Origin of the sequence: Sphingomonas glacialis, from assembly GCF_006439055.1 — a bacterium.
In the GTDB taxonomy this organism is placed as follows: Bacteria; Pseudomonadota; Alphaproteobacteria; order Sphingomonadales; family Sphingomonadaceae; genus Sphingomonas; species Sphingomonas glacialis_A.
In genome coordinates this window covers 1-57,145 of record NZ_RCZC01000003.1, presented here as the reverse complement: position 1 = coordinate 57,145, position 57,145 = coordinate 1, and the positions used below count along the sequence as shown (strand labels likewise).

General features: G+C 63.4%; 52 protein-coding genes and 2 pseudogenes. 28 read left to right on the top strand and 26 right to left on the bottom strand.

Annotation, left to right across the window (positions count from 1 at the left end):
* Window positions 1–186 precede the first annotated feature (186 nt).
* The gene (locus EAH76_RS12035) at window positions 187–381 is read left to right on the top strand and encodes an SOS response-associated peptidase (protein WP_140850529.1); all 195 of its coding nucleotides are present in this window, start codon (window positions 187–189) and stop codon (window positions 379–381) included.
* Between the two features lie 263 nt (window positions 382–644).
* On the opposite strand, the gene EAH76_RS12030 is transcribed toward EAH76_RS12035, so the two are convergent.
* From EAH76_RS12030 to EAH76_RS11985, 10 genes are all read right to left on the bottom strand, one after another.
* A complete protein-coding gene (locus tag EAH76_RS12030; protein ID WP_241659701.1) occupies window positions 645–1,025 on the bottom strand; it encodes a periplasmic heavy metal sensor in 381 nt (126 codons plus the stop codon).
* Between the two features lie 69 nt (window positions 1,026–1,094).
* Complete coding sequence (locus EAH76_RS12025; RefSeq protein WP_140850527.1) at window positions 1,095–1,496, bottom strand: hypothetical protein; 402 nt, start codon at window positions 1,494–1,496, stop codon at window positions 1,095–1,097.
* Window positions 1,489–2,046, bottom strand: coding sequence for an RNA polymerase sigma factor (locus EAH76_RS12020; RefSeq protein WP_140850526.1), 558 nt, complete (start codon window positions 2,044–2,046; stop codon window positions 1,489–1,491). The genes EAH76_RS12025 and EAH76_RS12020 overlap by 8 nt, the downstream gene beginning before the upstream one ends.
* 38 nt (window positions 2,047–2,084) lie before the next feature.
* Complete coding sequence (locus EAH76_RS12015) at window positions 2,085–2,528, bottom strand: EF-hand domain-containing protein (protein ID WP_140850525.1); 444 nt, start codon at window positions 2,526–2,528, stop codon at window positions 2,085–2,087.
* Window positions 2,529–2,631: 103 nt separating this feature from the next.
* Entirely contained in the window at window positions 2,632–2,883 is a 252-nt protein-coding gene (locus EAH76_RS12010) for a GCG_CRPN prefix-to-repeats domain-containing protein (RefSeq protein WP_140850524.1), read from the bottom strand.
* A gap of 217 nt (window positions 2,884–3,100) precedes the next feature.
* The gene (locus tag EAH76_RS12005; protein ID WP_140850523.1) at window positions 3,101–4,465 is read right to left on the bottom strand and encodes a sensor histidine kinase; all 1,365 of its coding nucleotides are present in this window, start codon (window positions 4,463–4,465) and stop codon (window positions 3,101–3,103) included.
* On the bottom strand, window positions 4,455–5,132 hold the full coding sequence (locus EAH76_RS12000; RefSeq protein ID WP_140850522.1) for a response regulator transcription factor: 678 nt from the start codon (window positions 5,130–5,132) through the stop codon (window positions 4,455–4,457). The genes EAH76_RS12005 and EAH76_RS12000 overlap by 11 nt, the downstream gene beginning before the upstream one ends.
* A gap of 94 nt (window positions 5,133–5,226) precedes the next feature.
* Window positions 5,227–7,005 (bottom strand): SLC13 family permease, encoded by a 1,779-nt coding sequence (locus EAH76_RS11995; RefSeq protein ID WP_140850521.1) that lies wholly within the window; start codon window positions 7,003–7,005, stop codon window positions 5,227–5,229.
* Complete coding sequence (locus tag EAH76_RS11990; RefSeq protein WP_140850520.1) at window positions 7,002–7,439, bottom strand: YidH family protein; 438 nt, start codon at window positions 7,437–7,439, stop codon at window positions 7,002–7,004. The genes EAH76_RS11995 and EAH76_RS11990 overlap by 4 nt, the downstream gene beginning before the upstream one ends.
* 100 nt (window positions 7,440–7,539) lie before the next feature.
* Window positions 7,540–9,285, bottom strand: a complete 1,746-nt coding sequence (locus tag EAH76_RS11985) for a chloride channel protein (RefSeq protein ID WP_140850519.1) — start codon at window positions 9,283–9,285, stop codon at window positions 7,540–7,542.
* A 311-nt stretch (window positions 9,286–9,596) separates the two neighbouring features.
* Here EAH76_RS11985 and EAH76_RS11980 point away from each other — a divergent pair, with 311 nt between their 5' ends.
* Entirely contained in the window at window positions 9,597–10,274 is a 678-nt protein-coding gene (locus EAH76_RS11980) for a response regulator transcription factor (protein WP_140850518.1), read from the top strand.
* Window positions 10,275–10,379: 105 nt separating this feature from the next.
* Here the strand turns inward: EAH76_RS11980 and EAH76_RS11975 are convergent, their stop codons facing one another.
* The 5 genes from EAH76_RS11975 to EAH76_RS11955 all read right to left on the bottom strand — a co-directional run bounded on the left by EAH76_RS11975 (window position 10,380) and on the right by EAH76_RS11955 (window position 21,379).
* Window positions 10,380–12,923: a TonB-dependent receptor gene (locus EAH76_RS11975; protein WP_194150994.1), complete on the bottom strand. Its 2,544-nt coding sequence runs from the start codon at window positions 12,921–12,923 to the stop codon at window positions 10,380–10,382.
* Window positions 12,924–13,103: 180 nt separating this feature from the next.
* Window positions 13,104–14,384, bottom strand: coding sequence for a glycoside hydrolase family 130 protein (locus EAH76_RS11970; RefSeq protein WP_140850517.1), 1,281 nt, complete (start codon window positions 14,382–14,384; stop codon window positions 13,104–13,106).
* Window positions 14,385–15,608: 1,224 nt separating this feature from the next.
* On the bottom strand, window positions 15,609–17,018 hold the full coding sequence (locus EAH76_RS11965; RefSeq protein ID WP_241659672.1) for an efflux transporter outer membrane subunit: 1,410 nt from the start codon (window positions 17,016–17,018) through the stop codon (window positions 15,609–15,611).
* Window positions 17,011–18,168 carry an efflux RND transporter periplasmic adaptor subunit gene (locus EAH76_RS11960; RefSeq protein WP_140850515.1) on the bottom strand — a complete coding sequence of 386 codons (1,158 nt, stop codon included), beginning with the start codon at window positions 18,166–18,168 and terminating at the stop codon, window positions 17,011–17,013. Before EAH76_RS11960 ends, EAH76_RS11965 begins: the two co-directional genes overlap by 8 nt.
* Window positions 18,158–21,379, bottom strand: a complete 3,222-nt coding sequence (locus EAH76_RS11955) for an efflux RND transporter permease subunit (protein ID WP_140850514.1) — start codon at window positions 21,377–21,379, stop codon at window positions 18,158–18,160. The genes EAH76_RS11960 and EAH76_RS11955 overlap by 11 nt, the downstream gene beginning before the upstream one ends.
* Window positions 21,380–22,486: 1,107 nt before the next feature.
* Here EAH76_RS11955 and EAH76_RS11950 point away from each other — a divergent pair.
* The 17 genes and pseudogenes from EAH76_RS11950 to EAH76_RS11865 all read left to right on the top strand — a co-directional run bounded on the left by EAH76_RS11950 (window position 22,487) and on the right by EAH76_RS11865 (window position 37,312).
* A complete protein-coding gene (locus EAH76_RS11950) occupies window positions 22,487–23,527 on the top strand; it encodes an ArdC family protein (protein WP_161989028.1) in 1,041 nt (346 codons plus the stop codon).
* 99 nt (window positions 23,528–23,626) lie between these two features.
* Window positions 23,627–23,972, top strand: a pseudogene (locus EAH76_RS11945) (DUF2958 domain-containing protein).
* Between the two features lie 89 nt (window positions 23,973–24,061).
* Window positions 24,062–25,876: a ParB/RepB/Spo0J family partition protein gene (locus EAH76_RS11940; protein WP_140850513.1), complete on the top strand. Its 1,815-nt coding sequence runs from the start codon at window positions 24,062–24,064 to the stop codon at window positions 25,874–25,876.
* A gap of 259 nt (window positions 25,877–26,135) precedes the next feature.
* Entirely contained in the window at window positions 26,136–26,549 is a 414-nt protein-coding gene (locus EAH76_RS11935; protein WP_140850512.1) for a hypothetical protein, read from the top strand.
* Window positions 26,550–26,989: 440 nt separating this feature from the next.
* Window positions 26,990–27,313 (top strand): DUF736 domain-containing protein, encoded by a 324-nt coding sequence (locus EAH76_RS11930; RefSeq protein ID WP_140850511.1) that lies wholly within the window; start codon window positions 26,990–26,992, stop codon window positions 27,311–27,313.
* A gap of 244 nt (window positions 27,314–27,557) precedes the next feature.
* A complete protein-coding gene (locus EAH76_RS11925) occupies window positions 27,558–27,938 on the top strand; it encodes a response regulator (protein ID WP_140850510.1) in 381 nt (126 codons plus the stop codon).
* A 223-nt stretch (window positions 27,939–28,161) separates the two neighbouring features.
* Window positions 28,162–28,365, top strand: a complete 204-nt coding sequence (locus tag EAH76_RS11920; RefSeq protein WP_140850509.1) for a transcriptional regulator domain-containing protein — start codon at window positions 28,162–28,164, stop codon at window positions 28,363–28,365.
* A gap of 43 nt (window positions 28,366–28,408) precedes the next feature.
* Window positions 28,409–28,954, top strand: coding sequence for a DUF2285 domain-containing protein (locus EAH76_RS11915; protein WP_431357992.1), 546 nt, complete (start codon window positions 28,409–28,411; stop codon window positions 28,952–28,954).
* Between the two features lie 95 nt (window positions 28,955–29,049).
* Entirely contained in the window at window positions 29,050–29,307 is a 258-nt protein-coding gene (locus tag EAH76_RS11910) for a helix-turn-helix transcriptional regulator (protein WP_140850507.1), read from the top strand.
* 5 nt (window positions 29,308–29,312) lie between these two features.
* On the top strand, window positions 29,313–30,200 hold the full coding sequence (locus EAH76_RS11905; RefSeq protein WP_241659670.1) for a replication initiator protein A: 888 nt from the start codon (window positions 29,313–29,315) through the stop codon (window positions 30,198–30,200).
* A 376-nt stretch (window positions 30,201–30,576) separates the two neighbouring features.
* The gene (locus EAH76_RS11895; protein WP_140850504.1) at window positions 30,577–31,095 is read left to right on the top strand and encodes a DUF2840 domain-containing protein; all 519 of its coding nucleotides are present in this window, start codon (window positions 30,577–30,579) and stop codon (window positions 31,093–31,095) included.
* A complete protein-coding gene (locus EAH76_RS11890) occupies window positions 31,092–31,670 on the top strand; it encodes a S26 family signal peptidase (protein WP_140850503.1) in 579 nt (192 codons plus the stop codon). The genes EAH76_RS11895 and EAH76_RS11890 overlap by 4 nt, the downstream gene beginning before the upstream one ends.
* A gap of 11 nt (window positions 31,671–31,681) precedes the next feature.
* Entirely contained in the window at window positions 31,682–32,017 is a 336-nt protein-coding gene (locus EAH76_RS11885) for a DUF736 domain-containing protein (RefSeq protein WP_140850502.1), read from the top strand.
* 3 nt (window positions 32,018–32,020) lie between these two features.
* Window positions 32,021–32,767, top strand: a complete 747-nt coding sequence (locus tag EAH76_RS11880) for a lytic transglycosylase domain-containing protein (protein WP_140850501.1) — start codon at window positions 32,021–32,023, stop codon at window positions 32,765–32,767.
* A gap of 244 nt (window positions 32,768–33,011) precedes the next feature.
* Entirely contained in the window at window positions 33,012–34,775 is a 1,764-nt protein-coding gene (locus EAH76_RS11875) for a relaxase/mobilization nuclease domain-containing protein (protein WP_140850500.1), read from the top strand.
* A gap of 31 nt (window positions 34,776–34,806) precedes the next feature.
* Window positions 34,807–36,905: pseudogene (locus tag EAH76_RS11870) on the top strand (conjugal transfer protein TraG).
* Window positions 36,902–37,312 (top strand): ribbon-helix-helix protein, CopG family, encoded by a 411-nt coding sequence (locus EAH76_RS11865; protein WP_140850499.1) that lies wholly within the window; start codon window positions 36,902–36,904, stop codon window positions 37,310–37,312. Before EAH76_RS11870 ends, EAH76_RS11865 begins: the two are co-directional and overlap by 4 nt.
* 94 nt (window positions 37,313–37,406) lie before the next feature.
* Here the strand turns inward: EAH76_RS11865 and EAH76_RS24100 are convergent, their stop codons facing one another.
* Window positions 37,407–37,616 (bottom strand): hypothetical protein, encoded by a 210-nt coding sequence (locus EAH76_RS24100; protein ID WP_162559937.1) that lies wholly within the window; start codon window positions 37,614–37,616, stop codon window positions 37,407–37,409.
* Here EAH76_RS24100 and EAH76_RS11860 point away from each other — a divergent pair.
* From EAH76_RS11860 to EAH76_RS11825, 8 genes are all read left to right on the top strand, one after another.
* A complete protein-coding gene (locus tag EAH76_RS11860) occupies window positions 37,615–38,364 on the top strand; it encodes a helix-turn-helix transcriptional regulator (RefSeq protein WP_206667865.1) in 750 nt (249 codons plus the stop codon). The genes EAH76_RS24100 and EAH76_RS11860 overlap by 2 nt on opposite strands.
* Before the next feature lie 101 nt (window positions 38,365–38,465).
* On the top strand, window positions 38,466–39,086 hold the full coding sequence (locus EAH76_RS11855; protein ID WP_140850498.1) for an acyl-homoserine-lactone synthase: 621 nt from the start codon (window positions 38,466–38,468) through the stop codon (window positions 39,084–39,086).
* The gene (locus EAH76_RS11850; RefSeq protein ID WP_140850497.1) at window positions 39,083–39,949 is read left to right on the top strand and encodes a phytanoyl-CoA dioxygenase family protein; all 867 of its coding nucleotides are present in this window, start codon (window positions 39,083–39,085) and stop codon (window positions 39,947–39,949) included. The genes EAH76_RS11855 and EAH76_RS11850 overlap by 4 nt, the downstream gene beginning before the upstream one ends.
* On the top strand, window positions 39,946–40,554 hold the full coding sequence (locus EAH76_RS11845) for a GntR family transcriptional regulator (protein WP_161989027.1): 609 nt from the start codon (window positions 39,946–39,948) through the stop codon (window positions 40,552–40,554). The genes EAH76_RS11850 and EAH76_RS11845 overlap by 4 nt, the downstream gene beginning before the upstream one ends.
* A complete protein-coding gene (locus EAH76_RS11840; RefSeq protein WP_153227360.1) occupies window positions 40,551–40,781 on the top strand; it encodes an EexN family lipoprotein in 231 nt (76 codons plus the stop codon). Before EAH76_RS11845 ends, EAH76_RS11840 begins: the two co-directional genes overlap by 4 nt.
* 123 nt (window positions 40,782–40,904) lie before the next feature.
* Window positions 40,905–41,150, top strand: a complete 246-nt coding sequence (locus EAH76_RS11835) for a hypothetical protein (RefSeq protein ID WP_140850495.1) — start codon at window positions 40,905–40,907, stop codon at window positions 41,148–41,150.
* The gene (locus EAH76_RS11830) at window positions 41,150–41,590 is read left to right on the top strand and encodes a type II toxin-antitoxin system VapC family toxin (RefSeq protein WP_140850494.1); all 441 of its coding nucleotides are present in this window, start codon (window positions 41,150–41,152) and stop codon (window positions 41,588–41,590) included. Before EAH76_RS11835 ends, EAH76_RS11830 begins: the two co-directional genes overlap by 1 nt.
* Before the next feature lie 14 nt (window positions 41,591–41,604).
* Window positions 41,605–42,540: a nucleotidyltransferase and HEPN domain-containing protein gene (locus tag EAH76_RS11825; protein ID WP_140850493.1), complete on the top strand. Its 936-nt coding sequence runs from the start codon at window positions 41,605–41,607 to the stop codon at window positions 42,538–42,540.
* 317 nt (window positions 42,541–42,857) lie between these two features.
* Here EAH76_RS11825 and EAH76_RS11820 read toward each other — a convergent pair whose 3' ends face one another.
* From EAH76_RS11820 to EAH76_RS11800, 5 genes are all read right to left on the bottom strand, one after another.
* Window positions 42,858–44,546, bottom strand: coding sequence for a hypothetical protein (locus EAH76_RS11820; protein WP_140850492.1), 1,689 nt, complete (start codon window positions 44,544–44,546; stop codon window positions 42,858–42,860).
* A 57-nt stretch (window positions 44,547–44,603) separates the two neighbouring features.
* The gene (locus tag EAH76_RS11815) at window positions 44,604–45,689 is read right to left on the bottom strand and encodes a dsDNA nuclease domain-containing protein (RefSeq protein WP_140850491.1); all 1,086 of its coding nucleotides are present in this window, start codon (window positions 45,687–45,689) and stop codon (window positions 44,604–44,606) included.
* 634 nt (window positions 45,690–46,323) lie between these two features.
* Window positions 46,324–47,115 carry a hypothetical protein gene (locus EAH76_RS11810; protein ID WP_140850490.1) on the bottom strand — a complete coding sequence of 264 codons (792 nt, stop codon included), beginning with the start codon at window positions 47,113–47,115 and terminating at the stop codon, window positions 46,324–46,326.
* Entirely contained in the window at window positions 47,112–48,749 is a 1,638-nt protein-coding gene (locus EAH76_RS11805; protein WP_140850489.1) for a caspase family protein, read from the bottom strand. Before EAH76_RS11805 ends, EAH76_RS11810 begins: the two co-directional genes overlap by 4 nt.
* A 378-nt stretch (window positions 48,750–49,127) precedes the next feature.
* Window positions 49,128–49,709, bottom strand: a complete 582-nt coding sequence (locus tag EAH76_RS11800) for an FMN-dependent NADH-azoreductase (protein ID WP_140850488.1) — start codon at window positions 49,707–49,709, stop codon at window positions 49,128–49,130.
* Window positions 49,710–49,798: 89 nt separating this feature from the next.
* On the opposite strand from EAH76_RS11800, the gene EAH76_RS11795 reads away from it, so the two are divergent.
* Complete coding sequence (locus tag EAH76_RS11795; protein ID WP_170208022.1) at window positions 49,799–50,203, top strand: winged helix-turn-helix transcriptional regulator; 405 nt, start codon at window positions 49,799–49,801, stop codon at window positions 50,201–50,203.
* A gap of 570 nt (window positions 50,204–50,773) precedes the next feature.
* Here EAH76_RS11795 and EAH76_RS11790 read toward each other — a convergent pair.
* The 5 genes from EAH76_RS11790 to drt5 form a co-directional block, all read right to left on the bottom strand.
* Window positions 50,774–52,033 carry a three-Cys-motif partner protein TcmP gene (locus EAH76_RS11790; protein ID WP_140850487.1) on the bottom strand — a complete coding sequence of 420 codons (1,260 nt, stop codon included), beginning with the start codon at window positions 52,031–52,033 and terminating at the stop codon, window positions 50,774–50,776.
* Window positions 52,034–52,069: 36 nt separating this feature from the next.
* A complete protein-coding gene (locus EAH76_RS11785) occupies window positions 52,070–52,852 on the bottom strand; it encodes a DUF5131 family protein (RefSeq protein ID WP_140850486.1) in 783 nt (260 codons plus the stop codon).
* A 21-nt stretch (window positions 52,853–52,873) separates the two neighbouring features.
* Window positions 52,874–53,965 carry a type II toxin-antitoxin system antitoxin DNA ADP-ribosyl glycohydrolase DarG gene (gene darG, locus EAH76_RS11780; protein ID WP_140850485.1) on the bottom strand — a complete coding sequence of 364 codons (1,092 nt, stop codon included), beginning with the start codon at window positions 53,963–53,965 and terminating at the stop codon, window positions 52,874–52,876.
* Window positions 53,965–54,603 carry a type II toxin-antitoxin system toxin DNA ADP-ribosyl transferase DarT gene (darT, locus tag EAH76_RS11775; protein WP_140850484.1) on the bottom strand — a complete coding sequence of 213 codons (639 nt, stop codon included), beginning with the start codon at window positions 54,601–54,603 and terminating at the stop codon, window positions 53,965–53,967. The genes darG and darT overlap by 1 nt, the downstream gene beginning before the upstream one ends.
* 507 nt (window positions 54,604–55,110) lie before the next feature.
* A complete protein-coding gene (drt5, locus tag EAH76_RS11770) occupies window positions 55,111–56,607 on the bottom strand; it encodes an antiviral reverse transcriptase Drt5 (protein WP_140850483.1) in 1,497 nt (498 codons plus the stop codon).
* Window positions 56,608–57,145 lie beyond the last annotated feature (538 nt).

Genomic DNA, 57,145 nt, shown 5'->3' with positions numbered 1-57,145 from the left:
TGAATGCAGATGTTACGCCGATGCGCCCGACCGCTGCCGGCTCGACACGGCATTCGCACTTCGGCAAACCGAGCGCATGGCAAACGCCGATGCATGTCAACGCTGGGTCGCCGCCGTGATGCAGGTGATCGTCGACGAGCGAGTCAAGCGCCCGTTCGAGGTCATCGATACGCGGACGAACTGACGATGTGCAATCTCTACCGCCTGCGCACGTCGCGTGCTGAATATCAGGATTATTTCGCCGCAGGCGAGGACTGCCGCAACGAGATCGTCGTCGAGAAGGATTATGCGGCGCCGGGCAAGCCCGGATATGTCGTGCGCCAAGAAGCTGGTCAGCGGGTCGTCTCGGCGATGAAGTGGGGTTTCCCGACGATACGATGACGATAGTCTTGAACACGCGCAGTGCCAGCGGGCAGATTTTGCCCGAGATGATCATTGCCCGGCTGAGCGATTACCACGCGCTGTCCGGTGTGATCCAATCCAGAATGCCGGGCGATGTCGCAGTGTGTGAGCCCTGCCTGCTGATCCGCAAAATGGGCCTTTCGTTCCGCGCTCCGGCGGGCGCGTTCGTGTCGAGGGTGTCGTACCTCGGTGGTGATCCGCTGCCTCTTCAACGGCGCTGCTTCCGATTTCCGTCGCGGCGGTCAGTCGATTGCCGGGCGCGCCTTTTGCGAACGGCGCTGCATCGCGTCGGCCAACTTGGCACGATCGTCTGGCGGCAGCGTCGCTGCATAGCCGACGGCACGCCGTTCGACTGCCGCCCGAACCACCATGTCGGCATCACGCGCTCGGTCGAGCGCAGCGACGACAGCCGCCTGATTGATCACTGGCTGGCGCAGCAATGCTGCTGCCTCCGTCCTCGCCGCGCGCCCCGCGATGATTGACGGGCGCATCGCCCGGCGCGCCTGACGCAGCGCGGTCCGAAACGGACGCCGCTGTGCCACGGGCAGTTCGGAACCAGCTATCCGGAGCGAACCAGCGTTGATCATGCGGTCGCCCGATCGCAGAGATATGAAACCTGCCATCAGCGCTCCTGCCAGGAACAGGTTCAGGATGACGGAGACCAGAAGAGCGATACGAAGCTTACCCATCGATCAGCTCCCCGGTCCGGCAACGTCGCCGAACGACGTGCCGCTGTCCGTTGGGGCATCGATCGGTGCGACAAATGCGACCGCAGCGGTTCCTGCCGTCGCACCTGCCAGCGCCGCCGCAATCCCCACGCCTGACCACCATAGCTTTGCCCGGGCCGCAATCTTTCGGATTGGGACCGGCGCGTCAGCGATAACTCGTGCGCGCAAGGAGAGGGCAGCCGGCGAAACCCGCCACGTATCGAGCTCCGCATCCAGCGCGGATGCGTCTGCGAGGACATCGCGCGCTGCGGGCTGTACCGCCATCGCCATGGCGGCATCACGATGCTCTTCGGGCCAGCGTGCGATCACCCCGCCATATACGTTCGCCAGTTCCTGGAAACGTGCGAGGGTCAATGGTTCACGCATCTGTCGCCTCCTGCGCCTGAGCGAGCCGCGCACGCAATGTGCGTCGCCCTCGTGCCAATAACGATTCCAGCGCCTCTACGCTGATATCCAGCGCGCAAGCTGCATCTGCACCCGACAGATCCTGATAGTGGACCAGCAGTATCGCCTCGCGCTGGCGCTCCGGCAGTGCGGTGATCGCATCCGCGACCGTACGCTCGCGTTCCGCCTCGATCAGTCCAGCTTCGGCATCGGGTGTCGGGTCGAGCGGTTCCGGGGCGGCATCGCTCACGCTCTCGCGGCGTCGACGGAGCCGGTCGCGGCACAGGTTGAGTACGACCATATGAAGCCAGGTGTCGAACCGCGCCCGGCCAGGCTGCCAAGCGCCGGCGTTTCGCCAAATCCGAACGAACGCTTCCTGCGCCACGTCCTCGGCTTCGGCCGTATCGCGGAGCATACGCGTAGCAAGACCCAGGATACGCGGAAGCTTCGCGGTCACGAGCACCCGCGTGGCGGCGGGTTCGCCGCGCCCGACACGCTCGATGAGCTTCGAGTCCGGATCCTGATCGCTCAAGCGCGCGCGCCCTTAGGTCCATCCCGGTCGATCCATTATCAGGACTCCGATCCGTCGCCTGCATCCTTGCCTTTGCGGGCATGCGCTGCAGCGCGCTCGTCGGCGCTGAGCAGACCGTCGCCGTTCGTATCCAGGCGCTTGAAGCGTCGGCTCAGCGTCGCGTCGATCTCCGACTTGTCGAGCGTACCATCACCATTGGCATCGAGCTTGGCGAACCGCTTTGCCGGGTCTGCTTTGCCGCCTTTGCTTGCAGCGAGGAACTCCGCGCGGCTGACGTTGCCGTCGCCGTTGGTATCGGCGGCCAGCAGCTTTCGCGCATGTCGCGCTTGGTAAGTCGACAAGCTCACGCCCGCCTCCGTCGCGGCGTTTTCCTGTTTCGCAGGAGTTCCCTGACCGACGCGTTGTGCGCAAGCGGCCGTCGGTGTCAGCGCCACCACCATAAAAGCGGTCCGGCCCAGCAGCATCATCGACATATTCTTCATGCGGATCGCCTTTATGGGTGAGGATGTCCTTCGCGCATTGACCCAGGGGGCCAGTGGGAACCGCAGGGAAGCCGATCACAGCTGTCCCTGCGGAACGTGGACCTCAGCGGTAGCGCCAGCCGCCATGCCAGCGATAGCGATGGCCATAATAGCGACGACCGTCCCAATAGCCTCGGCCGGGGTAAAAGACGCCGATCCGCACGCCTGGTGCGACGATCGGCCCGCCGCGATTGGGCCGGCAATAGCCGGCAGGGCCACGGTGTGCGCCGACGCCGCAGCCCTGCCGCGCCTCTGCAGGGGCAACTGCGCTCAATGCCGCTCCAGCCGCGAGCGCAGCCAACAGGATTTTTCTCATAACGCTCTTCCTCGCATACGTTGCCTGGCAACCCGTTTGGCGACCAGATGACCGTTAAACGCAGCTCTTCGGCATTTCCGTCGCAGTAAGCTTCGCCGTTCCCATTTCTCTGTTCGAAATAGGGGAGGACGGGAAATGGCATGAAGAACCCGATGCTTCCCGACGAACGCGGGGCCCCGGTCGATACGCGCTAACCATAAGCGCGCATGATTGAACTTCACGCCGGTTGCGCGATCAAGGCCCGGATGCGTACGATCAAGCCCGGCGCCGCATCGTCCAGTTCCAAGCCGAACCCATGCAGATGCGTGATGGCTGCAACGATGCTCAGGCCAAGACCGGTACCGGGAATGCCTGCAGCATCGACCCCCCGGTAAAAGCGCCGCAGCGCGGCCTGCCGATCAGATGCTTCAAGGCCTGGCCCGTTGTCCCGGACGACCATCACAACCGCGCTGGCTTCCGTCATGACCGACAGGCTGACACGGCCACCCGCACCGGTAAATTTTATGGCGTTATCGAGGAGATTGCTGACTGCCTCGAACAATAATTGTGGGTCACACCGGATGGTCGCGTCGGACATTTCTCCGAGCTCGAGCGCTACGCCCGCCTCCTCGGCTAACGGCTCATACAGATCGCAGACACTCCCAAGTAACGGACCAATGGGAACCGTCGCGAACCCGGCTTGCCGACCGCGCGCCTCCAACTGGGAGATGCGCAGCAGCGCGGCGAACCGTTCGAGCACTAGGTCCAAGTCGATCGTCGCGGCCTTGGCAAGAGCGACGGATCGAGGATCCGTATCCGGCAGTGCGATCGCACGCTGCAAATGTCCGCGGACGTGCGCGAGCGGCGTCCGAAGATCGTGTGCGATCGCATCGGTGACACCCTTGACCTGTGCCACGACGCGTTCGACCTCTTCGATCATCGAGTTGACGGTCCCCGCGAACAGATCGAGTTCGTCGCCACGCCCACTGACGGGCATGCGCAGATCGAAGTGCCCGGCCGCGATGGCACGACTTGCCGCCTGCAGGTCGCGTACGCGGCGCAGCGGCGCCAGGCTCAGCAAGACGCCCGCCCCGAGCACCAGCATGACGATCGCGATACCGCTGCCGATGAGGATTTGGAGAATACGTAGTCGCAGATCGACGATCGGTGTGATGTCGCGTGCAATGAGAATGGTTTCGCCGGTTGGAGCCTGGATCGCGAGCACCCGGAGTGGCCCATGAATGCCCGGCTTGGCGGAGATGTTGACGGGATGATCGAACTTGAACGTGCGGACGACCTGCAGATTGCCGACAATCCTCTCGCCACTGCGCGATTGCAGCGCGAAAGAGTTGAGCCCGCTCGCGCTGCGGCCGATTTCAGCGACAATCCGATCGGGCAGGCTTTCCGCCGAACTGGCCTGCAAGCGGATGGCCTCAATCCGAAGGATACGGTCGGTCCGAAGCGTCAACTCGCGCGCCGACAAACCATAGATCAGCCCAAGTAGCGCGACCACGCCGACCGCGAAGACCAGACCCAGCAGCGCCGTCAGTCTGAAGGTGCTGGTCTTGCGGATCTGGTCGAAATGCAGCCGCTCAAACGGCATCGAAGCGATACCCCTCACCCTTTACGGTGACGATCGCGGACGGCCGCCCCGGGCGATCCAGCTTCTTGCGGAGGCGGCCGATATGCACGTTGATGAGGTTGGCGCCGGGGTCGAAATAGTAACCCCAGACCTGCTCGAAGATGATGCGCCGGCTCAACGTATCGCCGGCATTGCGTACGAGAAACTCGAGCAAACGATATTCCATGTGCAGCAGACGCACGGGTTGCCCGTCGACGGTCACCTCGCGGCGAATAACATCGATCGTAATGCTTCCCGCGTGCAGCAGCGCGGCAGGGCTCGAGTCTTCGCGCCGACGCAGCAGGACCTCGATCCGCATCGCCATTTCCTCGGGCGCGAACGGCTTCACAAGATAATCGTCTCCCCCGGCGCGCAGCCCTGCAATCCGCTCATCGATGTCACTGAGAGCGCTGATCATCAACACGGGCAGAGAGATGCGTCGCAAACGCAATTCCGAAACCAGCGAGAGACCATCGAGCCCCGGCAACATCCGATCGAGCGTCGCGGCATCAAACGGTTCCCGCGTCGCGCGCTCGAGCGCCGATCTTCCGTCAGCTTCGTGCGTCGCAACATGTCCGTGCGCTGTGAGCGCACCGATGATCTGGTCGGCAGTGTCCGAATCGTCTTCGATGACAAGTATTTTGGCCATGGCGCGGTCCTCTTACTGCCGTTGAGCGCGTCCTGGCGAGGAGGCTGGCTTCGGCGGGGGCAGTACGACCGAGCTGCCCAGCACGCCACTGCGTTCAAATGCCCAGTTGCCAGACCCACGCGATCATCGGCGTCCCAACAAGAATAACGAGGAACGATAATGGCAATCCGAGCCGCCAATAATCACCAAAGCGATATCCCCCCGGCCCCATCACCAGCGTATTGCACTGATGACCGATAGGGGTGAGAAAATCGCATCCCGCGCCGGTCGCTACGGCCATCAGGAAAGCATCGGGTCCCAGACCTAGGCCTTTGGCGACGCTCACCGCGATCGGCCCCAGGACCAGCACAGTCGGGGCATTGTGCAGAAAAGGTGAGCAGGCCATTGCAACGATCATGATCGCACCGAGCGCCAGCATCGGCGCCAAGCCATGCAGCTGGCCAACGAGAAGATGGGCGACGAGGTCCGTTCCGCCGGTCTGTCGAACCGCTTCGCTCAGAGGCGTCAGGGCGCCGATCAAGATCAACACTTCCGGTTCAAGCGATTCGATCGCTTCGCGCATCGACAAGGCTCCGACGACGACCATCATCACGGCTGCTCCGAAAAAGGCGGTTGCGACCGGCACGACGCGCAACGCAAGCAACAGCATTGCCACGGCAAGGATAAGTACTGGCAACCAGCGGCCCCGCTGATCCCCGATCCGCACTGATCGTTCGGCGAGTGGCAGGAGACCGAGGTTCGCCATCGTATCGGGCAACGCGGTCTCGCCCGCGCGCAGCACCAGCATATCGCCGGCACGGAGGCGAACATCGCGCATGCGATCGGTGATGCGTTCGCGGTTGCGCGCGATGCCGAGCAACTGAACGCCATAGCGCTCCTGCATCCGGGCGCGCTCGGCGGTCTCGCCGATCAGCTGGGAATTGGGCTGGATGACAGCTTCGACCGTGCGCGTCTCTTCGGCAGCGCTTTCCTTCTCCAGCGACGCCTTGTCGCGCTCCGAGGACAGCGGCAAGCGCGCCAGCGCCCGGTCCAGCGCGGCGTCGTCTCCCTCGAGGATCAGCGTTGCGCCCGCGACGAGGCGCATGTCGGGCGTCGGTGATTGACGCGCGCCATCGGGCAGAATGAGTGCGAGCGGCTTGACGCCGTCATCGTCCAGCTTGAGATCTGCGACAGTCTGAAGTGTCGACGGCAAGGTATCGGCGATCCTGGCCTCGGTGCTGTACGGCGCAGCCGCCGTCACCTCGCCCAATGCCGCGCGGCCTTGCCGGTCGCGGGGCAGCAAGCGCCAGCCAAAGCTGACGAACACAAGCCCGAACAGCGTCAGCACAAGACCGACTGGCGCGAAATCGAACATGTGAAAGGGCTGGCCGAGCGTCTGCTCGCGCACCTGACTCACGATGATGTTGGTCGAGGTGCCGACCAGCGTCACCAGACCACCAAGCAGTGACATGAAGGACATCGGCATGAGCAAGGAGGTGGGGGACGATTCCTTTTCGCGCCCCATGCGCAGCGCGACCGGCATCAGGATCGCCAGCGCCCCCACGTTCTTGGTGAAGATCGAGAGCATTGCGGTTGCGCCAGCCATGACGGGTACCTGCGACCGGGGTCGCTTCAGCCGAGCGGTTACCGGCCGGATCGCCCATTCGATCACACCGGACCGTGCAATCCCCGCACTCACTACCAGGGCGGACGCGATGATGATGACGACATCGCTGGTAAAGCCGCTGAACGCCGTTTTGGCAGGCACGACGCCGACGACGAGGCCGACGAGCAAGGCTACCAGCGACACGAGATCATAGCGGAAGCGACCCCATGCAAAACAAAGGATGGCACCACCAATAATCGAAAAGGAAAGAACCTGTTGCGTCGTCATCGCGTCCACATTCCAACCAGGGCGGCAAGGCTTACCAGCACCAGAACGCCGTTGACCAGAATCAGCAGTGCCGGTGGAATGCGGCGCGTATCGGGGCGGGGCGGTGCGACCGTCCCAATCTGGCGCCATACCGCCGCGGCGAAGCAGAAGGCGCTGAAAAGGATCAGCACCGATCCGGCAACATCGATCAGCCAGCTGGCCACAAGCGTGTCGAGCAGCGCGCGCGCTCCGATGCCCGACGCCAGAGCGGCGAGACCGGTGCGTACCCAGGCAGCATAGGTGCGCTCGGCCGCGAGCACAGTCCGATCCGCGGCAAGTTCTGTGCGACGGTCGGCGCTGTCGGTCTGCTGTTCGGCGCTTTGTGTCAGCTTGCCGGCGCTGTCGGCGAGTTTCGAATGCGCCCTTTCGGCGTCCTTCTGCTGCTGAGCTTCCATAGCGCGGTCCAACGCGCCACGCGTGTATTCGTTACGACCTGCCCCAAGCGGTCCGGTACGGGATAGAACCCGATCAATCGCCGGCCCGCATCGCGTCGGATCAGCCCTCCCCGAAGAGTTCACGCTGGCTCTTGTCCAATTCCTCGCCATAGCGTCTGCGAACGAAGGCTTCGGATAGCAGGCCGAGGATCGACCTGTCCTCATCCAGCACGGCGAGTTCGTCCGCGCCCGATGCGTCGAAACGCTTCATGATCGCGAGGATGTCCATCTCCGGCGTCAGCGCGGCATCCTTGTTGATGGCCAACGTCGCGATGTTTCTCGAGGGATCGACGCCATCGGCATAAGCAGCGGCGGTCTGCGCAATACCGGAATAGTGGCCAGCTTCATCGACGAGCACCACGCGACTGGTTGCACCCAGCGGAAAGCGCCGACGAAACTCCCCGATCGTCAGATCGGTCTGTGTCTTGCTCGTTTCGCGGCGCATCATCCGACCGGCTGTCAGCGAGCGGACCCACCCGATGTCGCGCGCGCTCTTGATCGTCTCGCCGCGCAGGTGAAGCCGCCAGGTCGAGAAGGAATAGCCGAACACTTCGCGCACCAGCGTGGATGCGACCAGCGAGGCGGCAAGCACCGCGCCGGTCAACGACCAGTTGCGGGTCGCCTCGAGCACCAGCATTGCCATGGTGAAAGGGCCGCCGATGACCGCGACTGCAAGCGCGGCCATGCCGACCATCGCCGCATTCGACGGATCGACCACGGGATACCCGACCGCGAGTTCGAGGAGCCCCGCGAACAGATGTCCGGCCAGCGTCCCGAGAAACAGCGACGCAAAGAACAGGCCGCCGCGGAAGCCGAAGCCAAGCGATATAATCGAGGCCAGACTCTTGAGCGCCAGGACCAGCGCGATGAAGCCGAGCGAAGTGCCGATCATCAGGTCGGTATGGAGCGCGCCATGCCCTGCCGACAGTGCCTGCGGGGAGATGATCGCGACCGGTATGAGCAACGCGCCGCCCACCGCCGGCCGCGCCCAAGTCGGCAACCGTGCCCGCCGTGCGCCCGCCTCGACCACGGCCACTGCGCGCATCAGGCCAATTCCCATAAGAGCGCAGATCACGGCCAACCCGGCGTAGATAAGGTAATGATGGGTCTCGACCGGCGTGCCCGAAACTTCCTCAATCAGATAGGGCTGCGCTCCGCAAAGCTGGGCGACGAAGGACCCGGTCAATGCTGCAGCAACGACCGGGGCGAGCGACACGGGCGTGTAAGCGCCAATCACGATTTCGAATGCATAAAAGGCGCCTGCCAGCGGTGCCCCAAAGGCTCCCGCGATCGCGGCGCCGGCCCCGGCCCCGACGAGGATGCGCAGGTCCGAGCGGCGAAGGTTGAGGGCGGTGCCAGCAAACGAAGCCAGCGCGCCGCCAACCTGCGCATAGGCGGCTTCAAGACCGACCGATGCGCCAAACCCGTTCGAGACGACTGTCTGGCCCGCGATGATCAGGCTGTCCGGCATCGACATGCGGCCGCCGTGCAGTGCGTTCGCTTCCACAGCGTCGACGAGCCGCCGCTGCCGGACCCTGCTAGCCCAAGAGAATAGCGCCAGTAACGCGCCACCTAGCGGCAGCGCCAATAGCGACTGCCACCCAAGCGTCGGTAATGCGCTGAGCCGCGTCGTTGCCGGAAGCGCAAACAGCCAATGCTGCAGAGTTCGCGCAAGTGCGCCGATAACCGCGCTCGCCAGGCCTGAGCATGCGCCGATGCCAACGGCGACGAGGATGAATGCCACTTCGCTGGCGCGGGCCTGACGGCGCAGAGTCGCCCATGTTTTAAGTAGAAGCCGCGTATTCATCCGGTCCTGCCTAGTGGTTCCTTTCGCGCGATCATAGTCGATCGCGCCCGCCAGGAGCCGGTGCGATGCGGCGTGAGCAGCCGCGAAGCGCAGCTCTCCGCCCGCAGTCGGCCTCCGTCTTCCCCCGCTGTGACAACGCGAATGCCCACCTTCGCGCGTGTCGATCGATGACCTGATGCCATGACCAGCTCAATCCCGGATCGCGAAGTGAATTTCATTTCACTTTCCGGATGTTCGAGATTGGCGGATAGGAAAAACCGCGATCGAGGCGCAAGTTATGCGCGCCTGAAGGTTAAAGGCGAATAATCGCGATGAGATTTCTGATAATTTCATCAGATGATCGAACAACACATGAGCTGATAGGTCATTGTGTTGCTTCAGGATACCCATATCATTCCGATAAAAGCGGGCTTATCGCGCTCTCTCTGCCCGAGAGCAACGAATTCGATGTGATTATCGTCGACGATTGTGCACCTTATCTTCAAGGCCCAGAAGTCGTTCGCCATTTGCGCCGACGCAATGTGCGCAAGCCGATTGTGCTGCTGTCCCAGCACGCCAGCGTCGGGCTGCGTCGTGTAGCGCAGGACGCAGGTGCGGATGTCTTCCTCGCAAAGCCAGTGACCGTGACCGAGATCGAACATCATACCAACGCATTGGTGCATCCGCGGGCTCGCTCTGCACGGATCAGTCGTATTCGGCTGGGTGGACTGGAAATCGACCAAGGCGCGCGCACCGTCGCTCGGGGCAATCGCTGTGTAGCGCTCAGTCGCACCCAGATCCGATTGCTATGGGCCTTGGCCGAACGCGCGGGAACCGTTGTCCCCCGCGAAAATCTCTACGCTAGCATCTGGAAATTCAGTGATGACGCGGTTGCGAGCACGCTCACATCTACGATCGCGGAGGTGCGCCGGCGATTGACTACGCTCGGCGCCGACGATGTGATCGTGACCGCCCGAGGGGTCGGCTATATGGCGCTCGCCAAGGGCTGACCGAAGTCAAAACAGTTCGACGGCAATAAGGTGCGCTCTTCCGGTGCGAAACGGAGAAGGCAGCTGGAACCCCGCCCGAGGGAAGGGTTCCAGCGCTCTACGAGGTCAGAACTTCGCCGAAAGCTCGAGGCCCCAGGTACGCGGCGGGTTGTAGTTGGCGTAATCACCGAGGATACCACTATAGCTGGTCGAGACCAGAGTGGTCCCGTTATAGTTGTAGGTCGGTGACGAGTTCGCGGCCGAACGACGGTAGATGTAGGTCGTGTCCAGCAAATTGCGCGCCCACACTGATACCGTAACCTTGTTATGATCAGTGACCGAAATGTCGGCAAGAGCAAGGCGCCCGTTCATCACGAAGCTGGCGTCGGTCTTGGTCGGTTCGAGCTGGAAGCTGTACTGGCTGCTCGCATAGTTGCCGTCGAGATGCAGACGAACGCTCGCATCACCGATGTGAACCGGGGTGACATAATCGATCGAACCCGACGCGGCATTCGTCGGGGTGTAGACGATGTAGAGCTGCTGCGGGAGACCGCCGGTGATCGAGTTAACCGCCGATGGGGCCTTCCAATAGGTGTAGGCATACGAACCCGTGAGCGTCAGCTGCGGGAACGGCTTGACCGTCAGATCGGCTTCGATTCCGCGGATCTTGCTGTTGCCGGCGTTCTGGGTCTGCTCGATGTGCGAGTTGATCGTCGGGCTGCCGGTGGCGGTGTCGTACAGATCGAAGTCGAACTGGGTGTTGCTCCGGTCCATGATATAGCCGGCCAGGTTCAGACGCGCGCGATGGTTCCAGAAGTCCATCTTCGCGCCGATTTCGTACGACTTAACCGACTCTGGACCAAAGGCGTTGAAGCTCTGCGAGCGGTCGTTCGCACCGCCGGCACGGAAACCGGTGGCGTATTTCGCGTACAGGTGAATGTCGCGCGTCGCATCGACGGCGAGGTTTAGCATCGGGTCGAAGCGATTGACCTCGTTCGAGAAGGAGAACACGCCATTGATCGCATTGTTCGGCGTCGTGTCACCGTTGACGATCGACAGTGTGCCGTGGCGCTTGTCCTTTGTGTAGCGACCACCGGCGGTCAGGTGGACGATGTCCAGACCGGCGGGGGTATAGGTCAGGTTGCCGAACACCGAATAATTGTGATCGCTCGCCTGGCTGTCGCGCGTGATGAATTGGTAACCAGGCTGATAGCCCGAGTTCGCCGACGTGATGGCCCCGCTGACGATCGGGCTGCGGATCGTGTAGGCCGTGCCGTCAGCGTTCCAGGTGTTGGTTGTTGGCGTGGCCGCATATTCGCTCGCGTCTTCGGTGTAATAGTAAGCACCGACGACATAATCGAACTGCGGAATGCTGCCGACTGCCTGGAATTCCTGGCTGAACTGGTGCTGGCGCAGGAACGACAGGCTGTAGCGGCTGAAGGTCGCGTTCGGCGCGTAGGTTACGCGCTCGGGGCCGCCCGAATTGTCCCACTGGTCGGTGCTGACGCCGCGCCAGGCGGTGATCGAGCGCAACTCGATCCAAGGGGCGAGCTTGTATTTCAGATTGGCCGAGAAGCCGTGCGTGATGTCGGTGCTGACCTGTTGCGGCACACCGACGTCGGCAACGCTCTGGCGGTCGCTATGGACGCCGACGAGCGGTGCCTTTGGCGCAATACAGGGATTGCTCACGCCGCCGGTAGCGGGAACGGCTACGTTGCAGTTGGTCCCGTTGAACTGAAGCGTGGTGCCGGTGGCACCCCCATAGGTGCCGACGTTGTACCCGTTGGGGTTGTAGCTGACCAACTGGCTGTACTGTGGGGTATTGTCGTCCTTCGCATAGTCATAGGCGAAGTCGGCAGTGAGGCCGTCGACCGGCTGCCAGCGAGCTGCCGCGCGGCCACCCTTGCGATCATAGTAGTTCCAGCCGACCGACCCGGCGAGCGGATCCTTCACGGTCGCGTCCTGATGCTGGTACACGCCGTCGAACTTCAGCGAGATATTGTAGAAGGCGGGCAGATCGACATGCAGATCGGCATTATGGCTGCCATAATTGCCGACGCCAGCCGTCATGCGGCCGTCGAAAACGCCGGTCGGGGCCTTTGTCACCAGCGACAGCGCGCCACCCTCGGTGTTGCGGCCGAACAGCGTTCCCTGCGGACCTTTCAGCACTTCGATCCGCTCGATGTCGAACAAGGCGGCGTTCAGGCCCTGCGTCTTGTTGAGTGCGACCCCGTCGATGTAGACGCCAACGCCCGCATCACGCGCTGTTTGATTCTGATCGTACGGCACGATGCCGCGAATGCCGATCGTCAATGCCGACTGACGCGCCTCGAACGTCGCGATGCGCAACGACGGGATCGAACCGTCGGCGAGATTGAACAGGCTGAGCACATGCCGATCGGTGATACCCTGCGAGTTCAGCACGCTGATCGAGATCGGTGTCTTTTGCAGGTTTGTCTCGCGGCGCGTCGCGGTCACGACGATGTCGCCAATTCCGGCGCCTTGATCGTCGGGCGCTGCGGCGGGCGTGGTCGCGCCGGTGTCAGCGGCCGGCTTGGTTGCCGGAGCATCGCTGGCTGGCGCAGTTTGCGCCAGTGCCGGAGACGCCAGAACAGCAATCAAGGCACTGCCGACCAACAAGTGCAGGCGCAGACCGGTTGCATGAAGCATAAATGGGTTCCCTTAGCTTTGGACACTTTTGTCCTTGCCAAGCGGCCGCTACACGGCACGGGGGTCGCGGCGATTACATCGACCGTAACAAAAGCGCCGCAATTTGCATGTTGGCGCTGACGGGCGAAATATGGTTGTGGCCGCGACGGACCCGATCGGCGTTATCTGGTCTTCGTCAACCTACGCCTCCATCACGGAGAGCAGATCGTCGACGCTTCCAGTGGCGAAAGCGGTGTACTCATCACCAATGGCGTACGGTAGAAGGATGCGCCGTCCGCGCAGTAGCGCGCCACAGCTGTAGGTCACGTTCGGTACGTAGCCGCCGCGCTGTTCCGCCGAGGGGAACAGGAGCGGGGAGGGCGTTCTGGCCAGGACCTTGCTCGGATCCTCCTTGTCGAGCAGGCAGGCGCCGACACAGTAACCACGGATCATACCGACGCCGTGGGTGAACAGCAGCCAGCCTTCATCGATTTCAATCGGCGAGCCACAATTGCCGATCTGGACGAACTCCCACGGGTATCTTGGCCCCATGATCCGCGTCCCCTTTTCCCAATTGTAGAGATCGTCGGAGTAAAGCAGCCAAAGGTTCACGCTGTCTTGCCGGCCGATCATGGCGAACCGCCCGTCGATCCGACGGGGGAAAAGCGCCATGCCCTTGTACCCCGACATTTTTCCGGTGAGGGCGCGCATCTCAAACGTTCGTTGATCGACGCCGCGGAGCAGCTCCGCGCGCGCCGCGCTGCCGTCAAACGCAGTGTAGGTTCCGATGACGCTTTCCACACCGTCATGATCGGTGAAGCGGACCAGTCGCAGATCCTCTACGCCCTTTCGCTGACTGGGGAGAATCGGGAAAATCACGGTTTCGGAAATGTCCTGACTGTCGTCGGCACGCATCCGCACCCAGCCATCATTGTCGCTTTCGATCCGGGGCGGAACGCCCTGTGCGCTCGGCGGATCGACGACCAGGCCGGTGCCCCCGTCCCAGATTCCGCTCCTGAACGTCACTGACGAGATATGACCCTCGCCGACGCCGCGCAATGAAACGATGAAACGAACGCTCTCCGCGTTCGGGTCCTGATCGGGCACCGTCACGATGCTCGGGTTGAACAATGCCGCGGACTCGAATGCATATTCCTGGCTGTAATACGCCCCAAGCAGAAGCCGATCACGCTCGGCCTCGACGTGGATGTCCGCGAGCTCGCCCTCCATTTCCTCGAAACGCCGGAGGAAAAGGTCCTTCACATTGTGGTGGCGTGCTTCCATCGCCTGCGTGAGGAGGCTTAGCATGCGGTCGCGGGTCTCTGGCGCCAGCGCAAGGACGCGCGCCGCGACATCCTCGATACGGGTGGGCTCCTGTGTGAACGCGTCCGGATAGACAAAGCTGAACGGCCGGATGACGGTACGCGAAGGGTCCGGCTTGAGTTCCACGTCCAGGGTGGTGAACACATCTGCTGCGATCATCCGCTTTGCTTCCTTCGAAAACCTTCCGAACGAAGGCGATACTCCCGCCGAGCCTGTTGGGTCCGCGTTGGAGCGCTTGACCGGCAAACTTACTGGTGCAGCCAGCGCTGCAGCGGCGACAGGGCTATGCTTTGCCACGGTCGATTCCGTCGGCGCGCCGCTCCTCAAGAGTTGTCGGACGGGCGCATTAGGATGCAAGCATCGGAGGCGGATCGCCCGCGGCACGAGATGACAATGCTCCTGGCCTCTCGTCCCACTCCATCGCGCCAAGTGAAATTCATTTAAGATGCGCCACGCGGCGATCGGTGTAGATTCAAAACCGTCATCCCACACAGCCAATTGCGAGACCCACGCGGCACCGTATCGATCGGCAAAGAGCTCGACTCGTCTCCGCAAATATCGGTGCGTGGGGACGTATTTAGCGCCACACTTTTGCTGTCCTGAACCGATTGCCCCCCACCACCGACGAAAGGCGATATTCAATATGATGCTCTTTGCAGCCCTGACCCTTGCCTCCCTCGATCCGGCGCAAGATCCGCATTGTTTATTTACAGGATGGAGCACGGTCTGCCGTAAAGCGCGAGTTTCAAAACCAGTAAAGCACTGCGTAGCAACGTCCTCCGGAGAGACCTGCTCGCCGCAGTCAACCGACAAAGTGACTGCGCCAGATGGCAAGGCCGACACGGCGCCGACGACGGGGCCCAAACCGTCAAATCCTCAAAATGGCTAGTCGGTTCGTTCCACGGCGCATGAGCTTGCGGTCTTGGCGTCTGCGCCTCGCAAATTGAGCCATCTCGTTATGCGATGTCGTTGCGACAGCATAGAAAAGTGTCGCTCAGCAAGCGCTTTTGAGAAATTCGGTTTAGAGCGACGGGTTCCTAGGGGTGTTGCCCCTGATTCTCCGGTGACCCCAATGCCGATCTATCCAGAGCCTCCCGAGCGGGTTTGGGACGTACAACCCGATGATGGTGTTTGGGCGACTTGTTCGATATGTAACATGGAGTGGCATCCGCCATCGGCGCGGCCGTTGATGGGCAAATTTCTTCATCGAAGACGGGTGCTACTCGAGGATGGGCCGACGAGGCCGTGAGCCCCCCCAAACCGCCCGTGATGACCGCGAGATAGAGGTAAGCAAAGCTCATACTTGGTTCCTTGGATCCGCAAGGCGCATGTTCGCGCGCGGGTTTTCGGATAGAGATCCGTCGTGATCGGCATTCTGATGCATCAGCTATGCCATCCCCCGCCGAGCGCGCGCATCAGGCCTATCGATGCCTGGAGCTGGCGTGTCTGGAGGTCGATCAGCGTTCGCCTGGTGCGCAACGCCGTGGTCTGCGCGGTGAACAGTTCGAGATAGCTGACGGCCCCCTTGCTGTACCGGTTGAGCGAAAGGCGTTCGGTCGATGCCGCCTGCCGCACGGCGTCGTCTTCAGCCGCGGCTTCATCGCCAAGGTGGCGACTGCGCGCGAGATTGTCCTCGACCTGCTGGAAGGCGGCCAGGACGGTGGCACGATAGTCCGCACCGGCACTTGCCCAGCGCGCGCGGGCGACGGCAAGTTCGGCGCGTCGACGCCCTCCGTCGAATAGGCTAAGGACCGTGCTCGGACCAATCGACCAGATCGTGTTGGAGGCCGACAGTAACCCCGGCAGCCCGGTATTCTGAAACCCCCCGCTGCCGCCAAGCCTGATCGCGGGGAAAAAGGCGGCTTTGGCGATCCCGATCCCGGCATTGGCCGAGGCCATGCGCCGCTCGGCCGCCGCGATATCCGGACGTCGCTCGACCAGGGTCGCCGGCACGCCGACCGGAATTGCAGGAATGGCGAACGCGGTCGCCGACGGCGCCAGTGTAAAACTCGAAGCCGGGGTTCCGACCAGACTGGCGATGGCGTGTTCGGTCAACGCGCGCGATGCGGCAACGTCGGCGAGTTGCGCTCGCGCTTCGTCCAGTTGCGCGCCCGATCGGCCCGTTTCGATCCCGCTCACGATCCCGGCCTGGAAACGCCGCGCGATCAAATGGTCCGCCTTGGCGTACGCATCGACCGTCTGCTGCAGCAGGACCGCCTGGCGATCGTATCCACGCAGCGCCATATAGTCCGAGGCGAGCTCTGCCTGAAGACTGAGCCGGATCGCCGCCAGATCGTCGCCCGACGCTTGGACCTCGGCCTTGCCCGCAGCGACGCTGTTGCGGACGCGGCCCCACAGGTCGAGTTCGTAGCCGAAGCTCCCCTCGATCGTGTCGGCACTGTAGATATCGGGTTGGTTGCTACCGCGCAGCGGCCGATTGTCCGACTGCCGGTTGCGCGTGAGCGACGCGTCTGCACCAACCTGGGGCAGCAGCCCGGCCTTTGCTTGGCCGAGATAGCCGCGCGCGGTATCGTAACGGGCGAGCGCGCCCGAAAGCGTCGGATTGTCGCTCGCCACCTTCTGCTCGAGCGCGGTGAGCGTCGGATCGCCGAACACCGTCCACCAATCGTCGCGTGTCGCGGCGCTGGCGAGCAGCGCTGGTCGCCAGGGGCCTGCCTCCTTGAAGGCTGGCGGCGTCATCGTCACCGGCGGATGATAGGCAGGCGCGAACGAACAGCCAGCGAGGCTCGCCAGCGCTGCAAGCCCGATCCCAGCGCGATGGCGCTTACCCATTCGCGCCACCATCGATCCGCACCAGTTGCCCGTCGCTGAGCGAATCCGGCGGATTGTCGACGATCTTCTGGTTCGGAGCCAAGCCGGACTGCACCTCGACGGTCTGGCCGAGATCGCGACCCAGCGTGACCTGCTGCAGATGGATGTGATGATCCGGCCCGACCGTCGCCACCTGCGTTCCCTTCGCTCGGAACAACAATGTGGTCGAAGGGATCTGCACCGTGCTGGCCTGACCGCGGACGTCGAAATTGACCTGCGCAAAGCCACCAGGGCGCAGCGCGTTGTTCGGATTGGCCGCGATCAGCTGCACCTGGAACGTACCGCTTTGCGGGGAGATGGCCTGCGAGGTCCCGACCACCCGCGCGTCGAACCGGCTTCCGGGATAGTCGGGCACCGTTAGCGTCGCGGCAAGCCCGGGCGTGATGACCGCCGAATAGCTTTGCGGGATGCTGACATACACGCGGATCTGGTGCGTGTCGGCGACCGCGAACATCGGCTGCTGCACGGTTGCGCCCGGGCCGACCAGGTCGCCGATATCGGCGGTGCGCGTCGTGACCGTACCCGCGAACGGCGCGCGCACGGTCGAGAACGCCTTTTGTGCGAGCAGTCGTCCGAGATCGGCGCGCGCCGACAGCACTGCGGCGTTGCGCACGGCAAGGTCGCCGTTCTTCTCATCCGCTTCCTGCTTGGATACCGAATTGTCGGTCAGCAGATCGTTCCAGCGCGCCGCGGTGCTCCGCGCGAGTTGCGCATGCGCTTGCGCGCTCACCAGCGCCGCACGCGCGGATGTTATCTGCTCGTCGAGTTCGGGCGTGTCGATCCGGCCGAGGGGCGTGCCCGCCCCGACGGAAGCGCCGATGTCCTTGTACCAGGCGCTGACATACCCCGGCACGCGCGCATAGAGCTTTGCCATGTTCCACGCCTGCATTGTGCCCGAAAGGCTGAGCGCATCACTCGCTGCCGCGGCCTTGGGCGCGACCAGATGGACCGTCGGGATCGAGCGGGCATCGGACCAGGTCTGCGCCTCGCTGGTGTCGTGAAAGCGGACGAACATGCCCGCGACGATCACGCCGCCGGCGAGCAGCAGCGCCACGAAGCCCGCCGAGCGCAGACCCTTGGGCGGCGGTGCCGCGATTGCATCATTCTGCATGGGCGAAGGTTCCCTGTGTGGTGGGGAGAGGAGCGGCGCGGCGTTCGCGCCGGTGAGCGATCGAGAAGATGACGGGGACGAACACCAGCGTGGCGAGCGTCGCGCAGATCAGGCCGCCGATCACCGCCCGGCCCAGCGGCGCATTCTGCTCGCCGCCTTCGCCCAGGCCGAGCGCCATCGGTGCCATGCCGATGATCATTGCGAGCGCTGTCATCACGACGGGCCGGAAGCGGGTAGCGCCAGCTTCGGCGGCGGCGCGCAGGGCGTCGCCGGTCTCGGCGAGGCGTTCCCGAGCGAAGGTCACGACCAGCACTGAGTTGGCGGTCGCCACGCCCATGCACATGATCGCTCCGGTCAGCGCCGGGACCGACAGCGGCGTATGCGTGGCGAACAGCATCCACACGATCCCAGCCAACGCTGCGGGGAGCGCGGACACGATCACCGTCGGATCGACCCAGCTCTGGAAATTGACCACGATCAGCAGGTAGATCAGCGCGATGGCGCCGATCAGACCAAAGACCAGTCCCGAAAAGGCGGTGTTCATCGTCTGGACCTGGCCGCGCAGCGTAACGGTCGATCCGGTCGGGAGGTCCTTCTTCGTCTGGTCGAGGACGTGCTGGATCGCGCCCGCGACTGCGCCGAGGTCGCGCCCCTGCGTCGTGGCGTAGACGTCGTACGATTGTTGAAGCGCATAATGCGTCACGACCGCAGGCGACGGTTCGCGGTGGATCGTGCCGAGCGCGCCGAGGATCTGGTACGCGCCGGCCGCTGCCCCCGTGACCGGCAGGTTCTGCAGCGCCGAGAAGGAGTCGGTGCGATATTGCGGGGTCTGGACGACGATCGGGTAGGACACGCCGTTCTTGGGGTTGAGCCAGAACGCCGGGGCGATCTGCGAGCTGCCGGTCAGATTGACGGCGAGGCTGCGCGTCACGTCATTCTCGGTGATCCCGACGCGATCGGCTTGAGCGCGGTCGACATCGAACCCCAGTTCGGGCTCGGCGTCGGTCTGCTGCACGCGGACGTCGGCGATCCCCGGGATGTGGCGCAGCTTGGCCGCCAAAGCGTGCGCATAGGCTTCGCCCTTCTTGGTATCGCTGCCCGCGACCATCACGTCGATCGGGGCGGGCGCGCCGAAATTGAGGATCTGGCTGATGATGTCGGCCGGCAGGAACGAGAAGACCGATCCCGGGAACGCCTCGGGCAGCACCTTGCGCAGCTTGCGAACATAGCCCGCGGTCGGCTGGTGGTCCTTGGCCAGCGTGACCAGGATGTCGCCGTCCTGCGATCCGACCCCGCCGGTGTTCGAATAGGCGCGGTTGATCCCCGACACGGGCATTCCGATGTTGTCGACGATCGAGACGAGTTCATCGGGCGGCACGACGGCGCGGATGCGATCCTCGACATGGTCGAACATCGCCGCGGTTTCCTCGATCCGCGTGCCGATCGGAGCGCGGACGTGGAGGTTGATCTGGCCCGCGTCGATCGTCGGGAAGAAGTTGCGGCCGAGCATCGGGATCAATGCGAACGACAGCAACACAACCGCCATAAAGGCGGGCACGAAGCTGCGCCGACGTGCCAGCGCGAATGCGAGAATGGCGACGTAGTAGCTCCGCACCGCTTCGAAGCGCTGTTCGAAGCCACTCTGGAAGCGGATGAAGACATTGCGCGTGCCCGGACGTCCGGTTCGGGCATCGTGCGACGCCATGATTCCGGCCGTATGCGGCGTACCATGCTCGCGCAGCAGGAAGTTGCCCATGGTCGGGACGAGCGTGCGCGACAGCACGAACGACGCGATCATCGCGAACACCACGGCCATCGCCATCGGCGCGAACAGGAAGCCGGCGATGCCCGGCAGGAAGAACATCGGCAGGAAGGCGATACAGATGCACAGCAGCGAGACCAGGGCTGGCTGGACGATCTGCTGCGCCCCATCGAGAATCGCATCACGGACCGACTTGCCCTGTTCGAGATGCCAGTTGATGTTTTCGATGGTCACTGTCGCATCGTCGACGAGGATGCCGACCGCGAGCGCAAGGCCGCCGAGTGTCATGATGTTGAGCGTTTGTCCGGCGACCGCGAGCCCTGCCACTGCGGCAAGGATCGCAAGCGGGATCGATGCGGCGATGATGACGGTCGAGCGCCAGGAGCCGAGGAACAACAGGATCATCAGACTGGTCAGCGCCGCCGCGATCACGCCTTCGCGGATGACCCCGGAGACTGCCGCCTTCACGAACAGCGATTGGTCGGACAGCGGCTGGACCACCAATGACGGCGGCAGCGAGGCTTTCAGCGCGGGCAACAGCGCCTTTGCCTGATCGACGATCGCAATCGTCGAGGCGGCGCCCGATTTGAGGATCGTCATCAGCACGGCGCGACCGCCATCGACCCGCACGACATTGCGCTGCGGCGGCGAGCCGTCGCGGACATGCGCGACATCGCGCATGAACACGGTCGTGCCGTCGACCGTCTTGATCGGCAAGTCGTTGAGCTGGTCGATCACCTCGGGCGAGTTGTTGAGCCGGACGTTGTATTCATACTGCCCGATCTTGGCGGTGCCGGCAGGGACGATCTGGTTCTGCGCGGCGAGTGCTGCCCCGACATCGTTCGCCGACAGATGGCGGGCCTGGAGTGCGTCCGGATCGAGATCGATCTGGATCTGGCGTTCCTTTCCGCCATAGGGCGAGGGAATCGCGGCACCCGGCACCGCGGCCAGCCCGGGGCGGATGAAGTTCTGCCCGAGGTCGTAGATCTTCTGTTCCGACAGGGCGCGCGACGACAAGGCAAGTTGCAGGATCGGAACGGTCGAGGCGTTGTAGTTGAGGATCTGCGGCGGGGTGATCCCCGGCGGCATCTGCTTCAGCACGGTCTGCGAGGCGGCAGTCACCTGCGCCGAGGCGGTGCGGATATCGACGCCGGGCTGGAAGAAGATCTTCACGATCCCCACGCCGTTGAGCGACTGGCTCTCGATATGGTCGATGTCGTTGACGGTCGTCGAAAGCGAGCGTTCGTAATAATAGACGACCCGGCCCGACATGTCCTTGGGCGGCAGGCCGCGATAGGTCCATACCGCCGCGATCACCGGGATCTTGATGTCCGGAAAGATGTCGGTCGGGGTTTCGATCCAGGCGATCGAGCCCGACAGGACGATCAGAATTGCGAGGACGACAAAGGTATAGGGCTTGCTCAGCGCAAGCTTGACGAGCTGCAGCACAGGGGCCCCGATGCTTCCGAAGGAATGACGGGCGCCTATCTATGCGCGTAGGCGAGCAGCGCTAATTAAATGAATTTCACCTCGGGTTTTGCGTGCAGGATTCAGATGATCAGTCCGCGCATGGCCTTGTTGAGGTTCAGGACATAGCCATGAGAGTGAACGATCGCCCCGACGACGCTGAGGTCATGTCCGGTGCTGAAAATGTTATGCCGCGGTAGCAGCGCGTCAGCGCCGCCTGCTCGCCCTGTGGTGGCAAGGCGGGACCGTTGCAGGGGACAGATGCTACGCCGCCCAGCACCAGGATACCATCCGTCCGCTGGTTACCCAGCGGGCGGAGAGATCGTAGATCAATCCGGTGCGGTGTCTTCCGAACTGATTTCAGAATCGGTTGCGTTGCTCGCTCGCTCAGCGAGCGTGGTGTGCATCAACCGCAGGAACGCGGGCACGTCTTCGGGCGAGAATCGATTGTTGTGATTGGAAAGCCAGGCAATCGTGGGTTCGGTGGCCAGTTGACCGCATTGATTGCATTCTCGTCGGACAACATCACTCTCCAGCCATCGGCATCGCTGTGTCCCAATCTTCGGCTGGCTTAATTTCCACCCCAGCCCGGGTATTGCTTGGCACGGGCACGATCGCCGAGATCTCCCTCGAAATCCATCGTGCCATCGTCATGAGGAGCACTTCGAGTCGTCGAGAATCTCGGATCACAGCACGCCATCTGGTGAAAAGGCACGCGGGGCCCCTCGCGCTGGCGCGCGACCGCGCTCTAGGCTGCACTTGGCCGTGCACCCCCGAGCCCCTTACGGGTCTCGGCCGATGGTGACGATCGCTGGGGTCGGCCGGCCTTGCCGTCCGGGATATGGACGCCGCGCTCGCGCGCGACAGCGTGTCTGTGAGGCCACTCCCAGCAAGCGGGGAATGGTCGGCGCTCCCTGCTAGGCCCGCCCGCGGCGGCCGCAAGTCGGGCTGCGCCCGACTGCTCCACTTCCGTTTCGCCCCTTCGGGTGCAGCCGCCGCTCAAGCGGGCCTCTCCAGTCGCTCTCGCCGCCCACCCCCCGCTTTCCGGGGGTGGCCATGGTGGTTTTTGGGCGGTGTTGGAGGTGAGCCATGCGGTCGAGCAACACAGCGCGTGCCAAGGGTCGGCGTTCGGGAAAGAGCAAGGCGCAGGGGGCCGTCGCTTCGCCCGTGCCGGTCAGTCCACGCGGGGACCTCTATCAAGAGGTTACCAGCCGGATCATCGCCGAACTGGAGGCGGGGCGGTTTCCTTGGGTTCAGCCATGGAAGGCAGGCGGCGCGGTCGCGCCCGGCATGCCGCGCAACGCGCTTACGGGGCGGCCCTATTCGGGGATAAACGTCCTGATCCTGTGGGCGAACGTGATCGAGCGGGGCTATCCGTCGCAGAGCTGGCTGACCTTCCGGCAGGCGATCGAGGCGGGCGGGTGCGTCCGCAAGGGCGAACGCGGAACCACCGTGGTCTATGCCGATCGCTTCACGCCCGAGAGCGAAAAGGAACGCGCGCGCGATACGGGGGAGGGGGGTGGCGAACAGGGTTCGCTGCGGGGCAGCGAAGCCCGACAACCCCGGCAGGTCGCGTTTCTCAAGCGCTTTACCGTCTTCAACGTCGCGCAGTGCGAAGGCTTGCGCGAGGGGCTTGCGGCCGATCCCGCGCCGCTCCCCGACGAATGCGCCGTGCCGCTTGCCGAGGAAGTGATCGCTGCCAGTGGCATCGCCTTTCAGGTCGGCGGATACCGCGCCTTCTATGCGCCCGGCCCCGATCTCGTGGTGGTTCCGCCGCAGTCCGCCTTCTTCGATGCCGTCAACTATTACCGGACCTGCCTGCACGAACTGACCCACGCGACCGGTCACTCGACCCGGCTCGCGCGCGATCTCGCCAATGCGTTCGGGTCCGAAGGCTATGCGCGCGAAGAACTGGTCGCCGAACTCGGTTCCGCTTTCCTGTGTGCGGCGCTCGGCATCGTGCCGACCGTCCGGCATGCCGATTATCTGGCCAGCTGGCTCGACGTGCTGCGCGGCGATGCCCGCGCGATCTTCCGCGCCGCCAGTGCCGCCAGCAAGGCCGCCGACTGGCTGCTTGCGCGGCATCGCGACGCGGACGCCGAGCATCCCGCCCGTCGCGACGCCGCGTGAGCGCGGTGTCTCTTATCCCCGATTTGAAGGAGCAACCGTCATGAATTGCTGACCCCAGACCTGCGCGCAGTGCTGCGCGCCAATGCGGAGACGGCCGGTATGCCCGGTCACGATCCCGCCTGTCCTCAAACTGTTCAATCCCGTCGGGCCCGCCACATGGCTGGCGACCGAATTGGACGATGACGGCGACGTGCTGTTCGGCCTTGCCGATCTCGGGTTCGGCTGTCCCGAGCTTGGCTATTTCAGCCTGTCCGAACTGGCGCGCATCCGCCTGCGCCTCGGCCTCGGCATCGAGCGGGATATCGGTTTCGCCAGTGATATCCCGCTGTCGCGCTGGGCAGAAGCCGCGCGGGTGACCGGCTCGATCCTGAGCGCCCAATCCATCCTGCGGCGCGCAGGGCCCGCGCCGGAACCAGAGCTTCCGTCCGATCCCAGGGACGGCTGACGCGCGGCGCGTTCTCGCCGCAATCCAAACCGGCCCCGCTACCCCAGCGATCAACAAGGACGGGACCGGCACTCACAAGGAGTAGTTCGATGAAACTCGATTTTATTGCGCTCGACAAGCTGTCCGTCAGCAAGACCAACATGCGCTATGCCAGGAAGGCCCCGGACGTGTCCGACATCCTGCCGACCGTGCGCAGCCGGGGTGTGCTCCAGACGCTGCTGTTCCGCTCCAATGGCGCGCCTGACGCCTTCGAGATCGTCGCGGGAAGTCGCCGCTTCCACGCGGCCCAGATCGTCGCCGCAGAGCGCGGCGAGGCCGAGCCGTTGCCGTGCGCGATCCTCGATGACAGCGACGATGCCGCTGCCATCGAAGCCTCGCTGATTGAAAATCTGGCGCGGCTCGATGCCGATGAGGTGACCCAATGGGGAACCTTTACCCGATTGGTGCGCGAGGGCCGCAGTCTCGACGATATCGGCGATACCTTCGGCCTCCCCGCACTGACGATCAAGCGCGTGCTGGCGCTCGGCAATCTGCTGCCGCGCATCCGGAACCTCTATGCCGCGCAGAAGATCGACCGCGCGACCGTCCGCCACCTGACGCTTGCCAGCAAGAGCCAGCAAAAGGCATGGCTGGCCTTGCTCGACGATCCGGACAGTCGCGCGCCGGTCGGTCATCAATTGAAGGCGTGGCTGTTCGGCGGGCATTCCATCGCCGCGTCGCACGCGCTGTTCGACGTCACGGCCTATGTGGGGGCGATCGTCACCGACCTGTTCGGCGAGGACCGCTATTTCGCGGATAGCGAGGCGTTCTGGACCGCGCAGAACGCCGAGATCGAGACGCGGCGCGTCGCCTATCTGGCGGCGGGCTGGGGCGACGTCGTGATCGTCCCCCCGTCCGAACAGTTCGCGTCGTGGGACTATGAAAAGAGCGCCAAGCGCAAGGGCGGGCGCGTCTATGTCGATGTCCGTTCCAGCGGCGAGGTGGTGTTTCACGAAGGCTATCTCAGCCGCAAGGAGGCGGCGCGGATTGCCAAGGGAGAATGCACTGCCGCCGCGCTTGAGCCCGTCCGTCCGGAAATGACCGGACCGCAGCAGACCTATGTCCATCTGCATCGTCATGCCGCCGTGCGCGCCGCGCTGATCGATGCGCTGGGGGTCGCACTGCGCTTGATGGTCGCGCACGCCATCACCGGCTCCCACCTGTGGGCGGTCCGGCCCGAGCCGCAGTCCGCGCATAACGACGCTATCGCGGAAAGCGTCGAGAATGCCCAAGGCGAAGCAACGTTCGACGCGCGGCGGCGCGCGGTGCTCAGGGTCCTCGGCTTCTCGCCAGAAGAACCGACCGTGCTCGGCGGTCACGGCCACGCCTCTGGCCCGGCCGGAGATCGCCTCTCGGCGATCTTCCTGCGCCTGCTCGACCTACCTGATCCGGCGGTGCTCGATGTCGTCGCGATCGTCATGGGCGAAAGCCTTGCGGCAGGGAGCGCCGTCGTCGAGGCGGTCGGCCTGCATCTCGCCGTGCGGATGGAGCGCTACTGGCAGGCGGACGCGGCCTTGCTCGACCTGATCCGCGACCGCGAGGTGTTGCTCGGCATGACCGCCGAGGTCGCGGGGCCGATGGTGGCCGACGCCAATGCGGGCGAAAAGGCGAAGACACTGCGGCGGATCATCGCCGATCATCTCGGCGGCGTCGGCGGGCGCGAGAAGCGCGAGCATTGGGTGCCACGCTGGATGGCGTTCCCACCGTCCGCTTACACCGCGCGCGGCGGCGTCGGCACCGTCGCGGCGCATGCCAGAATGGTGGGCGCGCGCCAGGCGATCGATGCCGAACGCGTCGAGGAAGCGCCCGAACAGGATGCCGCTCAGCCGGACAACGATGACGCGGTTCAGGCAGTCGCTGCCTGACACGATCGAGGCGGCGGGCGTGCCCGCCGCCTCCTTGTACCCGCGCCAAAATCCGGCCGCGCCGCGCACCTGCGGCACGCGGCGCGGCCCTAGGCAGCAGGTCATAGGTTCTGCGGAACAGCGGCGGGTGAACCCGGCGGGCGCGCTTTTCTCCGCGGCCCGAGCTGTTGTAGAATGGAGGAACAGTGGCGCTGTGGCGATGGTGGAGAGGGCGTTCGAGGGCCTCGGTCGATGACCGCGGTCGTCAGGGAGAACGCTCGTGTTTCTGGCTGTCCCGATTCTGGTCCTCGTCGCCTCCATCATGGCGCGCCTGATGGTCCACCTCGCGCTCAATGCCTTGCCGGTGGCCGCCGCCGTGGCGGCGTTCTTCGTCGTCCGCTCCGCGGACGGCACCCTTTTGCAATCGCTCCTCGCCGCCGGCGGCGTCGCGCTCGCGGTCACCGCGTTCGGGCATGTCGCGATGCGGCATCTGTCCAACCCCGTTATGCGGATTTTGGTGTTGCTCGGTTTTGCCGGACCGGCGGCCGTGGTCGCCTTCAATGCCGTCTGGACCGTGGCGGCACCAGTCGGGAGCGTGGCACGCTGCGTCCTGGCAGTGGCCGCTGCCCTCTACGTCGGATCGGTCGCGTGGCAGAAGCTGTTGCAAAGAGCGGGACCTGAGCTTCGGGAGTGACGGCTGCAATCGGCATAGGCTGGGAGCAGGTGTTCCCGACGCCTCGGCCGGGATCGACCCCCTGGCTCGGGGCAGTGTGGGTTCTGCCGCTTCAGCACGAACGAGTCGCCAAGCTGTAGACGTGGGTGCGGATGCCCGGATTTCGAGGACCGAGCATGATCGCCTTTGCGCCACGACACGTCCTTCGTGGGATCAAGGCCGCCTGATGTCTCGGTGATGGCTGTCTAGCCGGAGGACGGCTGCGCCTCGAGCGCCTGAGCCGCAACCGCGTGCCCGTCCCTTTCTTCCCCTGGGCTAAAGCCCATTCCTCGCGAGACAAGAAAGCGGCGTTCGCGCGGTCCTCCGCTTCGCTGCGGGCAGAGCTGCGGCGGCGCTCGCCTCCGGCTCCTCGACGCCATCGAGACGCATAGGGCGGCCTCGACAATCGAAGGACCAAAATCATGGCGAACATCGGCAGCTTCAAGAAGGTCGGCTCTGAATATCACGGCGAAATCGTCACCCTCAGCGTCCAGACCAAGGGCGTCCGGATCGTGCCCGAGGAGAATCGCAGCAACGACACCGCCCCCAGCCACCGCATCTATGTCGGCCGCGCCGAGATCGGCGCCGCCTGGGCCAAGCGCTCCGCCGAACAGCGCGACTATCTCTCGGTCAAGCTCGACGATCCCAGCTTCACCGCCCCCATCTTCGCCAATCTGTTCGATGATGCAGAGGGCGAGGGCTACACGCTGATCTGGTCGCGCGCGCGCCGCGCCACCAACGACTGAGCCGACACGGCCCCGCCCGGCACCGCCGGGCGGGGTTCCCCTCTGACCGCTGATGGATGCGTTCCGCGATAGATCCACGCCGTGGTTCGACCGGCTTGACCAATGCGGACGCTGGCCGGCGCAATCGAGGTTTTCAACGCAGATTAGAGAAATTGGAACTGATCGAAATAAAGGGTGTTAGCCTTTAACCACAGGAAAATCCGAGGGATTTGTAGGTGAGCGGCGCATTGCTCGCACGGGGAGGGTGGCTGTAGCGGACAAACTCTCGATCCTGATCGTGGAAGATGATCCGATCATCGCGCTCGGCCTGGAGATGGCGGTTAAAGATAGTGGGGGCATCGTCGTCGGCCCTGCCGACACGGTCGTGCACGCGTTGGAATTGATCGCGCTGGGCGGAATCCACGCGGCCGTGATCGACGCGAATCTGATCGACCGCGACGTTGCGCCCGTTGCATTGGTCCTGCTCGAGCAGGCACTTCCCTTCGTCGTGCATACCGGAACCGGACCGCCCGTGGTGCTGGCGGAGCGGCATCCAGATCTGCCCGTGATAATGAAGCCGACAGATCCGGGCCAGGTGATCGCTCGCCTTTTGCGGGATATGGCAGCGCCCCCTTCGCGCAGTTGAACCTGCAGGCGCTGGCGAAGGGACGTGCGGCTCTGCCGACGGGTGGAACGTCGTCTGGCAAGCAATCCCGTGACGCGCCGAAAGCGTCGGTCCCTCCGGGGCGTAGGCTCGGCACGGCCTTCGCAACCCCTCCCAACTTCAGGGGATAGACCCCGCTACAAGCTGGAATGGTCCGGATCGTCCGGTCCTTCCATGCTTCCTCCCGACCTCGGAGGACCTGGCGATGGCCGGCGAAGACAAGGTGGAGCGGTCAGCGCGGCGGAGTTTGGATTTCGCCGGTTTCGCGCAGGAATTCCTGCGCCGTAACCCCGCCTATCGCCAGGACTATCAGGCGCTGGCACACGATCTCCCCACATCTGCGCAGGAGGTGATGGCCCGTCGATGGGGCTTGTGCTTTCCCGAGTGCGCCGGACGCCGTCCCGGCTAGCGAACCGGCGCTCTGGCCGCCATCGACATCGCCTGCGACCGTCATTCTCGACGCGGCACCTGCCGATATCGCCGACGCGCGGCCCCTGGATCTCCGGGACTGGCCGCTGATTCTCGCGGACCGCGCCTTGTCGGATGGGCGTCATCTTGTCCTGGGCGACATAGATGGGCCCCATCACCTCTGGTTGCGCTCTACGCTACCCGAGCAACCGCTCGCCTATATCATCGTCCGCGACCCGGCGATCGAGGTCCGCCGCCAAGCGGCCTGGCGGCTCGATCGCCGTATCGGCGGCGCGCCGCCGACGCGCAGCGCCGGCGCCTTTCGGCCCACACCGTTTCAGCGACAGCGCCTCGACCTGTTGCTCGACATTCTCGACACGCTGCAAACCCAACCCCGCCCGACATCGCACGATATCGCGCGTCGCCTGATCTATCCCGGCATGTCGATCGGCCGCGGCATGGAGTGGAAGTCGTCGACCGAGCGCCGGCGGACGCAACGTCTGATCGAGGAGGCGCTTGCCCTGATGCGCGGGGGCTATCGCACGCTGCTCCGCGGCAGCCTCGGGGGGCGACAAAAGTCGACAGCCTGAAATAGCCGCTCCGGGGCGCCGGCCCTGCTCCGCCATTGTCCGCCTCATGGTTCCGCACCGACCCATGCCGGCCGGTGCATCGACGGAGGACGATCATGCCGCCAGAAGCCCTCGCACAGCGCCCGCGCTTTCTGAAGACACCCGATGCTGCGATCCATCTCGGCCTTTCCCCGCGCACGCTCGAAAAGCATCGCTGCTATGGTACCGGACCGATCTTTCGTCGGCTGGGCGGTCGTGTCGTCTATGCGATCGACGACCTTGAAGCCTGGGCGGCGATCGGTACGCGGCGCTCGACCTCCGATACCGGCTCCGGCACCGTCTATCCGGCGCGCCGTCGCCCGGCCGAGGCATGATGCGGATGCCGCGCACCGCGCCTCCCGCTTTCGACGAGCGCCGGCAGCTCGAGCTGTTCCGGTCGGTGCCGGGCGACCTCGCGCCGCGCGATGCGCAAGACCTGATGACCTGGCCGTTCTTCAGCCTCGCCAAGTCGAAGCGCACCGCGCCGATCGACTTCCGCATGGGCGAGACCTGGATTTCGGTCGAGGCCGTGCCCGAACACGGCATGGCGACGATCTGGGATGCCGACGTGCTGATCTGGGCGGCGAGCCAGATCGTCGAAGCCCGCGACGCCGGGCGGCCGACGTCCCGCCTGATGGCGACGACGCCGCACGAGATCCTGACCTATGTCGGGCGCGGTACCGGCCGCGATAATTACGATCGCCTGAAATGTGCGCTCGACCGCCTCCAGTCGACCACCGTCGCCACGTCGATCCGCCAACAGCATCAGCGGCGGCGGCATCGCTTCTCGTGGATCAACGAATGGCAGGAGCGTCTGGACGCGAGCGGTCGGCCGCTCGGCATCGAACTGATCCTGCCCGACTGGTTCTATGCCGGCATACACGAGCGCGGGCTCGTGCTCACGATCGACCGCGCCTATTTCGATCTCACCGGCGGCCTTGAGCGCTGGTTGTATCGCATCGTCCGCAAGCATGGCGGCCGCCAGTCCGGCGGCTGGAGCTTCGACGTGTCGCATCTCCATCTCAAATCGGGCGCGCTCTCGCCGCTCAAGCGCTTCGCCTTCGAGCTTCGCGCGATCGTGCGGCGACAGCCGCTGCCCGGTTACACGCTTGCCATCGAGCACGCCTTCGGACGCGAGCGTCTGCGCTTCGCGCCGTTGCCGGTCGATCCGCTCGACGCCGCGATGCGCCGTCTCAAGCTCAAGTCTGTGGATAACCAGCCATGCTGATCGTCCTATCGGGAACCGACCGACACGTCCTATCGGGAACCCAAGAGTCGTCCTATCGGGAACCGGAATGTGCCCGAAACCCGCAGAAATCTGCGCGGAATTGGCACCCCTCTAACGGTGCTAATAGAGAAGAATCCTTTGGATTCTTGCTAACGCCCCAGCGGCTTGTGGACGAACGCGGTACGCGCCGTCACGAGCGCCGCTGTCGAGCGGCCGTCGCGGTGCCACCCAAGACTCGCGCTGGCGGGACCGGCGAGCATGCTATCAGCATGCCGAGCGGCGTCGCAGGTGTAACGCAGGTCTGCATTGCGCACGCTGTGAGCGTGCAAATTGGCTGCGCATCGCGCGCGCTGTATGCCGCCTCCGGTGACGCATCATGAGGCGACCTCTTCCCGGCGACGGCGTCGGCGTGCGCGCCCTCCCGGCATCGCGCGATGCCGCGACGGAGGTCGAACTCATCTGGATCGAAAAGCGGCTCGAGCACTGGATACGCTTCGGCCGAATTGCTGCCGAGCGCATCGTCAGCCGCAAGACGCGCGTCGTCTCTTTTCGACCGAATGCCGTGTTCGCGCTCTGCCGCTGGGCGTCCAATGACTTTGGTACGGTCCATTCGCGCGTCGACATCCTGCGCGCGGTCGGTCCGTGCGAAGCCTATACCACCGCTCCGTTCGTCCGGCCCGGCGGCGAATTGTATCTGTCGATCCAGGGCTGGGCCAAGGTACGCGCGGTGCTCGCCGCAGTCGACGCGGTCGAGCGCGCCGGTGTCGATCCCTGCGACGCGGCACCCGACCATTGGCGCCACGTCCACAACCGCTTGAGCGCCGGCGACGCGCCAAGACTCTACACCGCCGAGCGCCATGCCGCCTGGCTCACGCGCAAGGTGATCGAAGGATGACCCGGCTTGGCTATGTCCTCGTGACCACCGCGCTTGCCGAACTGTTCGGCGGCCTGTTCGTCACCGTCGCGCTGCTGGCACCGCATCCCCGCTTCGTCTGGAACGCAACCGCCAGCGCACCGATCGGGCTGTATCGGCTGGCGGCGATCGACCGCCCGGCAGTCGGCGATCTGGTCGCCGTGATGCCGCCACCGGCGCTCGCGCGCTTCCTCGACGAGCGCCGCTATCTCGCACTCGGCGTGCCACTGCTCAAGCATGTCGCCGCCCGTTCCGGCGCGACAGTATGCCGCGCCAGCGCGCGCGTCACGGTCGATGGACGCGTGGTGGCGATCGCCCGGACCAGCGACAGTCACGGTCGCGCACTCCCGGTTTGGCGTGGCTGCCGCGTGCTGCGCGCGCACGACCTGTTTCTCCTCAACGCGGTCGCCGACAGCATGGACGGTCGATATTTCGGGCCGCTGTCGAGCGATCGCCTGCTTGGTCGTGCAACGCCGCTGTTCACCCGCGGCGCAGCCGACGCGTCCTTTCACTGGCGCGGAACCGACGCGCCGAACGCATCCCTTCACCAACCGTAGGAGACCCTCCCATGCAGATCGGTCGCTTCGCCCGCATCGGCGACACGTACGTCGGTCAGCTCGAAACGCTGGCGCTCACCGTGCCGTTGCGCATTGTACCCGTCGCCGATCCGGGCGGGGAGCGTGCACCGGATTGGCGGGTGCATCTCGACGACGGCAATGCCGCGGCGGAGATCGGCGCCGGCTGGACCCACGAGCGCGAAGGGGGCGGCAGCTTCATCACCGTGCAGCTCGACTGCCCGACCTTCACGCGCCCGCTGCGCGCAAGTCTGCTGCAATCCCGGACGCAGGACGAGGTGCACGTCCTGGTATGGGCCCGGCAGAAACGTCGTCAGCGCGAGGATTGAGCGATGTCCTCTCGCGCACATGGCACGCGCATAAGCCTGGAGCTGGCAATGGTGACGATCGCCATTGCCAGTCCTTCGGTTAGCGCTGGCGCCGCGCAGAAGAGTGTCCTCCCGGCCGCTGCTTCTGCGCCCACCTATGCGGATTGCGTCGCCGAAGCGGCGCAGCGCTTCGGCCTCCCCGAAACCTGGATTTGGGCCGTGATGCGCGCGGAGAGTCGGGGCGATCCGCGCGCGGTCTCACGCGCCGGTGCGATGGGTCTCATGCAGATCATGCCGGCGACGTGGACCGGCTTGACCGCACGCTATGCGCTTGGCTCCGACCCTTTCGACGTGCGCGCGAACATCCATGCGGGGGCCGCCTACCTGCGCGAGATGCTCGATCGCTATGGCGATCTCGGCAGCGCGCTGGCCGCCTATAATGCCGGGCCTGGCCGCGTCGATGATTGGCGCGCGCGCGCACGATCGTTGCCGGCCGAAACGTCAGGCTATGTCGCCCGCATTGCATCCGCCGTCGGCGTTTCGGCTTCGCCAAGCGTCATCGTGTCGCGCGCGCCATCGATGACCTGGCGCAATGCGGCCCTCTTCACCGTGCGCAGGGATGGGGCTTCGGCCGGGACGAACGATGCCGTCCTCGCGCGCCCGATCGACAAAGCCGCTGCACCGGTCGTGCCGGAATCTTCGCAACGGCCAGCCGACCCGCTGCCAACCAACCCACTGTTCGTCGCGCATTCCGGTCGAGGCGCGCCATGAACGCCCGTGGGGTAGCCGTGCGTGCTGTGGCGGTCTGCGGGCCGGATTCCTGGCGTGATGACGCGGTGGAGAAGGGAAAGAAGCAGCGATGGCAAGATAAAAGCCGCGTCGGACACCGACGCTTTTGTGGTTGCAGAAGAGAGACTTATCCGTCGGGCAGCGGGTCTGCGCGTCGGACGGAGACGGGAGCAATCGGCAGTTTTCCACAGCGCGTGCGTCCGACAGCGCTTCGACGGGTGCCGGCATGAGCACCGACGACCAGGATTTCCGCGTTCGACCAGGCCGCAGCCGGGATGCCGGCGTCGCCGCGGGCGGCCGGTCGAAAAGCCTCGCCGCACAGGTCAGACGCGCCGGCGCACGCTCAGGGCGGCCGCGCATGCTCCAGCCCAAGGGACGCAGCACGCGCGTCGGCGCCCGCGGTCGCGGCCGCAACGCTCTGCTGCGGATCAGCCGGCCCGCCAATGCACGGCGCGTGACTGTGGTGGCCCGCGTGGTCCGGCATCGCGGTTCGCGCTTTCGCGCAGCCCCGCTCGCACGACATGTCGCCTATCTCAAACGCGACGGCGTGACGCGCGACGGACGCGACGCGGCGCTGTTCGATGCGCGCTCGCCCCAGGCCGATGGCGATGCGTTCGCCGAGCGCTGCGAAGACGATCGCCACCACTTCCGCTTCATCGTTTCGCCCGAGGATGCCGCCGACATGGCGGACCTGCGTGCCTTCACCCGCGAGCTGATGGACGACATGGCGCGCGACCTCGGCACGGAGCTCGACTGGGTGGCGGTCGATCATTGGAACACCGACAATCCGCACGTGCATGTGCTGGTCCGCGGCCGCCTCGACGACGGCTCCGACCTGGTTATCGACGGCGACTATATCCGGGACGGAATGCGGGGTCGCGCAGAGGCGCGCGCGACCCTGGAGCTTGGTCCCCGCAACGAGCGCGACATCCGGGGCGCGTTGCACCGAGAGGTCGAAGCGGATCGCTGGACCAGTCTCGACCGGCAGTTGCAGGAGCGCAGCGACGGCCTGTCGGGCGTCATCGATCTGCGCCCCGGCGGGGATGACGAAGGGACGCGCCGACTGCTGTGCGGCCGCGTCGACAAGCTCGAGCGGCTCGGCCTCGCCGAACTCCACGAGCCAGGCCTTTGGACGCTGCGCGCCGATGCTGAGCAGACGCTGCGCGACATCCAGGTGCGCACCGACATTATCAAGACGCTGCATAACGCGATGCACCGCGACGGGTGCACGCCGGACCCAGCGGCGTTCGCGATCCATGACGCTGCCACGTCTGATCCGATCGTCGGCCGCCTCGTCGAGCGCGGTTTGTACGACGAGCTGCAGGCGACGGCCTATGCGGTGATCGACGGCGCCGACGGTCGCACCCATCATGTCCGCTTCGACGATCTGGAAATGACCGGGGACGCCCGACCGGGCGCGATCGTCGAGCTGCGGTCCTGGACCGACGGCGGCGGCAAAAACCGCGCGTCGCTCGCAACGCGATCGGATCTCCCGCTCGACCGGCAGGTGACGGCGTCGGGTGCGACCTGGCTCGATCGCCAGCTCATCTCGCGTTCGCCGGTCGCGTCCGAAGACGGGTTCGGCGCCGAGATCCGGGGTGCAATGGACGCACGCGCGCAGGAACTCGAAGCCTCCGGCCTGGCACGCCGCCAGGGGGCGGGCATGCGCTTCCAGCGCGACCTCCTCGAGACGCTGCGCGCACGCGAAATGCGCGAGGCCACGGACGCGATCGCGCAGCGTACCGGGCTCACGCATCGCCCATCGGGCGAAGGCGAGTATGTCGCCGGCGTCTACCGCGAGCGGGTCAACCTCGCCTCGGGCCGCTTCGCGATGATCGAGGTCATCAGTGGGGATGGGGGCATGGGCTTCCAGCTCGTGCCCTGGCGGCCCGCGCTCGACCCGCATCTCGGAACGCACATCAGCGGCACGATGGGGCCGGGCGGCAGTGTCGACTGGTCGATCGGCCGCGGCAAAGGTCTCGGTCTGTGATCTTGCCTCACTCAAGCCGGAGGCCCATCCGATGAATGCTACCACGATCCTGTGGGGTCAGGTCTGCACCGTTTTCGCCATCGTTCTCGTGGCGATCTGGACAGCAACGCAGTGGATCGCGCACGCGCTCGCCTACCAGCCCGAACTGGGGCGTCCCTGGTTCCGGCTGGCGGGCATTCCGGTCTATCCACCGCCGGCCTTCTTTTGGTGGTGGTTCAGCTTCGACGCCTATGCACCGCACGTCTTCGCGGTCGGGGGCTATATCGCCGCGTCCGGGGGACTGCTGTCGGTCGTGGTCGCGATCGGCATGTCGGTCTGGCGCGCGCGCGAAGCGAAGAAGGCCGAGACGTTCGGCTCGGCGCGCTGGGCGACGCCTCGCGAGATCGCACGCGCCGGCATGCTGAGCGAGGATGGCGTGGTGCTCGGCTGCCATGGTGCGCACTATCTGCGTCATGATGGTCCGGAACATGTCCTGTGCTTCGCGCCGACCCGCTCGGGCAAGGGCGTCGGCCTGGTCGTGCCCACGTTGCTGGCCTGGCCAGGCTCGGTGATCGTCCACGACATCAAGGGCGAGAATTGGCAGCTTACCGGCGGCTTTCGTGCCGCCCATGGCCGCGTCCTGCTGTTCGATCCGACCAACCCGGCGTCGGATGCCTACAACCCTCTGCTCGAGGTCCGCAAAGGCGAGTGGGAGGTGCGCGACGTCCAGAACGTGGCCGATGTGCTGGTCGATCCCGAGGGAAGTCTGGAGAAGCGCAACCATTGGGAGAAGACCAGCCACGCGCTGCTGGTCGGCGCGATCCTCCATGTCCTCTACGCCGAAGCCGACAAGACGCTCGCCGGGGTCGCTGCGTTCCTTTCCGATCCGCGCCGGCCGATCGAGTCGACGCTGCGCGCGATGATGACCACGCCGCATCTGGGCGATGCCGGCGTCCATCCCGTCGTTGCCTCTGCCGCACGCGAATTGCTCAACAAGGCGGAGAACGAACGCTCGGGCGTGCTGTCGACCGCGATGTCGTTCCTGGGCTGTACCGCGATCCCGTGGTGGCGCGCGTCACGCGCGCCTGCGACTGGCGGATCGGCGAACTGGTGAGCGGCACCGCACCGGTATCGCTCTATCTGGTGGTGCCGCCGAGCGACATCAGCCGGACCAAGCCGCTGATCCGGCTGATCCTCAACCAGATCGGGCGGCGCCTGACCGAGGAATTGAACGTCACGCAGCGGCCGCATCGCCTGCTGCTCATGCTCGACGAATTTCCCGCACTCGGTCGGCTCGACTTCTTCGAATCCGCGCTCGCCTTCATGGCGGGCTACGGCATCAAGGCGTTCCTGATCGCGCAGAGCCTCAACCAGATCGAGAAGGCGTACGGGCAGAACAATGCGATCCTCGACAATTGTCATGTCCGCGTCGCGTTTGCGACCAACGACGAGCGCACCGCCAAGCGCATCTCGGACGCGCTCGGAACCGCCACCGAAATGCGGGCGATGAAGAACTATGCCGGGCACAGGCTCAGTCCGTGGCTCGGGCATCTGATGGTCTCGCGCAGCGAGGCGGCACGACCGCTACTGACCCCCGGCGAGATCATGCAGCTGCCAGCGCATCAGGAGATCGTGATGAGCGCCGGCGTCCCGCCGATCCGGGCCCTGAAGGCACGCTATTATGCCGATGCCCGCTTCACTGCGCGGCTCCTGCCACCACCGGCGACGGCGGTGCGCGATGCTGCGCCCCGGCCAGCGGATGACTGGACCGTACTGGCGCCGGTCGCGGCGCCCGAGCCACCTACCGCGCCGGCAGCATCGTCGCCGCCAGGGCCGCCGGTCCCGGCAGCGCTGCCTACACCAGCGGCCGCGGTATCAACGGAGACTGCCGATCCGCGATCCGCTCCGGACAGCGCTACCTCCGATATCGAGGCACGCGATACCGCCAATGCCGGCATCCGCCGCGAACCCGAACTGGGCGAGCATGAAGAGGTCGTACCGCAGCCGCCCCGCGCACCCGTGAACGAGTTCGCGTTCGACACTGATGAACCCGAGGCGATAGCCGCGCGGAAACGGCGCGGGATCGAGCGCGCGATGGCGCGTACTGCGCGTGCGGCCGCGCTCGATCCGGACGATGGTGTGACGCTATGACAGCCACCCGCGAAAAGAGCAGTTTCCGGCTGCCCCCCGACCTGGTGCGCCAGCTCGACGGGTTCGCCAGGGCCAAGAAGGTCTCGCGCACCGCCGTCGTCGAGGCGGCGCTGGCATCCTATCTGTCGCCCGACGGTGCCGATCGGCTCGAGGCAGCAGTCAGTCGGCGTCTGGACCGGGTCACGAGACAAGTCGAACGGCTGGCCTTGCATGTCGACCTGTCGAACGAAGCGCTCTCCTTGTTCGTCCGATCGTGGCTCAGCAACACCGCACCGCTCCCCGAAAGCGCGGTGAAAGCCGCGCAGGCGATGGGCGCGGAGCGCTGGGAGCGGTTCGTCAGCACACTGTACGATCGCATGGAATCGGGGGTTCGACTGGCGCAAGAGGTCGGCCTCGATGTCGGATAGAGATCGCGGTGAGCCCTGCTTTGTTGCGTTGCAAACCGATACCTGACAGGTTTAAAACCGAGCTCGGCGCGGAGTTTAGCGACCACCATCTTGTTTATGCCAAGAAAGGAGGTCTGCCATGCGCGCATTGCATGACCATTCCCCGTGACGGCTCGATAACCCCAGTATCGGCAGGTGATTTGCCGAGCGCCACCCAAACTCTGTTGAACGCCGCGTCGGGCAGATGGGAACTGCCTTCATCGGCATTTAAGGCGATCGCACCGACACAGGCTCGGAAAATGTGCCGACGGTCGAACGATGTCATGCGCACCCTTATCGACGAACTGGTTCTCAAGGTCTCCAATGCCGGATCCGAAACGAACCTTGCCGACGCCATGGCCTACGTCACGCGCCAGCTGGATTTCGATCACTTTGCACTGTCGTATCAGCACCATGGCCTAAGCTCTACCGAGACGGATTTTCTCCTGCACGACTATCCCGCGCCGTGGGCGCAGACCTATGTCGAGTTCGATCTTGCCGGCAACGATCCGATCCGACGTGCCTGCGAACGCAGCATGATGGGGTTCCTCTGGTGCGAGCTCGACGATCTCGTGCCGATGAGCCCCGGCGACCGACGCATGCTCTCGGTCGGCAGGGCCAACGGGATCGGCGATGGCTATACGGTGCCGCGCCACCTTCCCGGATACGCGAGCGGCTCATGCACCTTCGCGTTGCGACCAGACCGGGTCATGCCGCGGCCGATGTTGCCTGTCGCCGAGATCGTCGGCGCCTTTGCGCTCACCACTGCCAGACGTCTGGCAGGCGAGTCGCCAATCATCGCCCGGCCAGTCCTCTCCCCGCGGCAGCGCGAATGCGTCCTCTGGTCGGCGCGGGGTAAGACGGCCGCCGACATCGCCACGATCCTGAGCATCGGCGAAGACACGGTCATCCAGCACCTGCGGACAGCACGCGAGCGCTACGACGTCCACTCGCGCAACGCGCTGATCTTGTGTGCTTTGTTCGACGGCCTGATCAGCTTCGCCGACATCCGGCGTTGGTGGTATTTCCACTGAGTCTGCGACGCCTGCGCCCGGACATCCCCCCTTCTTGGGATGCCAGGCGCTCGTGAAAAATGATCCTTGGGCGCCACCGCAAATGTGAGCTGGAGCCATCAATGACCGACCTTCTGGACCGGGCGCCCCGCGCGCTCGGTGATGCTTCCCTGCGGGCCATGTTCGCGGCCCGCAAACAGGTGTTCGTCGACTTGCTGAAGTGGGATCTGCCGGTGCTCGCCGGCGAATATGAACTCGACCAGTTCGACGATCCCGACGCCGAATACCTGATCCTCCTCGACTCGGACGGACGCCACCGGGCGTCCGCGAGATTGCTGAAGACCGATCGACCGCATCTGCTCGGCGACCTGTATCCCTTTCTCTGCGCTGGCGCGGTTCCGGCGGGGCCCACGACCCGCGAGATCACCCGCTTCTGCCTTGATCGGCATCAGTCCGCGGCCGATCGGCGGTCGGCTCGCAACCAGCTCGTCACCGCTTTGGTCGACCATGCGCTGCGCGAGCGGATCACCGATTACACCGGCGTCGCCGAACTCGGCTGGTTTGCGCAAATTCTCGGCTTCGGCTGGCATTGCGCGCCACTTGGCCGGGCGGTCGAGCAATCGGGACGGCTGCTCGCCGCCCTTCACATCCAAATAGACGATCGGTCGATCGACGGGCTGCGGCGAACGGGCGTGTATGCGCCACTCACCTTGCAGCTCGCCGAAGAGGAGCTAGCAGCGTGACCGCCATCACCACCGCCGACTGGGTCGAGCAACTACGCCACCAAGGATACTGCATCATCCCGGACGCCGTGCCGGCAGGGTCGATCGCCGCGCTCGATGCCGATCTGGACCCGGTCTTCGCTGCAACGCCGTTTGGCCAGGGGCGCTTTTACGGCTTTCGCACCAAGCGGTTCGGGAGCCTGCTTCGCCGCTCGCTTCATTGCGAAACGCTGGCGCTGCATCCGACCCTTCTCGCCATCGCGCAAAGCGTGCTCGGCGAGGCGTGCGACCGCATCCAGCTGAATGTCGCGCAGGCGATCGAGATCCATCCCGGCGAACCCCGCCAGTTCCCGCACCGCGATCACGACATGTGGCCGGGTGCAAAGGGCGCTCACGAATTTTTACTCAACGTGATCTGGCCGCTGGACCGTTTCACGAAAGAAAACGGCGCGACCGAAATCTATCCGTTCAGCCACGGCGTGGCCGGGATGGCGCAGGAGGGCGTCGGAGACCCGATCATTGCCGCGTGCGATCCGGGGTCGGCAATCTGCTTTCTCGGGTCTACCGCACACGGCGCGGGCGCGAACCGCTCCAGCGGCGTGCGGCGCGCGATCGTCATCGGTTACAGCCTTGGCTGGCTGAAGCCCTATGAAAATCTCTGGCTGGCCTATCCGCCGGAAGTGGCGCGCACCTTTTCGCCCGAGCTCGCGGAGCTCGCCGGCTACGTCCAGCACCGGCCGAACCTCGGCAATTACGAGGGGCAATGTCCCTCGATCCTGCTGCAGGACGATGTGCCAGCGTATATTGGTGCAGTCGACGCACTGCGACCGGATCAGGAGGCTATGCTTGCCGGTTTCGGCGACGTCGGCGGGGCCAGCGTATGAGCCCCTCTCATGTCCTCGAGCCGACCTACAACGCGATCAAGCATCGGCTGCTGGTCGGACATTGGCCGCCTGGGTCCCGACTCGAGGCCGCGCGCCTCGCAGCGGACATCGGCGTCAGCATCACGCCGATCCGCGATAGCCTCAATCACCTTGCAGGTGAGCGGCTGGTCGAGCTGATGCCAGGCGAAGGGTTTCGGGTGCCGACTCTGAACGCCGCGGATTTGCGCGATCTCTTGAATCTCAATCAGCTGCTTCTGCTCGCAGCGATTGACGAAAGTGATATGCCTGTAACGGGATCGGCAGATACCGTAGCCATGCCGGACTTGGCGTCTGCAACCGCATCGCTGTTCCTGACTATCGCGAGTGCTTCCGGAAACGGCGAGATCACCATGATGGTCCAGTCCCTGAACGATCGCCTTCACCCCTTCCGCCAGATCGATGAAGCGGTGCTGGCAGACGCGGCGAGCGAACTTGGGGCGCTGCGCGCTTCCTTCTCGTTGCGCACGTCCCGCAGCAACGCCCGGCACCTGCTGCTTCGCTATCACGACGTCCGCAAGCCCGAAGCCGACCGCTACATCAAGCTGTTGGCGAAGGGACGCTCATGAACGTCATCATGCTTGCCCTTCTTCTCGCAACGGCGGGATTGCTTGCGGGTTGCGCCAAGCCTCAACCGCGTGCGGTGCGCTATTTTGCGGCCCATCTCGACGAGGCGAACGGCGTTGCGAGCGATTGTCGCACCGGCGCCGTGCGGGGCGAAGAATGCCAGAACGCGGATACCGCGCTGGAGGCGGATACTGCCGCGAAGCGGTTCAAGCATTTCCGCGGCAACTGACGTCCGCCGAAGAAAAAACGCGAAGGAGAGTATTAGCGTCATCAACGGCATCGAACGGGTCGCCAATGCGTGCTTGCCGTCCGTGCATGCACCGTAGTATGTTGGATACCTAGGAGAACGCGCATGGCTAGCACGGGCAGACGCCAGCAACCGCCGATTACGATCCGCTCCGCGCGCGCCGTGGAGCTTTTGCGTACCTTGGTGAGCCCTGGCCGCAGTCAGGCCGAGGTGATCGAGCAGGCGCTCGAGCAGATGGCCAGCCATCGCCCCTCACTCGCGGCACTGCTCACCCCGAAGGAACCGATCGATGTCGACTGGGAACCACCGCGGTCCAGTCTGACACACCGGGATGCAGGTCTCGCGGACTGATGTATTTGCTCGATACCAACGTCGTGTCCGAAAGCAGAAAGCTGGGGTCGGGCCGCGCCGACCCAAAGGTTGTCGCGTGGATGTCGGCCGCCGATCCGGCCTCCACGTACCTCTGCACGATCACGCTGTTCGAACTGGAATATGGCACCCTGCTCATGGAACGACGTGACCCTGTACAGGGGGCTATGCTGCGCCGCTGGCTGGGCGAAACCGTGCTGCCAGCGTTTAACGGTCGGATTCTCTCCTTGTCGGCCGAAGTGGCGACGCGGTGCGCACGCCTGCATGTGCCGGATCCGCGCAGCGAGCGGGACAGCTGGATTGCAGCGACCGCGCTGGTCCATGACCTGACGGTTGTCACCCGAAACGTCGCTGATTTCGTGCACACCGGCGTCAACCTTATCAACCCATGGGGCGTGTCGGACGCGCCCAGCTGTCCGTAACCAGGATATTGCCGATGCGCAGCGAACTGGATCATATTCCCCCGCAGAAGCGCCGCGAGCTCGAGCGCGTCGTCCAGATCATATTCGAGGAATTCGACGACGCGCTCGCGCTGGCCAATCACCCGTGGAAGAAGCGCGGGCGAATCGAAAAGGTCATCCTTTACGGTAGCTATGCGCGCGGTGGATGGGTCGACGAGCCGCATACAGCGAAGGGCTATCAGTCCGATTTTGACCTGCTGATCATCGTCAACGACAAGCGGCTGACCGATCGGATCGACTATTGGTCCAAACTCGAGGACCACCTCAATCGCGAACTTGCGATCACGAAGACGCTCAAGACACCGGTGAATTTTATCGTTCACACGTTGCAGGAGGTGAATGACGGGCTCGCGCATGGCCGCTATTTCTTCATGGACGTTCGGCGTGACGGGATCGCGGTCTACCAAGCCGTCGACGACGAGTTGCATGAGCCCAAGCCCAAGACGCCCGATCAGGCGCTGGCAATGGCGCGTGAGTATTACGACGAATGGCTGCCAAGCGGATTGCGCAAATTCGACCTCGCGCAGACGGCGATGGAAAAGGGTTACCTAAAAGACGCGGCGTTCCTCTTTCACCAGTCTGCGGAAGCGCTGTACCACTGCACTTTACTGGTGATCACCTTCTACACACCTCACGTGCATAATCTCGGTTTTTTGCGAACCCAAGCCGAGCGTCTCGACAGGCATCTTATCGACGCGTGGCCCCGTGAGCAGCGCACCGAACGGGCCATTTTCGAGAAGCTGAAAGAGGCCTATGTCAAAGCGCGCTACTCAAAGCACTACAAGATCACTGCTGAGGAACTGGAATGGATTGCGGCGCGCGTCGAACAGCTTGGGCAAGTCGTCCTGCTAATCTGTAGCGCTCGCATCGCCCATCTCGAACAGGAAGTGGGCTCTCAGCCCGCCGGATGAAGGGCGGCGCAGCCAAGATGGCGGCGGATTGGACCCAGTTCCGGACGTTCAGCCGCGATTTCGTGCCTCCCAACTCCAGACATCCGTTCATGTCGGCATTACGCGGCGACAAGCGGTTCTTGAATGCAAGAATTGGGAACATATTCGCCGTTTCAGAGCGATAGGTCGAATGGCAGCTTGTGTGAGCAGCAGATATTTATAGGTTACCTGACCGAAATAGCAGGATGCCAGAATGACAGAATATTGGCTAATTATAAGAGGTTATATTTCCGAGCTCTTTTGGACTAGCTCCGCCGCAGTTCTATTTAAGCACACGATCAAGCCAGTAGCTGGCGAGTGTAAACAGCGAACCTTTCGTTGATCTCGTCGAACTCGGCTTCGCGCAGCACTTGCCGCCGCTGCTCGCCATAGGATCGGATGTCTACATCGTCCGGCAGGCCCTGCGACGCCTCCTCGACGGCGACGATGACCTGAGCATCGGCCGGCGCCTGCGCGAAGATAAACTTCAGCATCTGCGGCAGGTGTACTGCGTCTTGGCCCTGCTGGTTGGGGGCGTCGATCACGATGGGAAAGGCCGTAGCGGTCGCATATTGATAGCGGGTCCGCAGAAACGCGTAGTAGTATGCCAAAAGTCCGCGAGGCCCCTCGCTGCCACGTGCGGCCTGGATACGATGTATGGACTGCGCGCCATCCTCCTCGAGCGCGACATCGAGGTCGAAGGCATATCTAGCGAGAAGCGCGCGGTAGAATTTCAGAATCTCTCCGCTCCGCTTGGAGCTTGTAAGGCCGGTCATTGTATCTCGATGCTTGTCGACGCGTTCGCGCGCGTCAGCGGCGTCGGCGGCTTTCTCCCCGAGCGAACTGCGTAGGATCTTAGCGGCTTCGGTTTTGCCCGCGGCGATCACAACATCGTTGAATGACAGGGCCGCTCGCTCGACCGCAAGGATATGCTCAATCCGCCGCAGGCTCTTCTCAATGTCGTGCAGCTTAACCTGTTTCTCCCGCTCGCCGTCCCTGACCCGATTCAGCTTGATGTTGGCGGCACCGATCGCCTCAGTCAGCACTCCCTCGTCCTGGATCAACGCAAAGCGGTCGGCGAGGTCGTTCGCATAACCCTGGCCGCAGGTCGGGCACTCAATCTCGTCGGGTAGCGCGGCAGCGACGTCGAACTCCTCACGCATTTCGCGTAGCGCTCGTTCGAGCAGGCTCTTCTCAGCCTGAAGCAAGTGCGTTTCCTCGTGCAGTTCGGAGATGTCGCGGCGGAACTCGCGCTGCTGCGTGAGGAGCGTCTCGCTTTCCCGAACGAGGTCGTCAACCTCCGCGCGGAACTCTCCTATGTCGTAGGTGGGGCTGGCACCTTCATCAATCCGCTGGATTTGTTCGATTGCATCTCGCAGTGTCGTGACACTCGCCTCTAATTCTGAAAGCGCGATGCGATCAACGGCAAGATTAGCGCGCGCTTCGTAATAAGCGTCGGGCCTGAGCCCCGAATGGTAATCGGCCAAGGTGCGTACGCTGTCGGGGAGGTAGAGATCTTGGAAGGATGACCAAGGCCGACTCCAGCCCATATCCTGATCGATGTAAAACGGCGCGAACATGTAGGACGGCGGCGGTACGACGATATCGCCTTCGCGATCGGTCATAATCAGCTTGAAGCCGAAGAATCGCGCGAGCTGGGGACCCCACTCCTTCACCACCTGCTGGCCGGAGAACAGCAATTTGCGCTCGGCATCGAACAAGGCGTGCATGCCCAGCGCCTTCACCGCAGTGTAGCGTTTGCCCTGAAACTCAAAGACCAATGCACTAGAGACGTGCGCGGACCGCCATCGGCTATCAATCTTCTGCGGCAAGGCTCCCAGCGTCTCGTAGATGCTCTTCAGAATCGCCGATTTTCCGAAGCCGTTTCCACCTTGAATGACGATCCTTGACGCGTTCAAGGGCACCTTCAACGCGCGCTTCTCGGTCTGCGACAACAGGAAGAGTCCGACGAATTTTACGTTGGCCATGGCTAGCGTCTTTCAGCGATCGCAAGATGCGGCGCAGCCGCGTGACATTGGGGCCCGTCATCCGAGCGATTCCATGATTTCGACCAGCAGTGCGGCTTCGCCGGTATAGGGCTCACCTACTGGGTCCGATATGCTGCCAGCGATCTTATAGGCGACCATTGTTCCGACGATCGTGTCGTCCATGAGGCTTGGATGCTCGGAGAGCAAATCAGCCAGAGTTCGATGGAGATCCAGGGCGATCGCGTCGCCGCGTTCGCGGGCACGCCAATATTCGAGGCAGGCGAGGGACAAGCGGCGCAGCGGGATGGTTTTCCACCCGTCGGCTATCAGCTCGGTTTCGACGGTCGGCCACCACTCGGTCGGCGTTCGGCCGCGTCGCTTCATCTGCTCGACCAGCGCTTCGACGTCCGAAGCCGCAAGTCCCTTTTGCTTCTTCAGCTCGAATAGGGTCTTGGCGCTGGAAGCGACGGTGCCAGTGCAGCGCGAGATTTCGCTGAGCAGCGCCTGATAAAGCGGCTGAGCGGATACGGCATATTCTGGCCCGATCGCGTTCGCGAACTCGGTTACCATGCCGAGCAACGTCTGGCGGAAGCTCTGCATATCGAGTGCGATGCGCTCATAAACCAGAACCTCAGTGTGCCGTGGATCGATGTCGCCGGGGAAATCGGCTTCGATTGCAGCGACTAGGACTCCGTGATCATCAGCCGATAAGGCCGATAGTAATATCTCACCGTCGTCAGGCCCGGTCTTGCTGCCATCGAGATATTTGGCCTGCAGGTGCTGGTTCGAGATGATCGCCGCCTTGCGGACCAGCACCCCGAACTCATGCAGATTGTGATAGATTTTGCCGACGATAGATTTCGGCATGTCGCCTTTGGCCGGCCTGCTTGCCAGCTGAGTCGGCGTCCAAGCCGAACCTGCCCGTGACTTCATCTGATAAAAGGAAATCGCAGCGTCGTCGCCGTCCCCGGTCAGGAAAATCAGATCGTCAAAGAAGTCAAAATAGGCAACGAAGCCTTCGCCCTTTTGATAGGCGTCGAGGATGCGCGCCATGGACGCGTGCATTTGAAAGTCGAAAGCGCGCGAGGCCACTGAACCTGCTTGCTCACGCGGCTTTTTTGCGATCAGAGCCTTGGATGCCATCGAAATTGCTTCCCCCAAAGGTTACGATGCCACGCGGTAATACCTTTGCAACCAGCAATATCGCCGTGCGAGCCACTTGGGTCCCGAACTGAGCGGATGGCCGCTTTACATAACGCCTTCCAAACTAGCGACGACGCAAGTTTGATAGACGAGTCTGTCGCCGCAGAACCCGCGCCGATAGGCGGCCGCTGCGAGTAACGGTTTTTCGGAAGAGCGATTGACATGACCGGACAGGTGATCCGACCCGGCAATGCTTCCTGTCGCGGAAGACGATTATCTTGCAACTGACACGGCCCGCGAGTTCCGGGGAGCAGCCGCCAATGTGCTGGTAACTGGAAGATCCGAAGGTTTCACGCGGCTTCAAAAACCGGTCGAGCTCCGCCAGGTCGTCGACACGCTCGCAAATAGTCTCGGCACTCCGGCGAACGTCTGCTTCAGCGGATACGATCGCCGATCCCTACCTCACCGCCGACCAGAGCGCGGTCGATGGGTTCCGCATGTCTTCGAGCAGGTGTTCGTTCGAACGGGATACGATGCGCACCTTCGGATGATGATGCGGACTGGCGAACCTATTCCCGGGAACGGGGTCACGGAGGCCGCGGCGTAGCAGCCTGGCCCTACGACGAGCACCTGCTTACGACGATACTGAAGGCCGCATCTTGCGCGGGACACCGGTCAGCTCCTCTCTAACGCGGTCCCACTCCTCCTTGAGTACCGCCTGGCCGCAGGTGACAACCTCGCGCGCGGCGGCTTGACGCTCCGAGAGCGCCCCGGCTTTCTCAAGACGACGGATCGCCGCCATCAGGGCCTCCGCCGGCTGCTCCTCCATATTTAGCAGTAGCTCGATCCTCGCGACTACCTCATTCGCTTCGCGGCGGTACTTCAGGTCGGCAGCGGCGTCCGCAGCTCCATCCGCTCCCTCGGGAGAAGTGCTTGCCTGTTCGCGGTTGGACAGGAGCGCGTGGGCCTGGGCGATGCGCCCCCGCAGCTCGTTGATCCACTCCTGCCTGAGCCGAGCGACAGCGTGGATGCCTTGGTTCTCGGCCGAGCGGGCAGCGGTCGCGGCGTTGTTTGTCGATGCGACCGCGGCCTCCCTGGCCGCGGTCGCGCTCGCCGCGGACGCTGACACTGCCTCGCGCGCAACCTCCGCCTGTTTCTCGGCAACCAGAAGGGCGGTCTTCGGTGCCACTCGGAACACGGCCCAAGCGTTCACACCGGCCGAGATCAATGTTGCCAAGTTGATAACCAGGACAACCCATAGCGGCGCTGAGAACGAGCCTAGGAAGCTCGCGTCGCTACCCGTAGGCAGCGCGCCCCCGGATACGTTAACACCTCCGCCTCCGACAGCGCCGAGATGGCCCGTGGCGCATGCTGCCACCAGTATCGCTGGCAGGATTGGCAGGAACACGCGGAGAACGCGGCTCATCGCCTTCCTCTCCCCATGCGACTCTTTGCACTGGTCTCGGCAGGCGCAGCTATCCGCTCTACCTCGCCACCAAGCAGCATAGATCGCGATGTTAGCCCGAAGTGGAACCGGCGCGCGCGTTCTAGGAGTGTCGAGCAATCCTGCCTCCCGCCACCCTGCAGGCGAATGGTGTTTCGCTCGGTATCGAAGGTCAGCGTTGTATCATCGGGCGCGTGGTATTCCACCCGGCCGCGGACCTGATCGTCGGTAACGGTGCCGCCTGCATCATCTGCAATGTCCTCGAGTTGCTCGACAAGGGCATCGAAATCCGGCGGATCACCACGTTGCAGCACCACGATGCGATCGAACATGTTCCCGAAGACCTCATCGATCTTCTCGAGGTGCGCCTCACCCCCCTCGCGCAACTCCAGGCGCCTTATCAATACGTATCCCGCAGGGTCTGACCTGTCCTGGTCAGTCTCAATCGAGAAGCGGAACACGTCGGTGCTGATGCTGCCCTGTCCATCGTCGTCCTCGCGGCTGACGTCCCGCCGCCTGAGACCGAAAGCCTCGCGCACGTGCTGGTAGGTTGACTGCATCTCTTCGACCACGTCCGCAGCAATCAGACCGCGAACGAAGTAGGTCGCGGCGTCATTGACCCGCTCAGGAACGAAGTGTCCGGAACGCTTGCTGAAGCCGTTCAGCGAGGTGATGCTCCCCATCTGGATGCGCTCGAAGAACTCGCGCTCGGGTGCCACGCGGATGTCGGAGAAATTGCCTGCACCGACCGGCTCTTGCCTCCTCTCAGGCACCTGCCTGATCGCGAAGGTGCCGGAACTGGTGATGATCGCCTGGGGACGCTGCTGTCCCCTGAAATCCGTGTCGCTGCGAAGGAAGGCTGGCACTTGCCGCGCGAGGTAGTCGCGCAGCGATCGGTCGGTGAGGTAGCGAGCCCGATCAAGGGCGCCATCGGCCTCGCCGCTCAGGGCGGCCAGCAGGAAGTGGGTCCAGGCGCCATGCCTTTGGGCGTCGGCAGGGTAGGAGGGTTGCCCAGGCTCGCACGAGAGAAAGAGACCTGTGTAGCGGCCTGGGGTTACGAAGGAGCGAAGCTCGGCAATGTCTAGGTCGCTCACCACGTCCCGCCCCCTGACGGACTCGCCGAATGTCCGAGCGCACGCGTCGACGAAGGCCAGGAGCCGAAGGCCGCGACTCGCCTCGAAACGATCGAACAGCGCCTCCCGTAGCAGTACCGTCGTCGTGTCGATATGATGCGCGTTCGTGTCCCATCCGGTGATCCGGTTGCCGCCCGCACCGTGGAACCCGTGGCCAGCGTAGTAAAAAACGAGGAGGTCGTCCTCCTCGAGCATTTCAATCGCCCCTCGCAATTCGTACGAGATCGTGCTGATCGTCGCGTCATTATCGATCAGCAGCCTCACATCGAGACGGTCGGATGGGAAGATTTGCTCGAGTACGCGGGCGAAGCCTTCGGCATCGTTCCTGGCGTAGTCCACCTTCCTGAGGGGGGATTTTCCCTCAGTCCGGTACTCCTCCACCCCGACCACGACCGCGTAAACCCGTCCCGTTTCAGGCAACGCGATCACCTCGGCAGGTGCGGGTTTGAGCTTCACCACCGCCTTGGAAACCTTCTTCGCCATCCCCAAGCCCTTACGATCGACCACCTCTACCGACGCGAGCCTCCCAGCAACGGGATGCTTGGTGCGGACCGCGCTAGTGCCACGAACAACATAGTAGATGAATGGCTCGGATGCACCCTGACGCGTTTGTTCAGCAATGTGAACGAGAGCGGCTTACCACCTCCGCCTCCGAATCCGTCTAGCAGCCCTCCGCCAGCGCGGTTGCTAGCTGCGAGGGTCGAGGACCCAAAGGCGGTCGCTCAGCAGGCTCCGACCGCTTCCCGACTCCGGACTCTTATTCATGTTCGATTCGGACTGCGTCTTTGAGAACGTCGATGAAGCTGAAAGCCGACAGCGAACACGGTTCGGGCCAGCCCGAACCGTGTTCGCACCGTCCAATTAAGCTGCGGCGACGAGATAAGTTTGCGGCATCTCGCGGGCCTGTGCGAGAGCCCCGTTGATCGAGGCTCGACGCGCATCCTCGCCGCGTCCAAGACCTTCGGCAATGATGACCTCGACGTCAGCGCCGACGAAGCTGAAGATCGAGCGCAGCAGCGTTTCGGCGTGCTCGTACGAGGTATAGGGCGAGCCCGCGCCGTAGACGTTGCCTCGCGCAAGCGCGATGATCACACGCTTGCCCGCAGCTAGGCCGACCGGACCACTCTCGCCGTACGAGAACGTTTTGCCGCGCACTGCGATGCGATCGATCCAAGCCTTCAACTGGCTGGGAATGGAGAAATTGTAGAAGCCTGCGCCGATCACGACGACGTCCGCTTCGAGAAATTGCTGCACTTCCGCGCCCGTCTCAAGCGCTAGAAAGGTGTCCAGCGTCATGTGGGCGATCGGCTCGGCCGCGAGATCGCGATAGGTGACCTCGATGCCCGGATTGGTTTCCCGCAGACGCTCGACGACGGCAATAGAGATGGCACGGCTCGCCGAATTCTCGCCCATGATGCTGGAATCGAGATGCAGAAGTTTCATCGCTTGTCTCCGGTCTATATTTGTGACCAAGGGCACGTATGTGACTGCCGGCTCCCCGCCAAGGACGCATATTTTTAGGACTAGGTCACATGGATATGCCTGCCCATCCGGGCGTCAGCGCCGACTGCCGTCGGATGAACAGCGTGCTATCGCTGGTTGGCGATAAGTGGACGGTAATGATCGTGATGGTGCTGATCGAGCGTCCACGCCGCTTCAATGACATCAAGCGGACGATTGGCGGAATCTCGCAGCAGATGCTCACCCGCACGCTGAAGGCACTCGACCGCGACGGCATGGTCAGCCGGACGGTCCATCCTACAGTGCCGCCTCAGGTCGAATATGCACTGACGGAACTAGGGTATTCGCTGTCGAAGCCGCTTCGCGCGCTGGGCGCTTGGGCCGGAGCGCATCTCGAGCAAATAGACTGTAACCGCGTCCTGTATGACACGACCAGGGGAGCTGCACTCAACAATGGTGGTCAGGGATCTCATTAAGCAGCGTGTGACTCATAACTGTCGACGAGGCTCGCTATCGAGGTGGCTGCATGCGTTGTCCGGCTCGACCCACAAGGCGACATTCAGCGTTGCTTTTCCTATCCTCACGTCCAGACATCTGTTCATCTTGGTAAAATGTACCGTAGTGCCGCCGCCGAAGCGGGCGGTGAAGCGCTGAAAGTGGGCCTTTGCTGCCTTTCGCGAGCTATGGGCACGCAGACTGCGAACGCAACATTCTCGCCTGGAAGCCGTGAGTTCTGCCCCCCAGCTATGCCCTGGATCGCGTCGAAGACGGGTTCGCCGTCGCGTTCCCACCCGTAGCTGCTTTCGCGATCGGCCAGCATCGCCGATTGGCAAGGCGTCGGGCTGATCCGAGGTCCGCGTGAAATGCGCCTCGAACGCGGCGTTTATTCGCGCTGCAAAATCCGCGATCGTGATTGTCGCTGCCTCGGAATAGCAGAAGGAACACTCACGCGTTTTCGTCAGCAGCTTCAATCAACGCTTTTAGACGGGACTCGGTGATACAATCGGCGCAGACGATGCGCTCCTCTTCATCGTCCGCCTGCGTGGTCATCGCCCGCGCTTTGTGCTGGCGTTGAGGAACATCGGGAAGAAGCTCTTCTGCGTCTTGAGCTTGAGCATGTCCCCGACCGCAATCGTATTGGCTTTACGGCGTTCGCCGCCTGCAGGCGTGATCACCTCGACATCCGGATTCTCTATAATCGCACTGTGCACGTCGTCGGTATGTGCGGGGGTCGCATTATAGATGCTCTCGTAAAAATCCCCTACGCCTATGACATCGCCGGACTCCGAGATGAGCCGGGGAATATCTTCGAGCAGCTGGTTTCGGGCGCCCTCCCGGCCCGTCAGGTCGAACAGATATAACGACCCGTCATCATGGCTCGGGTCATAGGCCAGCATGTTCAGTCCCGACCGTCCGTAGTGCGCCTGGGAGCTGCTATTCTGATGCAGGATGTTGTTATAGACTTGGCGCCCTCGATAAATATTGGCGAAGTGGATCAGCCAGTATCGCCACCCTCCGGGGTTATTCACCGAAAAGGGGCTGACAAAGGGCGCGCAGGTTCGGAAGGTCTCGAACACGAGGCGCTCGGCGGCGCCGAGCCAGTTGGGTTTGCTCATGCCTCCTTCGAGCGATGCGAGATTAGTGGAATCGATACCGAACGGCCGAAGCTGGGCCGCCAGCAACACCGGATCCGATTTTTGCAGGAAGGACAGCAGCGAGCTGATCATGAACGTGTAGAAGATTTCGACCGAAGGATGCGAGCGCATGATGTCGAGCAGCGTGTTTCGGTCGACATGGCTATAGCCGCACTGATCGAGATTGAAGAGTACGTTGCGATACCGCCCCTGTTCGAGGAATCGCTTCATGGTTGGATAGGCGCGCTCGAACGCCTCGTTCAGATACTCGACGCGCAGATGCAGCCGAGGGACAGTTTCAGCGATTTCCGCCTGCAGCGGCGCGACGTTCGTCTTCAACTCCTCAATGGCGTCGCGGCTATGGTCGTTGAGGACAAGCAGGCACTCGATCTCGATCAAGCCCATGCCCTGCGAAGCGCGCTGGACGTTGACCATCTCGACGGCACGCTTGAGCTCCTCGACGAAGATCAATGGCGAGCCTGAGGTTCCGCACCGATACCTGCCCCCGCCCGCAAATCCGTCGACGATGGCAAGCCTGAACTTCTCCTGCTGAGGCAGCTTGCATCGGACGGTCAGATATTCGAAGAAATATTCTCGTAGGATCTTGTGCTTGCGGCGAGAGTGTTCCTCCAGAACCGCGCCCTTGCTCCATGCGTACGGCTTCTCGGCCATTCATTCCCCCTTGGCTGCCGTTCCATCGCAGATAGCTTATAGCGCGGCGGAAAAGGCCGAGGGCATCTCGTCCCAGGTCCGTCCTCGATACTCCCTGCCATTGGCCTTCTTGGAACGGCGCTTATTGTCTTTGCCCCACGTTCCCCATTGTTTGAAAAAGAAAGCGGTTTCGTACTCCAGACATTGTTCGTGGATCTCGTCGATCCAGTCCTCCCGGATCGGCCGCGCCGAACGGCCGCTTTCGCCCCCGACGATAGCCCAATGGATATCAGAAAGGTCCACTGTGCCGACCGCCCCGATGAGCGGTTCGAACGACAGGAAACGGATAGCCGCGGGAACCGTCCGCAGATGGTCGATCCGGGACACGGCCTCTGCATCCTCGACGCTGGTCCCCAACCAGACGTTTGGAAGAACATCCTTGATATTGGTCGAGACGATCTCGGCCATTCGCTCGGGCCGCTTGGTCAGAATTTGATAATTGTGATGCGGCGTGTCCCGCATCACGCGCCAGACTTCGAGGATGAAGGCATCGCTGACCTGTTCGTGGAAGAGGTCGCTCATCGAATTGACAAAAATCTTGCGCGATTTGCGCCACCGGTGCGGGATCGAAAGCGCGCTGGGATCCTCCCGGACGATGCCGCTCCAGATCGTCCGTTTCCCGCTCTGCCGCGTCAGGCCAGAGTATTTCTCCATGTGCATTGCCTCAAGGCGCTTCGCCATCTCCATCGCATAGCAATTCGTGCAGCCTGCCGAGATGATCGAGCACCCCGCCACGGGATTCCAGGTGGCATCGGTCCATTCGATCTGCGTTTCGGCCATGTCGAATTCTCCTCGCGGACGCTATGCGCCGACCGCTGCGGCGCTGGCGGGCACGCGCCAGCGTGTGAGGCGGGCCAAGGCGATCTCGATCATGCGGTCGTCGAACAGACGAAGCTTGCGGCGGGCCGCATCTTCTCCGCCTTTCCAGTTACGCAGACCCTGCTGGATACCGGCAAGGGTCGGCGTATCGCCATGTTCGATCAGCCAATCCACGGTCGCGAGCAATTCCATGCCGAGCGGCGTCTCGAAGCCATCGATCAGCTCGCTTGTCGCCTCGAGCGCCGCAAGGAAGGTTTTCCCTTCGGAGCCAAGATAAGCGGCGACCCGGTCCTTCTTGCCATCGTCGAACCAGATCACGTCCATCGGCCCGGCGTCCGCGATGCGCTTGTCGCTGTGCAGGTAACTGCCATCCAGAGCGTTCAACAAATGCACCAGGCGCGGCGCAAACGGTCCGAAGCGATTGGCCTCGAAGCGCAAGTCGAGCTGATTATCAACGCCCAGCCGGGCAATGCTTCGCTCGGCGAAATACGCGAGCTTCTGGATCTCCAGCAGGGTACATTCGAAGCCAAGCACCGCATAGCGGCGCACCAGATCGGCGACGACGGCCCTTGCCGGCGTGAGCTTTTCAACACCAACGCGCTTTGAAACATTCTGGTACGTGCCTGTGGGTTCGAAGACGAGGATCTCGACACCCTGAAGCTCGCCAAGCGCCCGCTCGATCCGCGCACGGACTACCGGCCAATCCAAGCCGCCATTGCCGCTTCCCAGCGGCGGAAGCGCGATCGAGCGGATGTTGTGCTCCCGGATGACCAGTTTCAGGTCCTCGAGCCCTTCCTCGATCCACTCGAGCTTGGAGGGGTTGCGCCAATGCTTCTTAGTCGGAAAGTTGATGATCCACTTCGGGCCCATCAGTTCGCGTCGCTCCGATACGAACATGTGCCCGACCTTCACCGCGCCGGCCTTGCACGCTTCCTCATACGCTTTGAGGTTCGCGGGGAAGGCCTCCTTGAACATCAACGCAATCCCCTTTCCCATCACGCCAACCGTGTTGACGGTGTTCACCAGGGCCTCTGCCTCGGCGTTCAGAAGATTGCCTTCGGTGTACTTGATCATCAGAAAAACCATCCCGGCGTCGCCGCCACTTTCAGTTCACTGCCGGCCGCGGCGATCTGCTGTCTGAGTTGCGCCGCCACAGCGTCGTTCACGCAGGCGATACCCAGAAGCGCCGAGACGGGTACATGCTGAAAAATCAGAGCTTCCGCTTGATAGCGCTCGAATTTTCCCAGGTCATCATTGTCTCGCTTGAAATCGCTTCGTTGCAAAATATCCCAATCGATACGATCCAATCTCGCCAAATCGGAATGAAACTCCGCGGTTTGCAGATAGGCATGTCGATCGGTGAAAAGGAAATCGAGACCACTCTCCTGGATTTTAGGCAGGCTCGACACGAGGATGACGATTTCGTCGTTGCCGCGTTGGCGAACGTGACGGCCGGTCTTGATATTGAGCAGCATCGGCGATCGCGGCGTAAAATAGAAAGGGACATAATCGCTTAGCGTGCCTCCGGGCGGAACGGCGATGTCCCTGCCGTTGCGCTTGCCGATCAGTTCCGGATTGCCAATGTCGACATAAGCGGGATTCACCTGCCCCGAACTCCGTGCATGCACTCCATGCTGCAACGTCCACGCGAGATTCTCGCGGTGGACGATACGAAAGATGAAAGCCTTTTCCGGGCGAAGATCCTTGATCATCAACGCCCAAACGCCGATCCGAACGCCACACGCGGCGACGGTTCCGATCTGATTCGGCCATGGAGAGGTCCCACTCGCATGCCGACTGCCTATATCTTTCCGACACGACGGAGAAGTGTCCTAAAGGAAGCGCAGCGCAAGTGGCCCGCTTTACCGTCGGCGTGCCGCGATCGCCATCGCATCCCAATCCATCCATGCGCTCATCGCCTTCACGAATTTGGAGGTGGCCCCGATCTCGCACCCGATGAGACTTATACCAGAAAAATAGAACATATAAAGAACATATATTGCCCGCGGCTCCGCCGTGGACGTGGCCCAAGACGCGCACCAAAATTCCCTGCATCGCAAGTCGACCCATTTGCACGCGCGAGGAACGCCTTCCCTCCCAAGGCAGCATTCTGATAGTGAGACTTTCCTGACCTTGCGAAGGCCCGCCTCCGCGATATTGCTCGGCGCGATCGCGGTCACCGCGCAGCAGGGACGCCGCCCCGCCACCCCGACCTGATCCTATTCCTGCTGAAGGATACCAGCGATCAGCTTGTTCATTTCCGACCCGTTCTGGAAATAGCTGAGGAGATAGTTGCGAGCCTGCTTATCCATTGATCGTGCACCGGCGGCGGAAGCCCATGCCAGCCAATCCGAACGCCCTTCCCGCAAGAACGTCTCGCGCATCTCCGATAGGCCATAGCGCTGATCGGCAATTTCGAGGATCTTCGCGCGCGAAATGTCGGTGGCGCTCGCATGCGTGTACAGCGTGCGGATGATATCCGGCGCGAGTGCGGTCTCGAGGAGATAGTCCTCAAGCATCACGCCGAACCAGAACAGTTGATATTCGCCGATGTGGCTGCCTTCGCCCGCCACCTTCAGCACGACTTCGGCAACCCGCTCCTTATCGGTCACGTCCCGGCACAGCGAGTAGAAGTTCTTGGCGAGGTGCGGAAACCCGTCGGCAAACCGCTCGAGCCGGTCAGCAATCCGATCCACATGGTCGCGCATCACGACCATGATCAGCTCGGCATCGTCTTCGCCAAGCGTCGGGCGTCCCAGCAGTTCGACGATGTAGTCGATCTCTTTTCTGGTGAGGGGAGGCTGGACAGAATCGGCTTCGCCGCGATCATATCGAGACACAATCAGGGAACGCCGTCTTTTGAGCAGCCGCTTTTTGAGGTCATCGACATGGTCGTCGACCTCACCCACCCAGGGAGATCCCTCGGTTCGCGTCTTGGCCGCATTCACCGACAGGCCCTTAAGGCCCAGCAGGCGCTGCAATTCGGTGAAGTCAGCCTGAAGCGCATTGGCATCATCGCCAAGGATGATGACGTCATCCATGAACCGGAGCATTTTGTTGGCATTCAGAACTGAGGATTCTTCAAGGAAACGTAAAAAATCATTTCCAATCATCTTTGCCGGGTACAGGCCTTGGGGAAGGCAATCCAGGGTTCGGCCTGCATTAATTTCACGAAAAAATTTTCCGAACGCGACCACGTCACTCGGGTCCTTCGGCGTGATCTTCGCGAACCAGGCATGTAGATCGTGATGATAGACATTGTTGAAGTAATTCGCGACATCGAAAGCGATAAATTCCTCGGCGCCAATATGGGCGCTGAACACCTGGGTCCGGAACGCAGCGTAACTCTCCGACGCGGAAAGCGGGACGCCCTCCTTGAAGCGATATCCGAAATGCCGACGGCGGTCAGGGACATGCGGCTTGCGAAATCGGTCCCGGTTGCGGTGCACGAGCTCATACAGATAATATTCGGCGACGACGTCGAGCTTGATTGTCCGCCGGAGATGGAACTTGTCCTTGTTCGCGTGAACCCTCCGTTGCGGCAGGAACGAGCGCTCGGAGGACTGGGCCAAGTCCGCTGCGAAGGCGGAAATTTGCTCCGCGCCGCGTTCAACCAGAACCTTATTCGTATTGAGCGGAAAAAGCGTGCTGGGAAGGTCGTCCAGATAGAACGCCTTCGCGGACAATGCGGCTTTTTTCTTGGTTAGCGGCGCCATGGTCTATCATCGCAATAAAAGTTCGCGTCCTGCAATGGAATTATCCAAAACGCCATCATCGTCAGCGTCGGTTCCACATATTCAGCTTGGAATACTCAGGGCGATGGCGGCTTACCTTGAACGATCGCTCGAAAGCCGCCATTTCGCTATCCACTCGCCAATGCGCTTTGAGCCCCGGCCCTCCCGCATGAACGAATGGCTGGTTATGGCGAGCGCCGCCCGAAAGCGGCCAGGCCGCTTTCCTGAAGAGTTTCGGGCGCCGGCAGGCGTACGAAAGTCTGGGAGGCCCGAACCCGCGGGCCTCGAGCGGTGACCTATGGGGATTTCGGATTTTGGCAGGTTGGAGTGGTTGCTGACCTGACGGATTTGTTGTCGTCCGTCCCCGCGGGCCGACCCGATGCGGGAGCTGATAATGGGCTTTCAGGTATAGGTCGACGATCCGCGCCGGGCGCAGCGACGCCTCTGATATCGCTACGCGCGAGCTCGTCTGTTCCCCGACGCGGTCGCGATGCGGGGTCTATCGATAACGGGCCGTGCC

Excerpts from the sequence above, each read along its gene's own strand:
- EAH76_RS11995 (WP_140850521.1), bottom strand. The coding sequence starts at position 7,005 with ATGACGACGCAACAGGTTCTTTCCTTTTCGATTATTGGTGGTGCCATC.
- darG (WP_140850485.1), bottom strand. The coding sequence starts at position 53,965 with ATGATCAAGTACACCGAAGGCAATCTTCTGAACGCCGAGGCAGAGGCC.
- EAH76_RS11885 (WP_140850502.1), top strand. The coding sequence starts at position 31,682 with ATGCAGATCGGTCGCTTCGCCCGCATCGGCGACACGTACGTCGGTCAG.
- EAH76_RS11840 (WP_153227360.1), top strand. The coding sequence starts at position 40,551 with ATGAACGTCATCATGCTTGCCCTTCTTCTCGCAACGGCGGGATTGCTT.
- EAH76_RS11805 (WP_140850489.1), bottom strand. The coding sequence starts at position 48,749 with ATGGCGAAGAAGGTTTCCAAGGCGGTGGTGAAGCTCAAACCCGCACCT.
- EAH76_RS11950 (WP_161989028.1), top strand. The coding sequence starts at position 22,487 with ATGCGGTCGAGCAACACAGCGCGTGCCAAGGGTCGGCGTTCGGGAAAG.
- EAH76_RS11890 (WP_140850503.1), top strand. The coding sequence starts at position 31,092 with ATGACCCGGCTTGGCTATGTCCTCGTGACCACCGCGCTTGCCGAACTG.
- darT (WP_140850484.1), bottom strand. The coding sequence starts at position 54,603 with ATGATCAAGGATCTTCGCCCGGAAAAGGCTTTCATCTTTCGTATCGTC.
- EAH76_RS12025 (WP_140850527.1), bottom strand. The coding sequence starts at position 1,496 with ATGCGTGAACCATTGACCCTCGCACGTTTCCAGGAACTGGCGAACGTA.
- EAH76_RS11825 (WP_140850493.1), top strand. The coding sequence starts at position 41,605 with ATGCGCAGCGAACTGGATCATATTCCCCCGCAGAAGCGCCGCGAGCTC.
- EAH76_RS12010 (WP_140850524.1), bottom strand. The coding sequence starts at position 2,883 with ATGAGAAAAATCCTGTTGGCTGCGCTCGCGGCTGGAGCGGCATTGAGC.
- EAH76_RS11965 (WP_241659672.1), bottom strand. The coding sequence starts at position 17,018 with ATGGGTAAGCGCCATCGCGCTGGGATCGGGCTTGCAGCGCTGGCGAGC.
- EAH76_RS11905 (WP_241659670.1), top strand. The coding sequence starts at position 29,313 with ATGCCGCGCACCGCGCCTCCCGCTTTCGACGAGCGCCGGCAGCTCGAG.
- EAH76_RS12005 (WP_140850523.1), bottom strand. The coding sequence starts at position 4,465 with ATGCCGTTTGAGCGGCTGCATTTCGACCAGATCCGCAAGACCAGCACC.
- EAH76_RS11815 (WP_140850491.1), bottom strand. The coding sequence starts at position 45,689 with ATGGCATCCAAGGCTCTGATCGCAAAAAAGCCGCGTGAGCAAGCAGGT.
- EAH76_RS11940 (WP_140850513.1), top strand. The coding sequence starts at position 24,062 with ATGAAACTCGATTTTATTGCGCTCGACAAGCTGTCCGTCAGCAAGACC.
- EAH76_RS12035 (WP_140850529.1), top strand. The coding sequence starts at position 187 with ATGTGCAATCTCTACCGCCTGCGCACGTCGCGTGCTGAATATCAGGAT.
- EAH76_RS11795 (WP_170208022.1), top strand. The coding sequence starts at position 49,799 with ATGGATATGCCTGCCCATCCGGGCGTCAGCGCCGACTGCCGTCGGATG.
- EAH76_RS11910 (WP_140850507.1), top strand. The coding sequence starts at position 29,050 with ATGCCGCCAGAAGCCCTCGCACAGCGCCCGCGCTTTCTGAAGACACCC.
- EAH76_RS11975 (WP_194150994.1), bottom strand. The coding sequence starts at position 12,923 with ATGCTTCATGCAACCGGTCTGCGCCTGCACTTGTTGGTCGGCAGTGCC.
- EAH76_RS11860 (WP_206667865.1), top strand. The coding sequence starts at position 37,615 with ATGCGCACCCTTATCGACGAACTGGTTCTCAAGGTCTCCAATGCCGGA.
- drt5 (WP_140850483.1), bottom strand. The coding sequence starts at position 56,607 with ATGGCGCCGCTAACCAAGAAAAAAGCCGCATTGTCCGCGAAGGCGTTC.
- EAH76_RS11785 (WP_140850486.1), bottom strand. The coding sequence starts at position 52,852 with ATGGCCGAAACGCAGATCGAATGGACCGATGCCACCTGGAATCCCGTG.
- EAH76_RS12000 (WP_140850522.1), bottom strand. The coding sequence starts at position 5,132 with ATGGCCAAAATACTTGTCATCGAAGACGATTCGGACACTGCCGACCAG.
- EAH76_RS12030 (WP_241659701.1), bottom strand. The coding sequence starts at position 1,025 with ATGGCAGGTTTCATATCTCTGCGATCGGGCGACCGCATGATCAACGCT.
- EAH76_RS11800 (WP_140850488.1), bottom strand. The coding sequence starts at position 49,709 with ATGAAACTTCTGCATCTCGATTCCAGCATCATGGGCGAGAATTCGGCG.
- EAH76_RS11820 (WP_140850492.1), bottom strand. The coding sequence starts at position 44,546 with ATGGCCAACGTAAAATTCGTCGGACTCTTCCTGTTGTCGCAGACCGAG.
- EAH76_RS11895 (WP_140850504.1), top strand. The coding sequence starts at position 30,577 with ATGAGGCGACCTCTTCCCGGCGACGGCGTCGGCGTGCGCGCCCTCCCG.
- EAH76_RS11830 (WP_140850494.1), top strand. The coding sequence starts at position 41,150 with ATGTATTTGCTCGATACCAACGTCGTGTCCGAAAGCAGAAAGCTGGGG.
- EAH76_RS11835 (WP_140850495.1), top strand. The coding sequence starts at position 40,905 with ATGGCTAGCACGGGCAGACGCCAGCAACCGCCGATTACGATCCGCTCC.
- EAH76_RS11980 (WP_140850518.1), top strand. The coding sequence starts at position 9,597 with ATGAGATTTCTGATAATTTCATCAGATGATCGAACAACACATGAGCTG.
- EAH76_RS11845 (WP_161989027.1), top strand. The coding sequence starts at position 39,946 with ATGAGCCCCTCTCATGTCCTCGAGCCGACCTACAACGCGATCAAGCAT.
- EAH76_RS11970 (WP_140850517.1), bottom strand. The coding sequence starts at position 14,384 with ATGATCGCAGCAGATGTGTTCACCACCCTGGACGTGGAACTCAAGCCG.
- EAH76_RS11960 (WP_140850515.1), bottom strand. The coding sequence starts at position 18,168 with ATGCAGAATGATGCAATCGCGGCACCGCCGCCCAAGGGTCTGCGCTCG.
- EAH76_RS11875 (WP_140850500.1), top strand. The coding sequence starts at position 33,012 with ATGAGCACCGACGACCAGGATTTCCGCGTTCGACCAGGCCGCAGCCGG.
- EAH76_RS11930 (WP_140850511.1), top strand. The coding sequence starts at position 26,990 with ATGGCGAACATCGGCAGCTTCAAGAAGGTCGGCTCTGAATATCACGGC.
- EAH76_RS12015 (WP_140850525.1), bottom strand. The coding sequence starts at position 2,528 with ATGAAGAATATGTCGATGATGCTGCTGGGCCGGACCGCTTTTATGGTG.
- EAH76_RS11790 (WP_140850487.1), bottom strand. The coding sequence starts at position 52,033 with ATGGCCGAGAAGCCGTACGCATGGAGCAAGGGCGCGGTTCTGGAGGAA.
- EAH76_RS11990 (WP_140850520.1), bottom strand. The coding sequence starts at position 7,439 with ATGGAAGCTCAGCAGCAGAAGGACGCCGAAAGGGCGCATTCGAAACTC.
- EAH76_RS11920 (WP_140850509.1), top strand. The coding sequence starts at position 28,162 with ATGGCCGGCGAAGACAAGGTGGAGCGGTCAGCGCGGCGGAGTTTGGAT.
- EAH76_RS24100 (WP_162559937.1), bottom strand. The coding sequence starts at position 37,616 with ATGACATCGTTCGACCGTCGGCACATTTTCCGAGCCTGTGTCGGTGCG.
- EAH76_RS11985 (WP_140850519.1), bottom strand. The coding sequence starts at position 9,285 with ATGAATACGCGGCTTCTACTTAAAACATGGGCGACTCTGCGCCGTCAG.
- EAH76_RS11810 (WP_140850490.1), bottom strand. The coding sequence starts at position 47,115 with ATGAGCCGCGTTCTCCGCGTGTTCCTGCCAATCCTGCCAGCGATACTG.
- EAH76_RS11865 (WP_140850499.1), top strand. The coding sequence starts at position 36,902 with ATGACAGCCACCCGCGAAAAGAGCAGTTTCCGGCTGCCCCCCGACCTG.
- EAH76_RS11855 (WP_140850498.1), top strand. The coding sequence starts at position 38,466 with ATGACCGACCTTCTGGACCGGGCGCCCCGCGCGCTCGGTGATGCTTCC.
- EAH76_RS11880 (WP_140850501.1), top strand. The coding sequence starts at position 32,021 with ATGTCCTCTCGCGCACATGGCACGCGCATAAGCCTGGAGCTGGCAATG.